Source organism: Cryobacterium sp. Y57, assembly GCF_002929505.1.
In the GTDB taxonomy this organism is placed as follows: Bacteria; Actinomycetota; Actinomycetes; order Actinomycetales; family Microbacteriaceae; genus Cryobacterium.
In genome coordinates this window covers 114647-159296 of record NZ_PJJL01000066.1, presented here as the reverse complement: position 1 = coordinate 159296, position 44650 = coordinate 114647, and the positions used below count along the sequence as shown (strand labels likewise).

The 44650-nt window shown below is 62.8% G+C and carries 48 protein-coding genes and 1 pseudogene (1 of these 49 only partly in view); 26 read left to right on the top strand and 23 right to left on the bottom strand.

Annotated features, from left to right (window positions below):
• Positions 1-374: 374 nt before the first annotated feature.
• Positions 375-2030 carry an AarF/ABC1/UbiB kinase family protein gene (locus tag CXY72_RS09655; RefSeq protein ID WP_104127479.1) on the bottom strand — a complete coding sequence of 552 codons (1656 nt, stop codon included), beginning with the start codon at positions 2028-2030 and terminating at the stop codon, positions 375-377.
• Positions 2031-2085: 55 nt separating this feature from the next.
• Entirely contained in the window at positions 2086-2634 is a 549-nt protein-coding gene (locus tag CXY72_RS09650) for a PadR family transcriptional regulator (protein WP_104127478.1), read from the bottom strand.
• Between the two features lie 140 nt (positions 2635-2774).
• On the opposite strand from CXY72_RS09650, the gene CXY72_RS09645 reads away from it, so the two are divergent.
• Positions 2775-3404, top strand: coding sequence for a hypothetical protein (locus tag CXY72_RS09645; protein ID WP_104127477.1), 630 nt, complete (start codon positions 2775-2777; stop codon positions 3402-3404).
• A 41-nt stretch (positions 3405-3445) separates the two neighbouring features.
• Complete coding sequence (locus tag CXY72_RS09640; RefSeq protein WP_104127476.1) at positions 3446-3820, top strand: YccF domain-containing protein; 375 nt, start codon at positions 3446-3448, stop codon at positions 3818-3820.
• A gap of 52 nt (positions 3821-3872) precedes the next feature.
• On the opposite strand, the gene CXY72_RS09635 is transcribed toward CXY72_RS09640, so the two are convergent.
• Complete coding sequence (locus CXY72_RS09635) at positions 3873-4283, bottom strand: DUF2256 and DUF3253 domain-containing protein (protein WP_104127475.1); 411 nt, start codon at positions 4281-4283, stop codon at positions 3873-3875.
• Positions 4284-4341: 58 nt separating this feature from the next.
• Complete coding sequence (locus CXY72_RS20095) at positions 4342-4797, bottom strand: hypothetical protein (protein ID WP_233197738.1); 456 nt, start codon at positions 4795-4797, stop codon at positions 4342-4344.
• 100 nt (positions 4798-4897) lie between these two features.
• Here CXY72_RS20095 and CXY72_RS09625 point away from each other — a divergent pair, with 100 nt between their 5' ends.
• The gene (locus CXY72_RS09625; protein ID WP_146071129.1) at positions 4898-5155 is read left to right on the top strand and encodes a hypothetical protein; all 258 of its coding nucleotides are present in this window, start codon (positions 4898-4900) and stop codon (positions 5153-5155) included.
• Here CXY72_RS09625 and CXY72_RS19265 read toward each other — a convergent pair.
• The 3 genes from CXY72_RS19265 to CXY72_RS09610 form a co-directional block, all read right to left on the bottom strand.
• Positions 5105-5584, bottom strand: a complete 480-nt coding sequence (locus CXY72_RS19265; protein ID WP_146071128.1) for a hypothetical protein — start codon at positions 5582-5584, stop codon at positions 5105-5107. The genes CXY72_RS09625 and CXY72_RS19265 overlap by 51 nt on opposite strands.
• Positions 5585-5900: 316 nt before the next feature.
• Positions 5901-6134, bottom strand: a complete 234-nt coding sequence (locus CXY72_RS19260) for a hypothetical protein (protein WP_146071127.1) — start codon at positions 6132-6134, stop codon at positions 5901-5903.
• Between the two features lie 159 nt (positions 6135-6293).
• Complete coding sequence (locus tag CXY72_RS09610) at positions 6294-6629, bottom strand: hypothetical protein (protein ID WP_104127471.1); 336 nt, start codon at positions 6627-6629, stop codon at positions 6294-6296.
• 831 nt (positions 6630-7460) lie between these two features.
• Between CXY72_RS09610 and CXY72_RS19255 the strand changes: the two genes are divergently transcribed.
• The 8 genes from CXY72_RS19255 to CXY72_RS09570 all read left to right on the top strand — a co-directional run bounded on the left by CXY72_RS19255 (position 7461) and on the right by CXY72_RS09570 (position 17736).
• Positions 7461-8024 carry a hypothetical protein gene (locus CXY72_RS19255; protein WP_146071126.1) on the top strand — a complete coding sequence of 188 codons (564 nt, stop codon included), beginning with the start codon at positions 7461-7463 and terminating at the stop codon, positions 8022-8024.
• Between the two features lie 11 nt (positions 8025-8035).
• On the top strand, positions 8036-8308 hold the full coding sequence (locus tag CXY72_RS09600) for a hypothetical protein (RefSeq protein WP_104127469.1): 273 nt from the start codon (positions 8036-8038) through the stop codon (positions 8306-8308).
• A 118-nt stretch (positions 8309-8426) separates the two neighbouring features.
• Positions 8427-8702 carry a hypothetical protein gene (locus CXY72_RS09595; protein WP_199184003.1) on the top strand — a complete coding sequence of 92 codons (276 nt, stop codon included), beginning with the start codon at positions 8427-8429 and terminating at the stop codon, positions 8700-8702.
• A gap of 467 nt (positions 8703-9169) precedes the next feature.
• Positions 9170-10339, top strand: a complete 1170-nt coding sequence (locus tag CXY72_RS09590) for a DNA cytosine methyltransferase (protein ID WP_104127467.1) — start codon at positions 9170-9172, stop codon at positions 10337-10339.
• A 111-nt stretch (positions 10340-10450) separates the two neighbouring features.
• A complete protein-coding gene (locus CXY72_RS09585; protein ID WP_233197742.1) occupies positions 10451-11863 on the top strand; it encodes an ATP-binding protein in 1413 nt (470 codons plus the stop codon).
• On the top strand, positions 11850-14663 hold the full coding sequence (locus CXY72_RS09580) for a Z1 domain-containing protein (protein ID WP_104127465.1): 2814 nt from the start codon (positions 11850-11852) through the stop codon (positions 14661-14663). Before CXY72_RS09585 ends, CXY72_RS09580 begins: the two co-directional genes overlap by 14 nt.
• Positions 14663-15652: a PD-(D/E)XK motif protein gene (locus CXY72_RS09575; protein WP_104127464.1), complete on the top strand. Its 990-nt coding sequence runs from the start codon at positions 14663-14665 to the stop codon at positions 15650-15652. Before CXY72_RS09580 ends, CXY72_RS09575 begins: the two co-directional genes overlap by 1 nt.
• Positions 15643-17736 (top strand): AIPR family protein, encoded by a 2094-nt coding sequence (locus CXY72_RS09570; RefSeq protein ID WP_104127463.1) that lies wholly within the window; start codon positions 15643-15645, stop codon positions 17734-17736. Before CXY72_RS09575 ends, CXY72_RS09570 begins: the two co-directional genes overlap by 10 nt.
• A 21-nt stretch (positions 17737-17757) precedes the next feature.
• On the opposite strand, the gene CXY72_RS09565 is transcribed toward CXY72_RS09570, so the two are convergent.
• From CXY72_RS09565 to CXY72_RS19250, 5 genes are all read right to left on the bottom strand, one after another.
• Positions 17758-17997, bottom strand: a complete 240-nt coding sequence (locus tag CXY72_RS09565) for a hypothetical protein (protein ID WP_146071125.1) — start codon at positions 17995-17997, stop codon at positions 17758-17760.
• 400 nt (positions 17998-18397) lie between these two features.
• Positions 18398-18724, bottom strand: coding sequence for a hypothetical protein (locus CXY72_RS19810; RefSeq protein ID WP_199184002.1), 327 nt, complete (start codon positions 18722-18724; stop codon positions 18398-18400).
• 81 nt (positions 18725-18805) lie between these two features.
• Positions 18806-19189, bottom strand: a complete 384-nt coding sequence (locus tag CXY72_RS09555) for a PIN domain-containing protein (protein WP_255409276.1) — start codon at positions 19187-19189, stop codon at positions 18806-18808.
• Between the two features lie 8 nt (positions 19190-19197).
• Positions 19198-19452, bottom strand: a complete 255-nt coding sequence (locus CXY72_RS09550) for an AbrB/MazE/SpoVT family DNA-binding domain-containing protein (protein ID WP_104127460.1) — start codon at positions 19450-19452, stop codon at positions 19198-19200.
• 80 nt (positions 19453-19532) lie between these two features.
• A complete protein-coding gene (locus tag CXY72_RS19250; protein WP_146071124.1) occupies positions 19533-19802 on the bottom strand; it encodes a hypothetical protein in 270 nt (89 codons plus the stop codon).
• 114 nt (positions 19803-19916) lie between these two features.
• On the opposite strand from CXY72_RS19250, the gene CXY72_RS09545 reads away from it, so the two are divergent.
• The 4 genes from CXY72_RS09545 (at position 19917) to CXY72_RS09530 (ending at position 22711) form a co-directional block, all read left to right on the top strand.
• Positions 19917-20714: a hypothetical protein gene (locus CXY72_RS09545; RefSeq protein ID WP_104127459.1), complete on the top strand. Its 798-nt coding sequence runs from the start codon at positions 19917-19919 to the stop codon at positions 20712-20714.
• A 99-nt stretch (positions 20715-20813) separates the two neighbouring features.
• Positions 20814-21437 carry a LysE family transporter gene (locus tag CXY72_RS09540; RefSeq protein ID WP_104127458.1) on the top strand — a complete coding sequence of 208 codons (624 nt, stop codon included), beginning with the start codon at positions 20814-20816 and terminating at the stop codon, positions 21435-21437.
• Positions 21438-21695: 258 nt separating this feature from the next.
• Positions 21696-22220: a hypothetical protein gene (locus tag CXY72_RS19805; RefSeq protein ID WP_199184001.1), complete on the top strand. Its 525-nt coding sequence runs from the start codon at positions 21696-21698 to the stop codon at positions 22218-22220.
• On the top strand, positions 22217-22711 hold the full coding sequence (locus CXY72_RS09530) for a DNA alkylation repair protein (protein WP_104127457.1): 495 nt from the start codon (positions 22217-22219) through the stop codon (positions 22709-22711). Before CXY72_RS19805 ends, CXY72_RS09530 begins: the two co-directional genes overlap by 4 nt.
• Positions 22712-22828: 117 nt before the next feature.
• Here CXY72_RS09530 and CXY72_RS09525 read toward each other — a convergent pair whose 3' ends face one another.
• The 6 genes from CXY72_RS09525 to CXY72_RS09505 all read right to left on the bottom strand — a co-directional run bounded on the left by CXY72_RS09525 (position 22829) and on the right by CXY72_RS09505 (position 28626).
• Positions 22829-23971 (bottom strand): MFS transporter, encoded by a 1143-nt coding sequence (locus tag CXY72_RS09525; RefSeq protein WP_158252529.1) that lies wholly within the window; start codon positions 23969-23971, stop codon positions 22829-22831.
• 41 nt (positions 23972-24012) lie between these two features.
• Positions 24013-24135: a hypothetical protein gene (locus tag CXY72_RS20355; protein ID WP_255409275.1), complete on the bottom strand. Its 123-nt coding sequence runs from the start codon at positions 24133-24135 to the stop codon at positions 24013-24015.
• 68 nt (positions 24136-24203) lie between these two features.
• Positions 24204-25079 carry a GntR family transcriptional regulator gene (locus CXY72_RS09520; RefSeq protein WP_104127455.1) on the bottom strand — a complete coding sequence of 292 codons (876 nt, stop codon included), beginning with the start codon at positions 25077-25079 and terminating at the stop codon, positions 24204-24206.
• A gap of 83 nt (positions 25080-25162) precedes the next feature.
• Complete coding sequence (gene pdxA, locus CXY72_RS09515) at positions 25163-26188, bottom strand: 4-hydroxythreonine-4-phosphate dehydrogenase PdxA (protein ID WP_104127454.1); 1026 nt, start codon at positions 26186-26188, stop codon at positions 25163-25165.
• Positions 26185-27561 (bottom strand): four-carbon acid sugar kinase family protein, encoded by a 1377-nt coding sequence (locus tag CXY72_RS09510; protein ID WP_104127453.1) that lies wholly within the window; start codon positions 27559-27561, stop codon positions 26185-26187. Before CXY72_RS09510 ends, pdxA begins: the two co-directional genes overlap by 4 nt.
• 39 nt (positions 27562-27600) lie before the next feature.
• Positions 27601-28626 carry a 2-keto-3-deoxygluconate permease gene (locus CXY72_RS09505; protein ID WP_104127452.1) on the bottom strand — a complete coding sequence of 342 codons (1026 nt, stop codon included), beginning with the start codon at positions 28624-28626 and terminating at the stop codon, positions 27601-27603.
• 238 nt (positions 28627-28864) lie between these two features.
• On the opposite strand from CXY72_RS09505, the gene CXY72_RS09500 reads away from it, so the two are divergent.
• Positions 28865-29842 (top strand): NAD(P)H-quinone oxidoreductase, encoded by a 978-nt coding sequence (locus CXY72_RS09500; RefSeq protein ID WP_104127451.1) that lies wholly within the window; start codon positions 28865-28867, stop codon positions 29840-29842.
• 70 nt (positions 29843-29912) lie between these two features.
• On the opposite strand, the gene CXY72_RS19530 is transcribed toward CXY72_RS09500, so the two are convergent.
• Positions 29913-30080: a hypothetical protein gene (locus tag CXY72_RS19530; protein WP_158252528.1), complete on the bottom strand. Its 168-nt coding sequence runs from the start codon at positions 30078-30080 to the stop codon at positions 29913-29915.
• 62 nt (positions 30081-30142) lie between these two features.
• Here CXY72_RS19530 and CXY72_RS09495 point away from each other — a divergent pair, with 62 nt between their 5' ends.
• The gene (locus CXY72_RS09495) at positions 30143-30796 is read left to right on the top strand and encodes a hypothetical protein (protein WP_104127450.1); all 654 of its coding nucleotides are present in this window, start codon (positions 30143-30145) and stop codon (positions 30794-30796) included.
• Positions 30797-30991: 195 nt separating this feature from the next.
• Here the strand turns inward: CXY72_RS09495 and CXY72_RS09490 are convergent, their stop codons facing one another.
• The gene (locus CXY72_RS09490) at positions 30992-31753 is read right to left on the bottom strand and encodes an IclR family transcriptional regulator (protein WP_104127449.1); all 762 of its coding nucleotides are present in this window, start codon (positions 31751-31753) and stop codon (positions 30992-30994) included.
• A gap of 192 nt (positions 31754-31945) precedes the next feature.
• On the opposite strand from CXY72_RS09490, the gene CXY72_RS09485 reads away from it, so the two are divergent.
• The 4 genes and pseudogenes from CXY72_RS09485 (at position 31946) to CXY72_RS09470 (ending at position 38457) form a co-directional block, all read left to right on the top strand.
• A complete protein-coding gene (locus CXY72_RS09485) occupies positions 31946-32761 on the top strand; it encodes a hydroxypyruvate isomerase family protein (RefSeq protein ID WP_104127448.1) in 816 nt (271 codons plus the stop codon).
• Between the two features lie 16 nt (positions 32762-32777).
• Entirely contained in the window at positions 32778-33677 is a 900-nt protein-coding gene (locus tag CXY72_RS09480; RefSeq protein ID WP_104127447.1) for a 2-hydroxy-3-oxopropionate reductase, read from the top strand.
• 16 nt (positions 33678-33693) lie between these two features.
• A complete protein-coding gene (gene gcl / locus CXY72_RS09475) occupies positions 33694-35472 on the top strand; it encodes a glyoxylate carboligase (RefSeq protein WP_104127446.1) in 1779 nt (592 codons plus the stop codon).
• A 50-nt stretch (positions 35473-35522) separates the two neighbouring features.
• A pseudogene (locus CXY72_RS09470) lies at positions 35523-38457 on the top strand (FAD-binding and (Fe-S)-binding domain-containing protein).
• A 154-nt stretch (positions 38458-38611) separates the two neighbouring features.
• On the opposite strand, the gene CXY72_RS09465 reads toward CXY72_RS09470, so the two are convergent.
• On the bottom strand, positions 38612-40405 hold the full coding sequence (locus CXY72_RS09465; protein ID WP_104127445.1) for an L-lactate permease: 1794 nt from the start codon (positions 40403-40405) through the stop codon (positions 38612-38614).
• A gap of 163 nt (positions 40406-40568) precedes the next feature.
• On the opposite strand from CXY72_RS09465, the gene CXY72_RS20085 reads away from it, so the two are divergent.
• The 3 genes from CXY72_RS20085 to CXY72_RS09455 all read left to right on the top strand — a co-directional run bounded on the left by CXY72_RS20085 (position 40569) and on the right by CXY72_RS09455 (position 42116).
• Positions 40569-40838: a hypothetical protein gene (locus tag CXY72_RS20085; RefSeq protein WP_233197737.1), complete on the top strand. Its 270-nt coding sequence runs from the start codon at positions 40569-40571 to the stop codon at positions 40836-40838.
• Between the two features lie 6 nt (positions 40839-40844).
• Positions 40845-41309, top strand: coding sequence for an L-lactate permease (locus CXY72_RS20080; RefSeq protein ID WP_255409277.1), 465 nt, complete (start codon positions 40845-40847; stop codon positions 41307-41309).
• Positions 41310-41453: 144 nt separating this feature from the next.
• Positions 41454-42116 carry a hypothetical protein gene (locus CXY72_RS09455; protein WP_104127444.1) on the top strand — a complete coding sequence of 221 codons (663 nt, stop codon included), beginning with the start codon at positions 41454-41456 and terminating at the stop codon, positions 42114-42116.
• A 9-nt stretch (positions 42117-42125) separates the two neighbouring features.
• Here CXY72_RS09455 and CXY72_RS09450 read toward each other — a convergent pair whose 3' ends face one another.
• Positions 42126-42938, bottom strand: coding sequence for a nuclease-related domain-containing protein (locus tag CXY72_RS09450; protein ID WP_158252527.1), 813 nt, complete (start codon positions 42936-42938; stop codon positions 42126-42128).
• A 324-nt stretch (positions 42939-43262) separates the two neighbouring features.
• Here CXY72_RS09450 and CXY72_RS09445 point away from each other — a divergent pair, with 324 nt between their 5' ends.
• On the top strand, positions 43263-43478 hold the full coding sequence (locus tag CXY72_RS09445; protein ID WP_146071121.1) for a hypothetical protein: 216 nt from the start codon (positions 43263-43265) through the stop codon (positions 43476-43478).
• Here CXY72_RS09445 and CXY72_RS09440 read toward each other — a convergent pair.
• Positions 43475-44206 (bottom strand): hypothetical protein, encoded by a 732-nt coding sequence (locus CXY72_RS09440; RefSeq protein WP_104127441.1) that lies wholly within the window; start codon positions 44204-44206, stop codon positions 43475-43477. The two genes, CXY72_RS09445 and CXY72_RS09440, sit on opposite strands and share 4 nt — an antisense overlap.
• A 160-nt stretch (positions 44207-44366) precedes the next feature.
• Here CXY72_RS09440 and CXY72_RS09435 point away from each other — a divergent pair, with 160 nt between their 5' ends.
• Positions 44367-44650: the 5' end (the start) of a DUF1524 domain-containing protein gene (locus CXY72_RS09435; protein WP_233197735.1), read on the top strand. The gene runs 691 nt beyond the window's last position; the window shows 284 of its 975 coding nt (coding positions 1-284); the start codon lies at positions 44367-44369; the stop codon falls past the right edge of the window.

The window sequence follows — 44650 nt, the reverse complement described above, 5'->3', positions numbered from 1 at the left end:
GTCATGGCGTCAGTGCCTCCTTCACCCACAATTATAGCCCGAATCGACCATTAAAGCGAGTAAATCTCAGCATAAAAGTGACGTCAGATCAGAAGTTTCTTCTCATTTACAAGTGTAGAAAAATGGTCACTGCGACCATGCTGAAGCAACCAAGTGACCGCTCTTGTCGGCAGTCGCCACCTGCCGCCCGCAGCGTTAGTTCATCGCCGAGGACACTGACATGTCTCCTTGAGGCCGCCCGGTGTGAGGCGTCGCGCACCGCGGCGTGGGTCTTTGCCCACGACTTCACCAGGCACGGTGCAATCTGGAAACTGTCGAAATTCAACGTCCGTCGATCGGGTCGCGTTTGCGGCAACGGCTGTCACCGCCCTCGGTTAGACCCCGCGGCGCCCCGCGAACAGGGCATGCAGCAGGGGGGCGATCGACGCGACCATTAGTACGGTGCCGAGCACCGCGTCATCCGCTCGCAGAAGGACGCCCGCGATGAGCAGTGCGCCGAAGACGAGCGCCGAGATCGCCTGCCGCACGGTGCGTTCGAGGCGCGCGACTCTTTTCTCGAGGACCGGGCTGGCGACCGCTACGGTGCCGTCTCCGATGCGGGTGATCAACCCGTCGAGCCGCTTCGGCAGGCGAAACGCGAGACCGGCGGTCTCCAACGCCTGTTTGGCGAAGTCCTGCACCAGGTTGCCGCCCTCATCGCGCAGCAGCTGCGCCGCGTAGGGCTCAACCGAGTCCCACAGGTTGAATGCGGGGTTGAGCGCGCTCGAGACTCCGGAGGTGAGGGACATGGCCCGAATGATGAGCAAAAAGTTCTCGGGGAGCTGAAATGGCAACGAGCGCACGACGTCACCGAATTGCACGGCGAACTCGCGAAACTCACGGGGGTCGACCTCGCGCAGTTCGGCGAATCCCATTCCGCCGAACCGGGCGAACAGCTGTGTCATTGCGCGCTCGAGTTCGGTCGTTTCGGCCGAGGGGAGCAGCACTCCCACGTCGTTCATGGCGTTGACCAGTCCGCGTCCGTCCCGCGAGGCGGCGGCGATCAGCATTTTGCGCAGCCCGGTGCGCGTGCTTTTGGGAACCTCACCCATCATGCCGAAATCGATGAATGTCAGCTTCCAGCCACGCTCGCTGTCGGCGTGCGGGGTGACGAAGATGTTGCCGGGGTGCGGGTCAGCGTGGAAGTACCCCATGGTGAACATCTGGTCGAACATGACTTCAGCGAAGACGGGCGCCACCTGGACGGGGTCGATGCCGGCCTTGACCAGGGCATCGACGTCGGTGATCTTGATCGCCGTGACGTCTTCGAGGGTGAGTACGCGGCGGGTGGTGCGCTCCCAGGCAACGACGGGTACGCTCACTCGGTCGTCGTCGGGAAAGGCCGCCGCGAAACGTTCAGAGCTGGCTGCCTCGTGCAGGTAGTCGATTTCTTCGAGGCTGGTTTGGGCGAATTCCTCGACCAACGCCGGCATATCGACTCGGTTGGAGACGAGTTTCACATGGCTGAGCCACCCGCCCACTTTGCGCAGGGCGGCCAGGTCGACGTCGATGATCTCGTCGATCCCCGGCCGCTGCACTTTAATAATGACCCCGTCGAGCCCCGTGTCAGCAGCATCGAGCGCGGTCAGTTGCGCCCGATGCGCCTGCCCGAGGGATGCCGCGGCCACCGGCGTCTCGTCGACCGACGTAAAGGCCCGCTCGAGCGGCATGCCCAACTCTGCCTCGACGGCCGCGCGAATAGCCGCGAACGGCACCGGCGCGACCTCGTCTTGCAAGCCCTCGAGTTCTTTGGTGATCTCGGGCGGCAGCACGTCGAGGCGCGAGGACATGAATTGCCCGACCTTGATCATGAGGCCACCGAGGTCGGACGCGAGCACGTAGAAGCCCTTGGCGAAGCGTTGCATCCGCTTAGAGCGAGTGCGCTCAGCGATTTTCACCAGCCCGATGCGGGGCAAAAACAACTCGAACCACCACGTTATGGCCAGATACCAACTGGCGAAACGCAGAATGCGGCGGTAGCGGGCGCGCATATTTCCCGCGCCCGAGTTCGAATCGTAGCTACCTCGACGAACCAGTGGCACCCCGTCAGTCCTGAGCGAGGATCGAGTAGAGCTTGCGACGTGCGTCGTCGAGCACCATGACGGCCTGCTTGATCTGCTCCGGCGAACCGGTGCGACCAACCTGCGCCGCTGCCTGCGCGAGCTCGATCCCTGCTTTCGGCAACGCCGCATGGCCATGCCCGTGGCCAGAAGTCGACGCCGTCGTTTCCCACGGCGCGCTCATGTCGGAGTCAGCGACAGCGGCGCGCCCCTCATCGGTCAAGGAGTAGATCTTGCGACCATTGGATTCCTCGGCGCTAATGAGGCCCTCGTCGGCCAACAGCTGCAGGGTCGGGTAGACCGATCCGGCGCTGGGTTTCCAGCTGCCACCACTGCGCTCTTCGATTTCGTGAATGATCTGGTAGCCGTGCATCGACTGCTCAGCGAGCAACGCGAGCACCGCCGTGCGCACCTCACCACGGCCGGCGCGGGTTCCCGTTTGCTTCTCGAACCTCGAGCGGAACTGCTCCATCGCCTGCCAGATGCCGTCGATGTTGCCGGCGTTGAACCCGCTTGTTGGATATGAATTGCCCATGATTGCCTCCTCAGTATGAAGTGCGAACGATACTCAACGATATCTAGCGATGCACCCGAGCGATACACGAAAGCGGAAGCTCAGGGCTGGCTCCCAGATAGACTCAACAGGTCTTTGATAGACCGCAACAAGGGGGAACCATGCAACACACAGTCAAGGTGCCGATCGTCGCCGTCGGAACAGTCTTTCTGAGCATTCTGCTGACCGGGTGCGGTGCCACCGCGAGCGTCGAGTCCAAAGCAACGCCAGCAGCCACGAGCATTGCGGAGCCCGCGGCCACCGAGATTCCCGTGGTGGACGATGCAGCCGGTCTCACCCCTGCGAAGACCCTGGAAAACCTGCTCAACGCCGCACTGGCAGCAGATGCCGCCGACGTGATGGAGATTCGCTCGACGCTTTCGGAGTCGAGCACAGAGGATGAGTTTGCGCTAGCAAATGGATACCTTGCGCACCTCATTCCCGAGCTGGAATCACTGTCGATATTTTTCCCCGACGCAGCCGCGCTCGCGCAGGAACAGTCATCTACCTATGGGGCGTATTTCCCGTTCCTCCTCTTGACGCAGATGGCGAACGACACCTATCTCACGGTCGAGGTTCCGGATTCAGCGGTAACCATCACTGGAACAACGGCGACTATCGTCCCGGCGAACTTTGTCTACTCCGGCGACGATGTAGCGGCATTGAACAGCGTGGAACAAGCGCTTGGCTCGCTTGTGGCCTTCCCTTTGGTGTCCATAGACGGGACTTGGTCCATCACTGACGGCGAGTAACCGCAGGCCTGCACTATGCGGCCTGAGAGAATAGAACCATCATGAAGACCCTCCTCAATATCATCTGGCTCGTGCTCTCAGGCTTCTGGCTGTTCCTCGGCTATATGGTCGCGGCACTCATCATGTGCATCCTCATAGTCACGATTCCTTGGGGGATCGCAGCGGCGCGCATCGGCGTCTATGCGCTCTGGCCGTTTGGCAAGACCGTGGTTGAGACGCCGAATGCCGGCGTCGCGTCGCTCCTCGGCAATGTCGTCTGGGTCATTCTGGCCGGCTGGTGGATCGCCCTGGAGCATCTGCTCTCGGGCATCGCTCTCTGCATCACCATCATTGGTATCCCCTTCGGAATCGCCAATTTCAAGTTGATCCCGGTCGCGCTCATGCCGCTCGGCAAGCAGATCGTCGACACGCCGTAGGATTCACCGGTAGCACGGCGGCAATCACCCGACCCGCACCTTCTGTAACGCTCTACCGCGGCGTTCGCAACCGGATCGCACCCTTCGCAGTCGACGGATCGACCACGACTCCGCCCTGCGTGATCTGCAATTCGTCGCGGGCGACCATGCGGCGTGCGGCTCGGCGGGCCGGCTCCATCAAGTCGCGCCAGTCCTCACCGCCGATGGCTCGCGCCGCGTCAGAGGGGCAGATCGTGGAATCGTGCGCCCGCGCGTGGAGTAGCGTCACGATGGTCGCTTCAAGCTGCAGGTCGGTCGCGTTGACGCCGTGTGACCGGCACGCTGCCGAGCAGTACTTCACCGAATCCCAGTTCTTGGCCCATTTCGCGCGCCACTCGATGCGACGCCCACACGAGGCGCACGTCTTCTCCGCTCGGCCCGGTGTGGAGTCGGTATCGGTGGGTTTCGGTTGACGGTGCGCCATACCTTCTATCTTGCGCGACAACACGGCACCCGTCGACACGCCGTAGCGCTTGTAGGGGTCAGACAGTCGGCACTGCGGCACTGCGCGCGTGCGCGCGTGCTGCCATCCGCTTTGCGCGTGCACGTCGAAACAGAGCGAGAAAGAGCGCGAGCGCCGCGGCACCAACGCCGCTGGCAACCCACATGTACCAGGTCTGCCCGGCCACGGCGAAGAGCACTGCGCCAACAGTGAACACGAAAGCCAGAAAAGCGAGGGTGAGATAGCGGTCGTCGGCCCGCGCAAACGGATTCCCCAGCTCAAGTGGCGGCTGGGTGACGGGCTCCCAGACCACAATGAGGAACGTGGCGATGGGCCCGAGAAACAGAGAGAGTACGAACCAGGTCCAGCGCGAACGGTTCTTCTGTTCGGCCAGGCCCGCATTGACGAGGGCCAGTACGAACCAGCCGCCTCCGTTAAGCCACCAGCTGTTCTGTTGGGGAGCCTGGTTGACGATCTCGCTCACGAAGTTGTGCATGCGTCATGCTCCCACGAATGGCGGCAGCACGCTGATGTAAACGGTAAACCCGATAAACGGATGCGCCACAGCTCCTCTCAACCGTCGTACGTTTCGCCCGATGGCGATGGCCGACTTCTACCCGGACGAACTCATCCGAGAGGCGCTCGACGAGCTGACCGCCGACGGCTTACCGTCGTGGACGACCGAAATGCGCATCGGCAACGCTCATCCAGCCTTCGAGCGGGAGAATATCCGGCCGCGGTTTCTGCTTCAGTTGCGTCTACTCATCACGATGGTCAACGTTCATCTGACCACGCACGTCTGGTCAGCAGAGGGTCTCGTCGAACACCGTTATTGCCGCGGCCAGGGAGGCTGATTGGTAATCCTCGATCAATGCAGACGCCGTCGTGTCCCGCAGGTTTGTCACTTCAGCCGTGGGATTCGTGATGGCGGATGTAAGTTGCAGTAGATGCTCAAGATCGGCCTGAGTCTTCGGTGTTCCAAAGCCCGACATGGCCAGGGCAAGGTTGCAGGCGGCACGCATATCGCTGTCACCATAGGCCTCGATCTTCTCGAGCCAACGCGCGGCATTTTTCTCCGCGCCGGCGGAACCGCCCCCTACAATGCGTTCGGTCTCGTTTGCAGATCGGCCGAGAATGCGACCCAGGTCATCCAGGCTGCTCGTGCCACTCCGAGCGCAACTGGAGCCCGTGAGGAGAAACCCAGCAAGTACGAGCACCAAGAACGTGCGGGCTGAGGCGTGCGGCCGCTTGGCCGATGGTAAGCGGATGCTCTTCTGTGTCATGTCGATCCCACCCCATTCACTGGTTTCTCCGGCGACGCCGGTGCTCGCACTTTGGCTCGACCGTCCGAAACGAATCCGGAACCCGGTTCTGGCACCGGTATCGTCTGCATTTTCTTCTGCTCTGATTCGATCTCCGCACGGGTCAGCTGGGCGTTTGCCTGTAGGTCTTGTGCGGCTTGAACCGTCAGAGCGGCCAGGACACCAGTGAGCACACCGCCCGTGACGGAGAAGGCAGTGTTGCTCGGTTCGTGTGCGCCCACTTTATGCATCGCCACGGCTCCCATCCGAATCGACGCCGGTAGCATACTCCTGAGACTCACGTAGCGCTCTTCTGGGAGCAGACCTGCAGCCCACTGAAACATGCGACACGAATTCCCGTTACTGGCCGGAGCAACTGAACACGCGAGCAAGGACCGCGGCCGTCGAGCAGCGCCACGAGCAGCGGGGCCACCTCGGCGAAGGTGGGAGCGTGCATCACATCGGCGGCGCGCACAAGATGGATGTCCTGACGCCCGAGGTTGATGAGCGTCTCCCATTGGCGTCTCGGCAATGTCGGCAGACTCGGCGTCAATATGCGGGCGCACAACCTCGTCGTCGAGCAGTTGGCTGAACCCGACGGCAGATTTGCGGGCCGCCCATTCGGCGCTGAATCCGGCGGTGATCCGCCCTTTGATCTGCAAATAGTTCGCGAGCGCGACAGTGAAGCCGTTCAGTCAAGGCTCGCTCGGTGGGCCGCCGCATCGAACTCCGCGCTGCACTGCCGAAGTTGCAGCGCCTTGAGGGACGCGACGAAGGCTCGTTCAAACGCGGCAGCGTCCTTTGAGCGGATGCCGTAGAGCCGACTCACCCACTCCCCCACCTCGAGCCGGATCTGACTCCAGAACAGCCCGCGCGTGACGACGACAGCCTCAACGTCCGCAACCGCGGTCACAATAGCGACGCCACCCACGGTGACCGTGACGGAGTCGCCGTGGAGTGCGAGTTTCCAGTCGCCGGAGCTGGTGAGGGCCTTGCCCCAGGCGGATGGCTGCCAAGTCGCCGGCATGCTGGCTGTCCTCTCGCTAGCTCGGCGAGTTCGATCCGGTTGCAGGGCCCACGGCTAAATGGCCGTGCATTCCACTAATCGTCCTGAGTGCGCGAGGCGGGCTTCAGCCCGCACTTCGCACTCTAGTTAACACGTAGCCGGCCCGCGGCCCTCGGACAGGGCTGATTTAGGGAGGTTCTGGCGAATCAGAGCGCCACGGCCTTGATCGCCGCCGACAGACCCGCAGGCCGCTCTTCGCGGGACGGCGCGGGCGCTTATGTCGTCGTCGGCGAGCATTTCTCGCTGGAGGTCCCAGGTGATCGCGATCGGTTTTTTGCCCTCATGCTTCCGGTAAGCCACGAGACCAGATTAAGTGTATGTGCCGATCATGCCCTCGTCGTCGTCGCTGCTGCCGTGACGGGTGAATGTAGAACGCTTGACCCGCCTGGCTGCCCATTGAGGTATCGACTCCCGGCCGAGCTCGCGACCGTCGTCGGATTTTGCGATTCTCAGCGGAACCAGGACGAGTTGAGGGCATAGTCGCGATACATAAGGACAAGTCGATGCATGTGAGTGGATGTCTGCCACGGCTTCGCCCACGATCGGGCTGCCAGGCCTTAAGCGCTTTGCCCGAGAGGAAGTCTGGGTCGGCCGCCACGAACAGCGTGACCTTCTTGGTCACCGCACTTTTCGGGGCGACGGCGCGGGCCAGCAGCTCCGATTCCCAATCACCGCGGGGTCGGCTCATCTCGCCTCGCTCGGGTGCTCCTGGCCAGACCCGGACGCTACTCTTTCCCGGTCTGCGACGACTGGCAAAGTATCAATCCCTTCGCTGGTGCCGATGTGTCGGTCATGACCGACTTTGAGTCCTGGTTCGGCCCGAGCGACATCATCCGCCTGGAACGTACTTTTCGTTTTCTCAATCTATTGCGGATGTCTCCAGCGCTTTCGTCATGCAGAGCCCGCACAAATCGCCAAAAGCGTCGTTTCGTTAACCGCCGAGTATGCGCCAATGGTGGAAATTATGACGCTCGAAGCCGACAGCGCCGTGGCAGCAGCCATCCGTCATCGTTGACCACCCTGCACAGCCGCATCCCGGGCGGCGCGATCCCCAGCGCGCCTGGCCGTGAGCTGTCGATGCTCGTGCTCGGTCGTTATCTACAGCGGAGCCGCTATCTAGATGGCTGCAAACACCTCGCCGATCTGCTGGACATCTCGTTAATGACCATGCACGCCTCAAAAGGCGGGACGCGGACTATGGAGCAGACGGCACCCACTTTTCCGGAACGCATCAGCACCCGTTTTACGGGCGAGCACCGCGCGAAGGAAGTCCTACTCGTTGCGGAACGCGATGTCGGTCGCGCTCAGCCGGTCGATGATCACGCTGAGCTGGGCAATGTCGCTGCCACTCACTAAAGCCACGTCGTATGCGATTGCTTCCTGCCACAGGCCTGTCCGCTGATGTCGGGGCCGAAGGCGTGAAGTGTGCGGGCGACGGTGCGCTCGGCCTCGAAGCCGAGCGCACCGAAGCCGTGGCGAGTCCGCTTCTGCAGTACTTCGCGGCCGCGCTGTTGAAGGCGAGCATGAGGAACTTGTCGGCCGCCATCCGGTTGCGGGGCAGCGCATCCCCGGGACGTAGCGACCATGGTCGAGGCCTTGCCGGATACAGCTGTGGCGACGACGAGCGTCCGGTTGTCTAAGCAGACCACGGCGCGGATAGCGGTGGCGGCGCTGCATACACGGGCATACTTACACGCAAGACGTACATGAGCGAATGAGATATCTAACGGAGTGGGAATCATGGCAAGAATTCGGTCGATGGCCATCGGAACGCAAAACGTCAAAATACATCCAACGGAAGTCGACTGCCTTTTGCAGATAGTGGAAGGCCCGACCGGTTCAAAATACTTGCAGTTGTCGACTTTCGGTTCTGACTCTCGCGAATCTAAGCCGAAGACCAGTCAGACACTCCAATTTGACGAGGAATTTGCCGCGACTATGATTCGTGCGTTGCAAAGCTGCTTCCCGCACGTAGCTTCAGGTCATCGCAATAAGGTCGAACAAAATGGATCCGTGGAAGGCAGTGCTAGCTAGGCAGGTCGGTTCTTGGCGTCCAGCGCGACTCAGCACCTTCAATACCTCTCCCTGCGCCGTCGCGGCCCACACACGATCGCAATACGGCAGCCTTGGATTCACCGACCTCCGCAAACGAATCAGCGTCGGCGGCCCGGGTAAACCGGCCTTAGCCCGCAGGTAATTTTGCATCAAAAGGTTTCAAAAGCGCGGGCAACTAGCGGTGTCACTGCGTCGGTATCATTTCCCGCGCGATAGGGATCGGTCCCAGGAGTTATCTGGCGAGCCATCCGCGTCGGAAACCATCACCTATCATTCTTCAATGTCGGACGATTCCACTACCTTCAAGAAAGGAAGACCGGATCGGACCAAGCCGTAGGTGGTCGCTGACGCCATTGCTAACGGTGACCCAGCGCGCCAGCATTCTGGGTTCGACAGCGGGCGATAGGATCGTTCTGATGACAAATGAAACCCGAGGAGCTCAGGACATGACCGTCCAGACCTATCGCATGGGCGAGTTGTTTGGTGGGCCCGGCGGCATGGCACTCGGGGCACGGCTCGCGGCACAGGCCGTCGACGGCGTTGCGCTCAAACATGCTTGGGCGAACGACTACGACCTGGACACCTGCAACACTTACAAAATCAACATTCTGGTGCCTGAGTATGGCGAAGACGCGAAGGTAGTTGAGTCCTCGGCAGACCTCCCCGCGGCCGGTGGAGGTGTTGTGCACCAAAACGTCCACGATCTCGACATCGATGCGCTTGGAGATATCGATGGGTTTGCTTTTGGCTTTCCTTGCAACGACTACAGCCTCGTGGGCGAGTGGAAAGGCCTGAGCGGCGAATACGGTCCTCTTTACAGCTACGGGGTCAAAGTCCTTGCCTCGAAGAAGCCCAAGTGGTTTGTCGCTGAGAACGTGTCGGGGCTTCGCGGCGCGAACGAGGGCCGGGCCTTCAAGCAGATTCTCGAACATCTTCAAGCTCCCGATGGCGGTCCACGCTATCGGATCGTCCCGCACCTTTACTCTTTCGACGAGTATGGTGTCCCGCAACGGCGTCAACGCATCGTGATTGTCGGAATCCGCGAGGACCTTGATGCTGAGTTCCGGGTCCCCTCGCCGGACATCTACAAGGACATCGATGTGAGCGTGGAAAGTGCACTTAGTGTTCCGGCCATTGCGTCGGACACGGCTAATCACCAAATGGCGCGGCTCTCTGCGCAAGTCATCGATCGGCTCAGCTACCTACGGCCGGGCGAGCATGCATTCTCTCCTCGTGCCCTTGCTGAGATGCCGCAGAGGCTTCATATCAAAACGCGCACAACGATCAGCACCACATACAAGCGTCTGGAGCCTGACAAGCCGTCATATACTGTAACTGGCGCTGGTGGGGGCGGATCGTACATCTATCACTGGATGCTCGACCGATCCTTGACAAACAGGGAGAAAGCGCGTCTTCAATCTTTCCCAGATGACTTCGTTTTCGAGGGTCGTTCAGAGAGCGTGCGCAAGCAGGTTGGTATGGCCGTTCCGGTGAAGGGTGCTGAGGCAATCTTTACCGCGCTTTTCAAATCTTTCGCCGGGATCGCCTATCCGTCGATTGAACCAAATATCAAGATCACCGAGGTCCTCTCGCGGAAGCAGAGCAAAGCGGCCTAGCAACAACGCTCAAATGTCCGGCTATCGTGAGTCGTGCATCAGACCCGGGGAGGGGGAGAGAGCACAGTGAACTCTGAAGAAGTCCCACCGAGCGTGAACCTGCTCCAATCCATGCGTTCCGTCGGCTACTCACTCGGAGCTGCTGTTGCGGATCTCATTGACAACAGCATCACCGCAGGAGCGCATTTCGTAATCCTTGACGCGGATGTGATCGAGGGCAAATATCTGGCGATTCTCGACGACGGCCGGGGTATGACATTTGAGGTTGCACGAGAAGCGCTAAGACTCGCGGGTTCCGTCGGCGATCGCGAGGACTCGGATCTCGGACGGTTCGGGCTCGGCCTCAAAACGGCGTCATTGTCACAAGCGCGCTGCTTGACAGTCGTGTCGAAGCGAGCCGGCGTGGTTACGGCACTGCGCTGGGACATCAACTTCGTACGCGCCTCGGGCAAGTGGCTTCTTATCGTGCTCGACGAGACCGAGGTAAGCAATTTGCCGTTGTGGAGCGAGTTCGATGCACAGTCCGCTGGCACCCTTGTGGTGTGGCACGACCTGGATCTTCTGCTCGGTGACACAACTCAGCCCGGGGCTTTTGTCGCTGAGCAGCTGAGCGGTGTCCGTTCCACTCTGGCCCTCGTCTTTCATCGGTTCCTCGCTCGTCGACGTGAACGACTTTCGATCACAATCAACGGAGTAAGCCTCCGACCGATCGACCCGTTCCTGTCGGATAACCCGAAGACTCAGCGCACTGGGCCAGAAGCTATCGACATTGGTGGTGTTGAAGTTCGAGTGGAAGGGTTTACGCTCCCGCACCCATCTGGCCTCACGCCCGAGGAGCTACGACGCCCCGACCTCGGCAACGACATGAGAGAGGCGCAGGGTTTTTACGTCTACCGGAACCAGCGCCTCATCTCCCATGGTCATTGGTACGGACTCGCGCGTATGAACGAACTATCGAAGCAGACTCGGGTCCAGGTCGATGTGCCACCGTCGCTCGATGCGCTATGGCAACTCGACATCAAGAAGTCTCAAGCACTACCGCCGCAGTCGTTCAAGTTGCGACTTCGGCAATTGATCGACCCAATCCTGGACCGCGGGCACCGCGTTCACACTTTTCGGGGACGGCGCGAGAGCACCGAAGTCGCGCACGTTTGGAGAAAACTAAGCACCCGAGACGGCTTCGCCTACGAGGTCAACCTCGAGAGCCCCTTCGTTGGATCAGTCCTATCGCGCCTAGAAGCGGAAGATGCCGAGCGTGTGGTCGACCTGTTACAAACCATTGCCTCAACATTTCCCTTTATGGATGCCTATGTTGAGGTGGCGACGAACGCCCCAGTTAACACGATCCAGCCGGAACGAGAAGTGATTCTTGCACGGCTTACCGTGATTCATCAGTCGGAAATTTTGAGCAATGACCCGGCTGTGGCTGTGACGCAATTGATCGCCGTCGAGCCGTTTAATACTGTCGATGACCTGCGCACGCTCGTCGATCTCATTTGGAAGGGCACTAATGCAGCTCAATGATCGTCAAACCGAATTTAAAGCGTACCTCAAGAGTCAGTTATTCAACCATATCCGCCCACTGACTTTTGATGAGCTGGAGACCAAGGCCGGCGGGTTGGCGTCCTTGCTATTCGAGGATCTAAGCGCGCTAGAGAGTGAAGAGGTACTCCAGGAACTGACCGAGGAAAATACCGTTGAGATGGCCCTAGGCGATTCCATCGTCGACCGGGCGACCTTCAAGCTTTGGATCGAGCAGCGCCGGCAAACGACCGAAACCCCGCGCTGGGACGCATATAAAAAGTTGCTAATCAGTCGAGATTGGGAGGCGAACGTCATCAACACGCTCGACGCTCAGACCGACGACGTAGTAGAGCTCCTTGGTGACCCCACGCAGGTTGACGGCACGTGGCCGCGCCGTGGCCTACTCATGGGAGAGGTCCAGTCCGGAAAGACGGCAACTTACCTTGGCATCCTCAACAAGGCCCTTGACTATGGCTATCGCGTGATTATCGTCATCGGCGGTCACACTGAAGACCTTCGTCAGCAGACACAGACACGATTCGACACAGACCTCCTCGGGGTAGATTCAGAGACGTGGGAGGACGGCATTAACAACGCCGCGATCCGCTACGTCGGCGTAGGAAAAAATTCCGGTCTTCGCGCCCACCTGATGACGACCGTTCGACATGACTTCTCGCGATCGAAGCGCGGTTCCAGCATCACCTGGGTGGACGGTGGACTTCCGACGGTCTTCGTCACCAAGAAGAACCCTTCTCTGCTGAACAACATTCGGACGTATATCAAGGACCAAGCCCCGGGTGGTCGGCTGGATATACCACTAATCGTCGTAGACGACGAATCGGACTGGGGGAGTCCAAACACGCGCGACAAGATAGACCCGACAAGCGTCAACCGGGCGATCCGCGCACTCCTCGATGTATCGACAAGAAGTTCCTATCTTGCGATCACGGCCACGCCATTCGCCAACATTTTTATTGATGACCAAGCGGAATTTGAGTTTGTGGAAAAACGGAAGAAAGGTGAGCCAGAGGACGACGGCCCTGGGACTGTGCTCCCAGATCTCTTCCCGAGCGACTTCATCAGGGTCGCCTTCCCGCCGAGTAACTATTTCGGAATCGGAACATACTTCCCCGAGGGCGGGCACGCCTTGCTAAACACCGAGGTCGATGACTGCCTCAAAACTATCCCGATCAAACACAAGAACCACCATCCCGTCACCGCGCTCCCCGAGTCAATGAAGACGGCGATGATCGATTTTCTCCTGGGAACAGCCGTTCGCCGCATCCGCGACAAAAAGACCAAAGCCGCGTCGATGCTCATTAATGTCTCTCGGTTCAAGAGCGTGGAGCGCGATGTCGCGGATCGAGCCGAAGAATTTCTCAAAAAGGCGGTCGCCGTTATTCTCGGAGAATTCGCCCGACGCACCACGGACAGAAGCGTGCCCGCAGAAATAATGCGCGAACTCTGGGGTGTCCGGTTTGCCTCAGTGAAGGACGTCACCTGGGACCAGATTTCCGAAAAACTCCTCGAAATCGCTCATGAGTTCCGGATTGACCTCGTGAATGGCGACACAGCGAAGGAACGAGCCAAGCGCCGGAAATTAATGACCGTCACCGAGCGACAAGCGGACGACCTCGCTCCAAAGATTGTGGTCGGCGGGGATATCTTGTCGCGCGGACTTACCCTTGACGGCCTCCAGGTCAGCTACTTTGTGCGCGAACCACGCACAATGGATACGCTCATGCAAATGGGGCGTTGGTTCGGATACCGAGCCCACTTTGATGACCTAGTGCGAATTTGGATGCCGGAGACAACACGTTCAGCATTCACTCATTCCGCGGAAGTCACCGAAGAACTGCGAGAGACACTCGTCGATATGAAGGCACGCGGCCTAACCCCGAGGGACTTCGGGTTGCGAGTTCGAGTCCACCCTGACAGCGTTGACATCGTTGCGGCGAACAAGGGACGCGACACTGAAATCGTTGAAATAGGACCGATTGTCTGGGAAAACCGACTCGCCGAGTCCTATGACCTCACCGGCATCGCCGACGTCGACGCCACCAACCTGGCCGCCGTCGAGGCACTCATCGCGCGGCTCGGCGCCGCGAACGCAATCAAGACAAGCGGCGACTTTGATTCATGGATGGGCGTCCCCCTCGTTGTAGTGCAGGACTTCTTCCGAAGCTTTCAGGGCGACCAGGGCAGCCAGTGGTTCAACCGGGGTTCTGATGGCACGCTGCCAATCGCAGACGCTTTCAAGGCGGCACCCGGATGCGACCGCTGGCAGGTCGTGCTGGTAAATAGCGGAAAGGGGATTGCGTACGATCTCAGTCCGGATTTCGCCGTCAACATGAGCGTCCGAAACAAAATGGGCCGCGACCGCTCCGACGGGCACATCAGGCTCGATCGTCGGCGAGTCTCCACCGGAACTGACGTCGTTAGGTCGCTCATGGCGTCTGAGCGTAACGCAATGGAGGCTAAGCCACGGTTTACAACGGATGGAAAGCCGCTGTCGTCGCAGGCACAAACGCTCTCTTGGATCGACCATCCACTCCTCATGATTTACGTCGTCACAGCTGAAGTTCCCGATCGTCCCGAAGATGATCATGACCTCGTGAAGGTTGAGAAAGATCTGACGCGCATAGCAGTTGCTATTGCCTTCCCGAAAATGACTCAGAAGCAAGTCGAGGACGCGACTCTGGATTCGAAGGTGTATCAGGTCAATCAGGTCTATTGGCGCGCATACAACGGCTACGTCGAAGACCCGGGTGACGATGAGTTTGACGGAGACGAAATCTGATGACATCCCCTTCTTTGGAAAGTCTTTTTCAGCAAGTCCTGAAAGCTTCGAGCGGTCGGATGGTCATCATCGGCCGAAGTCCCGTCATGTTCGCAGCCGTCAACGACAACGGCCGCGCCGCTCTATTTATACGTGTATCGCTGACACCCTCTCAAATTGTCAGCGATGGACAGGGCTTCTCGGTTCAGACGACTCGTAGCGGGAAAAACGACTACGTCCAGATCACAGCCACCGACCGAGGGCTACCACCGCTGTTCCTGAAATTGGTCGAATATGTCCTTGAGCGAGTGGGAGCAACAAGTTCTGTGGCGGAAGGCGTCGAGGTCCTGACCCGTTCAATCGATGAATACCGGCGATTTGTCGGCCAACGGAGAGGTCGTTTATCTGAGTCACTGGTGCGCGGTACCTTCGCCGAGCTCCTGCTAATGCGCAAGCTGATCGACTCCGGTATGAACGCCGAAAACGCTGTGACGGCATGGCGCGGGCCGTGGGCGAAGGCGGGGCTGGGCGTTCATGACTTCACGTTCTCGGATGGCCGTGGAATCGAAGTGAAGTCGACGCACCAGCCTCCGGGCACGATACGCGTGTCGTCTTCGAGCCAGCTAGTGCCATTGGGGCAGCAGCTCGATCTCGTTGTGCTTCCGTTCGAGGACGCTCCAGTTAGCTTCAGCGCGGCGATATCCTTCCGCAAGTACGCACGTGAGACCGGCGAAGTCGTCTCAGCTGCTGGTCCACGAGCCGCCGCAAAGTGGGATCTAGCAATCGAAGCACTGTCACTCGATCTTTCTGACGAGTGGTACGACAGATACCGTTTCCTTCCAGGCGAGTGGCGACGATTCGAGGTGAGTCTCGGTTTTCCGCACCTCGACATACCTTCACTCCCACCAGGAATTATCGATGTGCGCTATTCCCTTGAGTTGCTGCGGTTGACTCCTTTCATCAAGCCTTTCGGCGAACTTCTCCGGGAAATGGGACTGCGATGGGAGTAGAAATTGACGAGCTTCGCAACGAGATAAAGTTTGAAGCGGCCGCCGGTGACGGTGCTTTCGAGATTGAGGCGTTCGCGGAGGTATTCGCTCGAAGGCTCGAGGACGCCGAGGCAGTCGCAAACCTAAATGTCGAACCGCTCCGGTGCAACGGTCCGAGGGGAAAGCGACTTGAACTGCTCGGCTACGCGGAGAGTCCGCTTGAGCAGGCCCTTGTGATCCTTGCCGGCCGGTATTTTGGCCGGGACGAGACCCTTACGATGACCGATGCAAAGGACGCGAGTGGACGAGCGACCGGTTTTGTCGAAGCAGCAGTCGAAGGCTGGTTGACGACAAATTTAGAGATGTCTTCTCGCGAATGGGAGTACGCAGACTACTTCTCCAAGCAGATAAAAGCCGGCAGAGTCGCTAAAGTTCGCGTCGTTCTCATTACGGATGGGTTGATGAGCGATCGGATTCGGACGATAGAGACCGATACCGTCGCCGGAATAAAGACGACCTACGAGGTATGGGATCAACGGCGCATTGTTGAAGCGGCACTTCCTGACCGTGGCAGCGAGGATATCCACGTCGACTTCACGAAATGGCTCCCGGACGGACTTCCTTGCTTGGTCGCTCCCGGTGATGACGAGACTACCCGAACGTACCTCGCAGTCCTTCCTGCACGGCTGCTCACAGAGGTCTTCGACGAGTACGGCAGCTTGCTTTTGGAGTCGAACGTCCGGACGTTCTTGAGCGCGCGTGGGCAAGTGAACCGTGGCATCCAGAGCACCCTCGCTCAAGAGCCGGAGCGATTTCTTGCCTACAACAATGGGCTGACAACGACCGCGTCGGGGGTGGAACTTGGCCGCTCGACGCAAGGTGTCACCATCCGGAGCCTGGACCGATGGCAAATCGTCAATGGGGGTCAGACAACGGCCTCGATTGCGTATTTCCTCCGTAACCACAAGGAAACAGATCTCGACGGGGTTTCAATTCAAATGAAACTCGTAACAGTGACCGACGCGGACTCTGCGACGGTCGTGCAGGCGGTCGCCAAGTACGCGAACAGCCAGAACAGAGTAAGCACCGCGGACCTGTTCTCCACGCACGCGTTTCACATCCGCTTGGAACAGATTAGCCGTCGGCTCAAGGCGCCTTCAAAGGAGGGCCAGCAATACCAGACTGGCTGGTTCTACGAACGGGCCAGAGGGCAGTGGGAAAATGACCGGACAGCGCGCGGCTCCGCCAGTGAACAAGCGAAATTCCAGCTTGAGTATCCGAAGTCGCAACGGATTACAAAGACCGACTGGGCAAAGTACGACTACTGCTGGAACCAACACCCTGACCTCGTCAGCAAGGGTGCACAATCAGTATTCTCCGATTATGCGGCGAAGGTCGATGCGCAATGGGCGAAAGACGACGGTAAGGGCGCCGACGCCTACGGTGATGGGTACTTTCGCACCAGCATAGGCAAAGCGATCATCTACGAGGCGTTGCGCACCGAGATAGCGAAGCAGGACTGGTACAAGGCTGAGCGAGGCTACCTCGCCAATATCGTTGCGTACACGATCTCGCGCTTCGCTCTCCAGATCGGAATCCAGTTCAGCGCCAAGTACGACTTCGGTCGCCTCTGGCTAAGCCAGACAATGAGCGACACAACACTAACGGCCTTGCTCGGGATCGCCCGCGGCGCTCAAAAGCACCTGACCGATCAAAACCGCCCACAGGCAAACGTAACCCAATGGGCGAAGCAGCAGGCGTGTTGGGAGCGCTTCACAAAAGTCGCATTCCATCTCGACGACGCAGTCAAGACCGATCTAATCGGTTCCGAAGAAGCGAAGCTTCGAATTTCTAATGACCGACAACAACGCGCCATGGACACTGGCTTCGAGGTAATCAAACGTGTTCTCGCCGTCAAATTGTTGGAGTGGGAGCTAGTGTTGCGCTCAATAGAGCAAGTGCCAATCTCGCCAACCGAAAGAGACCTTGTCCAAAAGTTTGGCGTTCTGCAGGGCAAGGTGCCCTCTGAGCGTCAGGCTGCCGTCCTCCTTCGCATGTTGGACCGCATGGCAGACAGCGGTGTTCTCAGTCGCGACGCATATTGAAGCTCGGATTCAGCCCTTTAGTCAACGTATATCCATACAGAGGGCACAGACACGCAGTGGGAGACGGCTGAGAATCCTGCCGAACTCGATCTCGCCCTGGGCGCCGCGATACCAGGCGACGCTCTCCTTAGGCAGTGGGGAGTATCCCCAAAATCGAGCAAAGCCAGAGCGTGGCGGCACAGCCTGCTGCAGGCGCAGTAGCTCTTCAATAACCGATTGGGCCGCGATCTGGTCGCTCATGCCCGGTTGCTGTGTTGTCATGCATCCCCCGATGGTTTATTGCGAATCTAGCGAAAACCACTAATCGCTCAATCGCTTGGTAACTTCTGCGCGGCGAGCACACTGCCCTCGGGCCTTTCCGTACTGCGCTAGGCAAGAACCGCTGCGAGCTGCTGGTAAGCATCCGCTTGATCATTTACGCGCCGGCTGCGCTCCGTCAGATCCTTATGACAGAGAGCCTGAAGCCCTGGGTGGTAAGTCGGGATGACCGTGAGGTCACGATCTCTGGCGATATTCGGCGTGCGCCGCAGCACTCGGCGCCACGACCTGTGGGCGTCTCCACCCTGAAGCAGCACGACCTGGACCGCGGGGGCCAGGCGGAGCATTTCGAGGATGGTGTCGACGCCAGTCTCCAACTCGGCGGCTTTGGGGCACGGTTGAATTACCAGGGGTAGGCGTTCCACGGCAAGATGGCAGACGCACTCAGGCCGACGGACTCGAAGCGATTGCACTGACGTTCGGCGGTGGGGTCGTCGTTCTCGATGCTGATGAATCCGCTGCCGGTCTCTCTCTGCGTGGCCGGTCCCGGATCGCGCAGCACGAAGAGTACGCGAGCGTTGATGCCGCCGTGGATCGGTGCGACGCAGGGAACCCAGAGGTCTGGCGTGCTGATCTCGTCGACGTAGTCATTGACCGGCTTGATGTGCGGCGCCTTGCGCTGCTGCCACTGCTCTGCGCGATAACCAGCGTCTTTCAGGCGTCGGGTCACGGGACGAACGCACCCGAGTTGCTGCGGTTATCTAAGGCTCCGGGGCGATCGTGCGCGGGACGCTAGTCCGGCGCGTGGTTCCTAGCCCGTCGGCAGCAGGCGAGCATCCGTTTGGCTGGCCAGTTTGCGGTCAAATGTGCAGAGCGGCTGGTTCGACGTCACGTCTGCCGACGCTACGAGATAGCAGTCTTCGAAGGACAATTTGGGATGGGCGACATACAGGGTCAGCGCGCGATCAAACAGTGAAGCGTTGGCGACGATCTGCGGCAGATTCACGAGGCCATGAATAGCTTCTCGCTGCTGCTCTCGATTCAGCCCGTAGGCGCGGCCCAACACGAAGACTGTCTCGACGAGTGCAATGTCCGATACGAAAAACGTGCCGCCCGTCTGAAGCAGGAGCACAGCGGCGTCATGTTGCTCGGGCACATCGCTAAGTAGCAATCGGAGAACGACATTTGCATCCAAGGATGCGCTCAATTTGCGCGCTCGCCGTTCCGATGTTCTTGGTAATAGGCGTCGACGTCTGTCACGGGCTCGATGATGGTCGCGCAGCTGGAGATTAGCGCGCTGAGCGCTTCGATGCCTGCAACCGGTGCGATATTCATCGTGCCGGTCTTTTCGTCGATCGAGATTTCAAATCGATCACCCTGTTCGAGTCGCAGGGCCTTACGCACGGCCGCGGGAAGCGTTAGCTGCCCCTTGCTGCTCAACGTTACGACGGTCTTCATGTCTTACAGTTTATGAGACGTAAGTCAATATGGCTATGTTCTGTCGTGCAAGCGTGGGTAAGAGCAAGCGCACTCGCGTCTCAGCTGCGTCGATGACCTTTGTTAGCGACGGAGGTTTTGTTGTTGCCGTAGGCGCGGCATCCGGTGTAGGTGTCGACGTTAAGAACGGCGGGCGCAACGTACGGTTCAAGATAGGGAGGGACGTACGGAGAACCCGGGTTGGTGCGGTTGTCGGCTGACAGTGCACGTCGAGCGCGACGCCACGGCCAGTTCTGCTGCCGCAACCGATGCATCCGCTGTAGCACTGCATCGACGCGCACCTGCAATGCGCTGCCGCGTGCACGTGTCACTCTGGCTGCCCGCTCTGCACCGCGGCGCTCAGTACCGGATAGCGGGATGGCTGGGAGCCTTTACTCAGGCGCGCTAGGCACACTTGAGGACCCAATCAAACAGAAAGGCCCCCAATGAGCAACCTCCAACGCATTCTGCGCATGGCATCGAAGGCCCTCGAGCAGAAGGGGCAGCCGTCTTCCGGCGGGTCGGGCAAGACAGATTGGCGCGATATGGTGCGCACCACAGCCGACAAGGTCACCGGAGACAGTCGACCCCCGGCGGGCAATGTGCAGCGGAGTGCCGCTCCCCGTTCTGGGTCGAATACGTCGTCGGCGTTGAGCGCGGACGACCGCGCGGCCATCGCCCGCTACGATTACCTGCTGCAGACCGCAGAGCCCCAGCAGCTTGAACAGGTGCACCGCGATGCGTTCGCGCGACTCACGCCCGCGCAACGCGACGAGGTCGACGCCCAGCTGCGCACCGAGCTACCCTCCAACGAATACCCGGCATCGACCAGCCCCGAGGACCTGGCTCGATCGGCCACCCGCGGCGAAGCTCAGAAACCCGGCCTGCTGAAGAAACTGTTTGCCAGGCCGTCCGGCCGAGGATCCGGCGGCGCGCCTGCCGGAGCGGGGGTCGCCGCCCTTGGGCTCGGGGCTGGCGGGCTACTCGCCGCCGTCGCCGGTGGCGCAGTGCTCAGCACTGTGGCTGGCCCCCTCCTGGAACAGGCGGCCGGACTGGGCGTCGATTTCGAGGGCCTCGCCGGCGGACTCGAGGGCGTCACGGGTGGTCTCGAGGGAGTCACCCAGGGCGTCGCCGACGGGGCGGGCGAGTACGCGACCGGCCTCGGCGAGCAGGTGTCCGACCTGGGGTCGAACTTTGAGATCCCCGGTCTCTCGGCACTTGGCACTTTTTTTAACCGCGAATAAACAGCACCACCGATGGCAACGTCCTCACCGGGCGACTTGCGAAGGCGGAGGCCGGTGCCGTTGTGCCATCGGCACGACCCGCCCGCGCTACGCTGACGTGTGCAACTTTCCCTCTGGCTGGCCCTTGCAGGTGCCGGCGTACTGATCAGCTTCACCCCGGGCGCCGGCGCGATCAACACCATGAACAACTCGCTGACCAGCGGATTTCGGCGCTCGATCTGGGGAATCCTCGGGCAGCAGGCTGCGCTCATCGTGCACATCATCGTTGTCGCGCTCGGTGTCGGGGTACTCGTCGCGGGTTCCCCCGTGCTGTTCAACGTCATTCGCTATGCCGGTGCCGCCTACCTGGTGTATCTGGGCATCCGCTTGATTGTGCAGAAGCCCGGCTCCCAACGGGACCCGACCATGCCGGTGACCCGGGAGCCAGCCAGGTCGATGTTTCGCCGCGGCTTCTGGGTGAACCTGCTCAACCCCAAAGCACTCGTCTTCTTTCTCGCGTTCATGCCGCAATTCATTCGGCCGGAGCAGCCGCTGCTCCCCCAATACCTGGTACTCACCGTCACCGTGGTACTGATCGACATCGTCGTGATGTGGTTCTTCTTCGCGGTGGCGGCCAAATCGTTCCAGCGCTTCACCAACACCGCCCGCGGGCAGCTCATTCTCAACCGCACCTTCGGCGGACTCTTCGTGACCGTCGCCCTGCTGTTGGCACTGGTGCACTGAGCGCCCATCGGCCGCACCATTCGGTTTCAGAAATCGCGGCCATACTTGCCGCTTTACGCGCGGCGAACAGATCGTCTGACCGGCCGGGCTGGCGAGCGTGCACCGTGTAAGGTTGCGCGTGGTCTTATCGCGCAGTTCTGTAATGACGCCTACAACATCGGCCCGCTTGTGCTCGATCAGAAAGCTGTACGGTCGCGGCGCCGAGCCGCTGACCGGGATCCGCTTCGAAGTAAGCGGGTCGGTCGGTACGCTGGCAAGATGAGCAAAACCGACACACGACAACCGCGCCGCGCCGTCCTATCGGCGGCCGTGGGCTTCACCGTCGTTGCGGCCTACGCGGTCGCCGGGGTCCTGCAGATACTGGTGTGGAATCCACTGGCGGCGGTGCCGGGCGCGACGCTCGGGCAAATTCGTACGAATATGACCCTCGCGAATGAACCGCTTAACGCGAACGGCGTCGTCATCTGGGCGGCGATAGGAATGGTGCTCGCCGCCGTGGTTCTCGTGGTGACGATCGTGCGACACACGAGTGCGGTCCTGCCGGTCGCCGCGGCCTATCTCGTTCTGCTCGTGTTCGCGGCTCCCGGGCACATCTTTGTGGCTTTCGGTCCCGGCATGTCGATCGCCGACACGTTCATGATTTCGGGCGGGGATCACGCCCCGTGGGGTGTCGTGCTGTACGTGGTCAGTGCCGCCGCCCTGCTCGCCTTGATCGTGCTGATCATTAGCGCCGCGCGCGCGGCTGCCACCCGAGACATCAATCGAGGCAGAATAGATGGATGAGCGATGCCGGAGACTTCGTGGACCGCACGCTGCAGTACGAAGCAACCTGGGAGCGGGCTGCTGAGGCAGAGGCCCGGTACGGGAACGAGATCGAGTTCTACGGCGCATCGGTGGGCGCCGTGCGGGGAACCATCCGCGACCTGGCCCGCCGGCATAAGAATATGGGCCACGACGAGGTGACCGCGCTGAGTTCCGAGCTCTGGAACGTGCCGGTGTTCGAGCGCCGCCTCGCCGCGATCGTGCTGCTGCAATCGAACGTGACCCGGCTCGACAACACCGACCTCACCCGCATTGAGGGGTTTCTGCGCGGAGCGAGGCTGCCAGAGCTCGCGGATCCGCTCACCTTCACCGTGGTGCTGCCACTGGTACAGGCGCTGACCGGCGCGAATGGTGCCCGAGCGGATGCGTCCCTGGCGCGGTGGGCCGGCGACGGTGACCCGTGGCTGCGCCGCGCGGCCCACGCTCTCAACGCGAAAATCGCTCGCGCGTGACTGCCAACACCAAGGAGAACTCCTCATCGGGGTGAGGTGTGCCGAGATCCATACGAAAGTCGGGGAACGGCAGGGCCTGAATGATGCCAGGGGTTTTACTGAGGCTGCGAATCGCCCCTAGCTGACGGGCACAGCGGGCGGCGTCTTTCGGGCGAGCACGAACGCGATGTACCCTGCGACGATCTGTACCGCGCCGACGATGATCCACAACGTAGTCTGCGGCAGGGCCGCGTAGAGCAGACCGAAGGCGAGCGGGCCGCCGCCGCTGCCGACATAGGTGCCGATCTGCACGACGCCGGTCGCGCTCGGGGTGGCCGGACCCGCCACCCGCGACACCACGAAGTGCGTGAGCCCTGGCCAGCCCCAGCCGATCCCGAGGGCCAGCAGCATGCCCGCCACGAACGTCCACTGGGTGTCCACCGCCATGAGCAATACTCCGGCACCGCCGATGAACATCATGGCGGCCACGGTGGCGAGCGCGAACGCGCTGTTGGCCTGGTCGGCGATTCGGCCGACGACAACGCGCACGACGACGCTGAGCAGCCCGGCGACGCTCAACAGAATGCCTGCCCCGGCCAACGGCAGCCCCCGCTCGATGCCCGTGATCACCGCATACGCAGTCACGGCGCCGGTGGCAGCCGCCGAGAGCGTGGTGACGCTGGCCATCAGCAGCAGGTATTTCATCAGCGGCGGGGTCAGCGGCACGTGCGAACCGCCGAGCCGGGGACGCGCGAGCTCCCCCCGTGGCACAGACCACCAGAACAGGCCCCCGACGGCGAGCGCGAACAGGCCGGCGAGGCCGAACCCCCAGTGCCAGCCCAAGGTGAGCGCGAGTGCCGGCACCGCCAGCCCGGCCAGGAACGCGGCAAACGGAATCGCCGACTGCTTGATGCCGAACGCGGTCGCGAGCATTCCGCGCCGCACCCGCAGGTTGATCAGCTGATTCGCGGCGGGATGGCTGATGCCGTTGCACACACCGCCAACCGCGGCCCACACCAGCAGCCAGGCCCAGGACGGCACCAGAAAAGCCGATCCAATCAAGCTCAGCGCGCCGACTGCCACCCCGAACAACGTTGTGGAACGAATTCCCAACCAGGACACTACGCGCCCGGCGAGCACTGACATCATCGCGGCGGCGGCCCAGTAACTGGCCACGGCCGCGCCGAGCACCCACTGCGGCGCCGGAATATCGAGCTGGATCCGCACGAACAGGGCGCCGAGCAAAAACACCGGAAGCCCGCCCGTGATGGTGGCGCCCATTGCGAGAACCACCGCGCGAGTGCCTGACTGGCGCCGGCGCATCAGATCTGCACGAGAGCCAGCGGACGGGCCCGGCACGCAGCCGTGAGCCGGTCGCCGCGATGGCGCTCGACCCTCCTCATCCACTCGACCAGGGCGGCGGGACGGTGTGTCATGGTGCTCAAGTTGGTGCCTTTCATGTCAATCACGGCCGTAAGCGGGTGGGTCCGAGGCCCACAGACATCACCGCTGGTCAGTCGCTTCGAGCCATTTCTACCGACAGGTCATGCAGCTGACGTGCCAGAGCTGCGGCCATGCCCGCCAGCTGAGCGCGGGTGGGGCGTTCCCCGGCGTCTGCTGGAGCGGGGGCCAATGCTGACACGTCTGCGCCGACCACGTCGAGGTCGAAAACAACCCGGTCGGCGCGGTGCCAGGTGGAGAACACTTCGATGGGCACGCCTTTTTCGTCCAGGCTTGTACCTTCAAGCAGCAGCACCGGCTCCCCCACGGCGATCTCCAACAGCCGTGCCAGTGCCGTCGTTGCCGATACGGCGCGCACCTGACGGCGCCCGGAGACGATCGATACGCCCAGGCGGGAACGCAGAACGGTGTGTAGCGAGGCATCCGTCAGCTCGGCCACCGTGAGGCCAGCACCGATCGACGAGGGAAGCCAGGTGTGAATGACCGCCAGGGGCCCGGTGCCCGCAGATCTCAGGCGACGGATACCCACGACTTCAGCCGCGCCCAGCGCCGCCGACGCGACAGCATTCTGCTCGGGCGCTAATGCCAGCACGGCCGTGAAGACGTCAGCGCCCTCGGCCGAGATCTGAGTGGACAGTCCCGACATGCGCTGCACGAGACGATGGTGCTCTCCGCGCGGCGAGACCACGCTGCCGCGCCCGCGACCGCGTTGCACAAGGCCGTCGGCGCTGAGCGCGGCCAACGCCTGACGCACGACCGAACGGGACACCCCGAATCGATTTTGCAACTCGGCCTCGGTGGGCAACTGCGACCCGGGCGGCAGCACGCCGTCCACGATGTGGGAACGGATGATCGCCCCCACCTGGCTGTGCAGCGGGGCGCCGTTTGCCGAATCGACCGCGCTGGCGGGCACCTTATCTAGCCACATCGTTCCATCGTAGGCCGGTGGACGGCATCGTCCGGGCCGGGCGACCGGCGCTGCCGCGGCATCCGCTCGCCCGGTCATGGCGCTTAGGCGTTCTGCGCGGCCCGCCACACGTGGTCCCACCCAGGTGCGAGTGCGGCGGCGCGCTCCAGCGACAACACGAGGCTGGCCTCGCGGGCGATTCCCTGACCGGCGATATCGAACGCGGTGCCGTGGTCGACCGAGACGCGCACGACCGGCAGCCCGACCGTGATGTTCACTCCATCGTCACCGTAGACGGCCTTGAAGGGAGCATGCCCCTGGTCGTGGTAGCAGACCACGGCCAGGTTGTACTTTCCGCGCACGGCTGCCGGTATCAGGGCGTCGCCGGGCAGGGGGCCTACGACGTTGAGTCCACGAGCCCGGGCCTCGGCCACGGCCGGGGCCAAAATGTCCGCATCTTCATTTCCGAAGAGGCGATTTTCACCGGCATGCGGGTTCAACCCGGCGAGCCCGATCACCTCATCGGGCTTGCCCATGGACTTGGCGAAGGCTCCAGCCAGTTCCAATACCGTCAGGGTGCGCTCGACCGTGATGTTCTCGATCGCCTGCCGCATCGACACGTGGGTGGTGAGGTGAAAGAAGTACAGGTCCCCGGCCGACAGCACGAGGGAGAAATTTTTCACCCCGAACTCATGGGCGAGCAACTCGGTGTGGCCGGGCCAGTTGTGCCCCCCGGCATGCATCGCGGCCTTGTTCAGCGGCGCGGTGACGATTCCCTGTACCTCGCCGGCGCGGGCGAGCCGGCAGGCTTCCACCACAAAACGGTAGGCGGCATCGCCGGCTGCCGCGCTGAGTACACCCTGCTCCACGTGCTCGAGCGAGGGACCGGTCTGCAACAGCTCAATCGTTCCGGGCTCGTTACGGGCGTCGGCGACACTTTTGATCACGCGAATGGCCGCCGGGTCGCCGCCCACGTCGAGCACGCCACGGCGCATCGCCGCCTCATCGCCGATCACGACGGGAACGCAGCGGGTGCGAACGTCTTCGTGGCCGAGGAGCGTCTTGGCCGTGATCTCGGGACCGATTCCGGCCACATCTCCAATGGTGAGCGCAAGGATGGGAAGCGTCATAGGTGTACTCCAGTGTTCGGGGTTGCTGTGGGGCTGAGCACGTGGTCAGCCAGGAGTTGGGGAAGAATGTCGGCAATCGACGAGGTGGCACCGAAGCCGCCGGCCTTCGTAACAACCGTGAGGCCATCGGCCAGGCCGCCGTCGATCAGGCCCACCGGGATTCCCTCGCGGATCGCGTTTGTCACCACGATGGCGCCGGCCTCGAAACGATCGAGCACGGCACGCGCGCCCTCGCCGCCCATCAGCACCAAGGCGCCCACGGAACGGTGTGCGAACAGCGCTGCGGTCATGGTCGCGAGCCCGTCGGCGATGATCACGGTTGCCGTTTCGGATGCCGTCGGGGCAGTGGCTGCATCAGGCCGCTCCAACGGGGTCGCCACGATCACGACCGCGGGAAGGTGCGGGTTTGCAGCCAGTTCACCGGCAATCCAGCGGCCGATCGCACCCGGTTCGAGAAACACGTTGAGGCTCGGCGCGAATGTGCGCAGGTGTTGCGGCGGGGTGACTCCGACCAGATGGTCGTACTGCGACCGGGAGATATCGTGCAGTGAACTGAGCACGACAACGACACGCGCAGCCCGCACCGGCGTCGGCGCTTCGGGGACGGCGAGGTCACGGCACCAGACTCGCGAGAGCGCAACGGCAAGCCCGGCGCTCCCAACGGGAATGGCCTCCGGTCCGAGCAGGGCCACCGCTTCGGCCAGTGTCAGGATGTCCGCATCCGTCGCCGCATCGACCGTGACCACGCGGGTCGGGTTCTGGGCCGCTACGCGCAGTTGCCTGGCGTGATCCGAAGCGGTCCCGTTGCCGAGGGCGACGTGCACGCTTCCCGGCACCAACTCCGAAAGCAGATTCGTCGTCACCGGCGTCACCGGGTCGGTACCCGCGGCCGTGGTCTCAACGCCCTGGCCGTTGACCAGGACCCGACCGTTCTGCACGGTTCGACTCATAGCCGGATAGGCCGGGCACACCACAGCGAAGGCGGCGGTATGAAGCTTCTGCCAGGAGTCGAGCGCGCCCAGAATTTGGCCGTGGGCCGATCCGCGCATCGTCGAGTCAATTTTGAGCAGCAGCCGATTGACACCCGCATTCCCGAGCGCTACCACGGCCTCCGCCGTGCTCAGCCGGGCGAGCGGGGCGGGCTGGGCACGGGCATCGGACACCACTGCGAGAACCGTACCGTGGCTCGCGAGCCCGCTGTCGAGCGCGGTCAGCACGAGCCGGGTGCGCCATCCGTCGCGGGCAAATTGCACCGCGGAATCACCGCCACCGGTGAGATCATCGGCCACGATACCCACGGCAATATGGTCGGCGTTCGTCGGGCTTGCCGGTGGGGCCGGGTGCGCCACGGCGTTCGGGCGCGGTTCAGTCATGGCGTCGGGTGTGATCGGGACGGATGCCGCGGTGGCCGGTCACGAGTGCTCGATCGTGCGTATCGACACCGTGTCGCCGGACGACTCGGTCTCCGGCTCGTTGGGGACCAGGCCACCCGCTCGTTTCAGTACCCAGGAGGCCAGCAGGGGCGCAAACACCGCAGTGACGAGTACTGCGGACGCGACCTGGGCTGTGGCGACCTCGACGTAGGGCGCAAAAGTGGGGTCGGCCAGGGCGATGATGGCCGGAGTGGCGATCGCGTTACCGGCCGTGGTGGCCGAAGCGATGCCGATGCCGGACTTATTGCCGCGGCGCAGAATGAAGCGGTAGCCGAGGTAGGCGAGTGCGCCGGTGAACAGGGTGGCGACGATGCCGGAGAGCCCGCCGGCCAGCACGTTCTGCAGGTTGATGCCGGTACCCAGCGCGAAGGCGAAGAACGGGATGATCATGTTCGGAATCGGGCGCATGATCTCGGTCCACTTCTGGTCGAGGTTGCCCACCAGAATGCCGATCAACAGCGGAATAACGGCCGCCAGAAGCAGCTGGAAGGGGATGTTGGCGAGGCCGGCGACGCCGAGGAAGAGCATCGAGAAAAATGGCCCGTCGTTGATGGCCGATGCCATGTACGCGCCGCGGTCGCGGGCGTCACCGTAGCGCCCGGTGAAGGCGAGCCAGAGGCCGCCGTTGCTGTTGTCCATGGTGACGAGTAGGGCGAGAATCGAGACACCCAATATTCCGTCGAGGCCCACGATCTGGGCGAGGAGCACGACGATGGTGGCCGGGAGAATGGATTTGCACAGCAGCAGGACTCCGGAGGTGGCAAGAACCGGACCGGACGTCTTCAGGGTGATTTGCATGCCGGTTGCAAAGATCAGCAGGCCGATCAGGGGAAGCGCGCTGGCTTGGAACAGCGCGGTGGTGAAGTTTCCCAGGGTGAGGAAGCCGGGAAAGAACGTGCCGACAACCGAGCCGAGAATAAGCGGAATGAGCATCAGCCCACCGGGAATGCGGTTCATGCCGTCAAACAAAGGCACTCGGCTGACGATTTTGGATTCGGCTACCATGGCGAATCTCCTTAGATAGGGGCGGCGATGCCCGTGAACAATGTGTCCGTACACAATGTACCTACTCTATCCGGCGGAGTTGCAATGTCAAGCAATCGACGTTCGATGCGGTGAGTGAGGACGCCCGGATCCCCTGCGAAAAGGAACCGATGTTGGCGTCGATGACTGCGGGCACACGGGAGTCGCCCGTGCGGCGGCCCCCGGCAGCCCTGTCTCACCCTGCGCGTAGGCTGCGCATATGCGCGCAATCATCGTAAGCTCCCCCGGCGGGCCGGATGCCCTCACCCTCTCGACCCTGCCCGACCTGGAAGTCGGGGCCCACGAGATTCGAGTGGAGGTCGCTGCGGCGGGCGTGAACCGAGCGGACATCATGCAACGGCAGGGCCACTACCCCTCGCCCGCCGGCGCACCCCAGTGGCCGGGGCTGGAGGTGTCTGGCGTGGTGACCGAGGTGGGCGACGATGTGACTCGGTTCGGCATCGGTGATCGCGTCTGCGCGCTGCTCGCCGGCGGCGGTTACGCCACCGAAGCTGTGGTGCACGAAGACCTGGCGTTGCTGGTGCCACTGTCGATGGACCTCATCGACGCTGCAGCCCTGCCCGAAGCCCTGGCCACGGTGTGGTCGAACGTGTTCCTGGACGCTAAGCTCCAGCCCGGGGAAACGTTGCTCGTGCACGGCGGTGGAAGCGGAATCGGCACGACCGCCATTCAACTCGCCCGGCTCCTGGATGCGCGCGTGGCCGTGACGGCCGGGTCAGCCGAGAAACTCGCCGTGTGTGCGAGCCTCGGGGCCGACGTCCTGATCAACTATCGGGAGCAGGACTTCGTCGCCGAGATCACCGCCGCGACCGACGGGCGGGGCGCCGACGTGATCCTCGACATCATGGGTGGCTCCTATGCGGCACGCAACATCGAGGCGGTCGCGGTAAACGGGCGCATCATGGTGCTCGGCAACCAGAGCGGTGAACCGGCCACGTTCGATCCGTTTCGCCTCATGCAAAAGCGTGCCCGCTACTGGGGTACCACCCTGCGCGCGCGGTCGCACGCCGAAAAGGTCGCCATCATGCGGTCGCTCGAGTCGGCGGTCTGGCCGTGGATCGCCTCGGGCGAGTTTCGACCGGTGATCGACGATCGATTCTCATTCGCGAATGCAGCGGATGCGCACCGCCGGCTGGAAGCATCCGCTCACGTGGGCAAGATCGTGCTGATACCCTGACCTCGACTCTGCAGCGCCCGAAGAGAGGCCGCACCGCTGGGCGCAACCTCTCTCTGGCCAGCCTCGACGACTACGCCGGCTTGTCGGCCAACTCGGCCGCCGCGGCCGCACGTGCAGCTTTAGCCTCGGCTTTGGCTGCGGCGGCGGTTGCCTTGAGGTCGGCGTCGATCGCGTGCGGCGACTGCGCGCAGGGCCACGAGTTGGCCGATCGTGTCGCTGACGTTTCAATTGCTATCAAGAGATGTCAAGAGATATTGATGTTTCTGAGACGGATGCCGCGCAACACCTACGATCGAAGCTATGGCACTCCTTTACGACGCCGTTCTGCGGCCCTCCAAGTCTGAGCTCATCGCCGCGTGGGCACCGACGCAGACGTGGTTCGTCGGCGACGCGGCGGCCACCGTCGAGCGAGTCGCATCGTTTCGCTTCGACGACCCCGACGGCGAGGTCGGCGTCGAAACGCTCCTGCTGCGATTTGGCACCGGGCCACTTCTGCAGATTCCACTGACCTACCGCGGCGCACCGCACGATGGCGGCGAGAACTGGCTCATCGGCACCATGACGCACTCCGTGCTCGGCGACCGCTGGATCTATGACGCCACCGGCGACCCGATCTATCTGGCGACGGTTGCGACCGTAGCCCTGAATGGCGGGCACGAGGCTGACCAATTCGAGCAGCTCGACGGTGACCGTATTCCGGTCGCGTCGAGCACCGCCGTCCGCGGCAACGGCACCCTTGAAACACCAGTTCCGGAACTTTCTGCGACGATCGAGACCACGTCGACGGCGGGCACCACGATCGCAACGGCCGGCGCCCTGCGCGTAACCGTCGTGAGGGTAATCGACGGCACATCAACGGCGCCACGCCGGAAGGATACCGCCACCGTCACCGGTGTCTGGCCCCAGCAATCCGAGCCCCAGTTGCTCGTAACGGTCACGGTACTGCCGGACTGACGCTGACCTGCAGGCAGGAGCATTCGCTCTCGTGCCCAGCCAGATGCTGCGGCTCGCCGCCGAGCGCACCGGTCGCCCCACCTTCGTTGCCGTGACCACCACCATCGGCGCACCGTCGGCAGCGTTCGGCGGCTAGAACAACAGGCATGGGCGCATTCGAGCGGAGATTTGGTGCGGCACCGCACCCGAAGCCACTTAGGCTGCCGGGTTCAGGTCCAAAGAAATGGAGTCCGCAGCGGCGCGCAGCGCGGGAATGGCACGCTGCGCAAACGCATCATCGACCCGCGACACCGGTCCGGACACGCTGATGGCGGTGGGCGTCGGCGCATTCGGAACCCCCATCGCGAAGCAGCGCACACCGAGTTCCTGCTCGCCATCGTCGATGGAGTAGCCGCGTTCCCGGATCCGAGCCAGGTCCACCAGCAGATCATCCACCGTTCCGATGCTCATGGTCGTGGGCCTCGGCATACCTGTCCGGGTCATAATGGCGCGCACGGCCTCATCGCCCAGTTGCGCCAGAATCGCCTTGCCGACCCCGGTGGCGTGGGTGTGCGCGCGTCGGCCGACCTCCGTGAACATGCGCATGGAGTGTTTGGACGGCGCCTGGGCGATGTACAGCGCCATATCGGCATCGAGAACGGCCATGTTCGCCGTCTCCCCGAGCTGATCGACCAGCGACCGAAGTTGCAGGCCGGCCAGGACGCCCAGCTGCTGGCTTGCTGCCGTTCCGAGGCGAATGAGTCCGGGGCCCAGGACATACCGCCGATTGGCGAGCTGGCGAATGTATCCCTTGGCCATCAGCGTGCGCAGCAGCCGATGGATGGTGGGCAGCGGCAGGTCGGTAGAGGCCGCGAGCTCACTCAGCATCACCTCGCCACCGGCAGCCGTGATCAGCTCCAGGAGTTCGAAAACCCGTTCTACGGACTGCACACCGCTACCAGCGCCGCGTTCCGCCATCTGCCATCCTCCAGACCGTGTGTGACAACAGATTTCTGCACTGCGAAAATCGTCGCCGGGTCCTTCAGAGTACACAGCAGTTGACGCGGGGCCGCACCGACCCTATTCTTTTCGTATAACAGAAACTAACTTCCACGATACGAAATCATCTGGAACATAGTCGCTGATTTATCGACTCGAGCAAGGACGCCCATGCCGTACACCGTAAACTGCTCCATCCTGCTGACCGAGCTGCCGTTGCTCCAGCGCCCAGCCGCCGCCAAGGCCGCCGGCTTCGACGCGGTCGAGTTCTGGTGGCCCTTTGCCGCTGCGGTTCCCACCGAATCGGACATTGCCGACTTTGAAAACGCGATCACGGATGCCGATGTTCGGCTGACCGGTTTGAATTTCGCGGCCGGGGACATGCCGGCCGGAGACCGGGGCCTGGTCTCCTGGCCCGCCCGTTCCCACGAGTTCCGCGACAACCTGGCGGTCGCGGCCGGTATCGGCGGGCGCCTCGGCTGCACGTCCTTCAATGCCCTCTACGGAAACCGCATCGACGGCGTCACCGCCGAGGAACAAGACGAGCTCGCTGTCGAAAACCTCTCCCTCGCCGCGCGATCCGTCGCCCCGATCGGTGGCACCGTGCTGCTGGAGCCGGTGAGCGGTGCACCGAGGTATCCCCTACGAACGGCGGCCGACGTGCTGGCCGTCATCGACCGGGTACGCGCCGAGACCGGCGACACGAACATCAAATTGCTCGCCGACTTCTACCACCTGGCCGTCAACGGCGACGACGTCGACGCTGTGATCATCGAGCACGCCCACGAATTCGGCCATATCCAGATTGCCGATGCACCGGGCCGCGGCGAACCAGGAACGGGCACGTTGCCCATTCAGGAGTGGCTCGCACACAGTCAGGGGCTCGGCTACCAGGGCGTCATCGGGCTGGAGTACAAGACGGCCGCAGCGAATCCGTTTGCCTGGCTCGACGCTGTCCAACCGGCCACAAGCATCCACCATCAGTGAGTAAAGGACAACGAAAATGACCAATGTTGCCGTCATCGGCCTGGGAATCATGGGCCTTCCCATGGCGATCAATCTCGTCAAGGCCGGCCATAACGTCATCGGCTTCAACCGCAGTCCGGCCCGGATCGATCAATTGGTGGCCGCGGGCGGCCGCGGCGCGGCCAACATCATCGAAGCCGTGCGGGAAGCCGATGTGGTGATCACGATGCTGCCCGACTCGCCCGATGTTGAGGACGTCGTCGGCGGCCCGGACGGCGTCTTCGCCAACACCCCCGCCGACGCCACCTGGATTGACACCAGCACCATCCGTCCCGACGTCACCGTTCGCCTCGCCACCGCCGCACAGGAGGCCGGCCTCAAAGCCGTCGACGCCCCCGTCTCCGGCGGTGAGGCCGGTGCGATCGAGGGCACCCTGTCGATCATGGTCGGCGGGGATGCCGCCGACGTCGAGGCCATTCGCGGCGTGCTCGACGCGATGGGCAGCACCGTCGTACACGTCGGTCCGGCCGGGTGCGGCCAGACGGTGAAGGCCGCCAACCAGCTCATCGTCGCCGGTACCATCCAGCTCGTCGCCGAGGCGCTCGTTTTTCTGGAGGCACACTCGGTTGACACCCAGGCCGCCGTCACGGTTCTAGCCGGTGGGCTGGCCGGCAATCGCATCCTGGACCGCAAGGCCGCCTCGATGCTGGAACGCCGCTTCGAACCGGGTTTCCGGGTCGACCTGCACCACAAGGACCTCGGCATCGTCACCGCCGCCGCCCGCGCCGCCGGCGTCGCCATTCCGCTAGGTGCGGTGGTGGCCCAGCTGATGGGCGCCCTGCGCGCCGAAGGCCACGGTTCGCTCGATCACTCGGCACTGCTGTTGCTGGTCGAGCAGATGTCCGGCCGCTCACACATCGACACACCAACTATTTAGCTCCAAGGAGAACCACATGTCTAAAATGCGTGCAGTCGACGTTGCCGTCGCCATCCTCGAGAAAGAGGGAGCCACCCAAACCTTCGGCGTTCCGGGCGCCGCCATCAACCCGTTCTACTCCGCCATGCGCGCCCATGGCGGCATCGACCACATCCTGGCCCGCCACGTCGAGGGCGCTTCACACATGGCCGAGGGATTCACCCGCACCAAAGCCGGCAACATCGGCGTGTGCATCGGCACCTCCGGACCGGCTGGCACCGACATGATGACCGGGCTCTACTCCGCGTGGGCCGATTCCACGGCCATCCTCTGCATCACCGGTCAGGCTCCGGTGAGCAAGCTGCACAAGGAAGACTTCCAGGGCGTCGACATCGCCTCTATTGCGGCCCCCGTCACCAAAATGGCCGTCACCGTGCTCGAGGCCGGGCAGGTTCCCGGCGTCTTCCAGAAGGCGTTCTACCTGATGCGCTCCGGCCGCCCTGGCCCGGTGCTGATCGACTTGCCCATCGATGTGCAGCTTACGGAAATCGAGTTCGACATCGACACCTATGAGCCACTGGCGGTGGCTAAGCCCGCGGCATCGGTTGCCCAGTTGAAGAAGGCACTGGCGATGCTGCTGCAGGCCAAGCGCCCGGTGATCATCGCCGGCGGCGGCGTGATCAACGCGGATGCCTCGGAGCAGCTGGTACAGCTCGCCGAGGTGTTGAATATTCCGGTGATTCCCACGCTGATGGGCTGGGGCAGCATTCCCGACGACCACCGGCTCGCGGCCGGCATGGTGGGACTGATGACCTCACACCGCTACGGCAATGCGACCATGCTCGAATCGGATTTCGTTCTCGGCATCGGTAACCGCTGGGCGAACCGGCACACTGGAGGCCTCGACACGTACACGAAGGGTCGTACGTTCATTCATATCGACATCGAGCCCACCCAGATCGGGCGCATCTTCTCGCCCGACTTCGGCATCGTCTCCGATGCCGGGGCGGCTCTTCGCGGTCTGGTTGACCTCGCACGGCACTCCCAGGCCGAAGGCGGATTGCCCGATTGGGAGAGCTGGGTCGAGAGCTGCGTTCACCGCAAGAACACGATGCAGCGCAAGACCCACTTCGACAACCTACCGATGAAGCCGCAGCGCGTGTATGAGGAGATGAATCGGGCGTTCGGCACCGAGACCCGATATGTGACCACGATCGGTCTCTCTCAGATTGCCGGGGCACAGTTTCTCAACGTGTTCCACCCGCGGCACTGGATCAATTGCGGCCAGGCCGGTCCCCTCGGTTGGACGCTGCCCGCCGCCCTCGGCGTGGCCGTGGCCGATCCGACGAAAACGGTCGTCGGGCTCAGCGGCGACTACGACTTTCAGTTCATGATCGAAGAACTGGCCGTCGGGGCCCAATTTCACATCCCGTACATCCATGTCGTCGTCAACAACTCCTATCTCGGCCTGATCCGGCAGGCGCAGCGCCGGTTCGACATGGATTATCAGGTGTCGCTCGCCTTCGAGAACATCAATTCGCCCGAGCTCGAGGGGTACGGCGTCGACCACGTCAAGGTGGCCGAGGGCCTCGGCTGCAAGGCCATCCGGGTGCGCGAAGCCGATGATCTGCAGGCAGCGTTCTCCCAGGCTCGGGACTGGATGGCCGAGTTCCGGGTACCCGTGGTCGTCGAGGTCATCCTCGAGCGGGTCACGAATATCTCCATGGCCGCCGCTGAGATCGACGCCGTGATCGAGTTCGAAGCCCTGGCTGAGACAGCGGCCGATGTACCCACCGCGCTTTCCTTTATGGCCTGACTCGCCCCATTGACTTAGTGCACGTGCAATTCACGAACAAAGGAGTTCTTGTGAGTACAACAACCGTTAGTGCCCAGACCGGCAGTACCGTCTTCGGAGCCCTCCGCGCGGCCGTGACCGATCCGGCCCGGGTGAAAACCCGGGCCATCGACCTCTACGCCAATGCCCACGATGCCTCGCACTTCCTGCTGATCCCGCAGGCAGTCGTGGTAGCCACGGACGCTGCGGAGGTCGGCGCGCTCCTACGCGTTGCTGCCGCGCAGGGCGTACACCTCACGTTCCGGTCGGGAGGCACCAGCCTGAGCGGGCAGGCCATCACCGACGGGGTACTGGTCGATGTGCGTCGCAACTTCAAAAACATCGAGGTGCTCGACGGGGGCCTCCGGGTGCGGGTGCAGCCGGGCGCCACCGTACGGGCCGTGAACACCCGGCTGGCCAAGTACGGCCGCAAGTTCGGGCCCGACCCGGCCAGCGAGTCCGCCGCTACCATCGGCGGCGTCGTGGCAAACAATTCCTCCGGAATGGCGTGTGGCACCGTCGATAACACCTACCAGACCCTCGAATCGGTCGTCGTGGTGCTGCCGAGCGGCACCGTCGTCGACACCGGTGCAGCGGATGCCGACGATCAGCTCTTCCGGCGGGAGCCGGTTTTATATAACGGCCTGCTCGAACTGGCACAGCGCACCCGGAACAATCCGGCCTCCGTCGCCATCATTCGGCAGCAGTTCTCGATGAAGAACACCATGGGTTATGGCGTGAACTCTCTTCTGGACTTCGACCGGCCGGTGGACATACTCGCGCACCTGATTGTGGGCAGCGAGGGCACGCTGGGCTTCGTGGCCGAGACGGTTTTTCGTACCGTGCCCAAACTGCCGCATGTGACGACGGCGCTGCTCGTCTTTCCCGGGCTCGAGGCCGCCACAGCCGCGCTGCCCGCCCTTGTGGCGACCGGCGCGGCCACCCTGGAACTGATGGATGCGTTATCGCTGACTGTGGGGCAGCAGATGCCCGGCGCCCCGGCCATCGTGCTCGACCTCGTTGTTCAGGAGCACGCCGCCCTCCTCGTGGAATACCACGCCGAGTCGGCCGAGAAACTGGCGCAGCTGCTCCAGACCGGCATGCAGACCGTCAACACGCTGAATCTCACCCTGCCGGCCGATTTCACGACCGATGCGGGCATTCGCGGCCAACTGTGGTACCTGCGCAAGGGGATCATCCCCGCCGTGGGCGGCACCCGGCCGCAGGGCACGAGCGCCCTGCTCGAAGACATCGTGGTTCCCGTGCCAGCGCTCGCCCGCACCTGCATGAAGCTGATGCGACTCTTCGCCACCTACGAGTATGAGAACTCGATGATTTTCGGTCATGCCAAGGACGGCAACGTGCACTTCATGCTCACCGACGATTTTGGCAGCCCGACCGGGCTGGAACGGTTCAGCCGGTTCACCGAAGACCTCGTCGACCTCGTACTCGGCGAGGGTGGTTCACTCAAAGCCGAGCACGGCACCGGGCGCGTCATGGCACCCTACGTGCAACGCCAATACGGCGACGATCTCTATGACGTCATGCGGCGCATCAAGGTGTTGTTCGACCCGGCCGGCCTGCTCAACCCGGGCGTGCTCATCAATGACGACCCGAACGCACACCTCAAAGATCTCAAGGCCATCCCTGCCGTGGCAAGTGAAGTAGACCGCTGCACCGAGTGTGGCTGGTGCGAACCGGTATGCCCGAGCCGAAACGTGACGCTCACCCCCCGGCAGCGCATCGTGTCGCTGCGTGCAATCGAACAGGCCCGGCTTGATGGCGACCTCGCCCTGGTGGCCGAGCTGGAGAAGGACTACGAGTACGACGCCGTGCAGACCTGCGCCGCCGACGGCATGTGCCAGACAGCCTGCCCGGTAACGATCAACACCGGCGACCTCATGAAACGCCTGCGCCGAGATGACGCCAACCCGGTCGAGAAGGCAATCTGGAATGTTGCCGCGAAGAACTGGGGCGCCGTGACCCGGGTTGCCGGCGTGGCCCTGAATGTGGTTCGCACGGTACCCGTCGGCGTCATCCTCGCGCCCAACAAGCTGGCCCGCGCCGTGCTCGGCACCGACGCCGTGCCCCTCTATTCCCCCGAACTGCCCGGTGGCGGCACCAGCCGCAAACATCGGGCGGTGACGACTGCGCCCCAAGCGCGCCCGTCCATCACCGTCGAAGAAAGCGAAACCAGACATGCGTAATCCATCGTCGGAAACCACCCGGCAGCGTACCCGGCCAACGGATGCGCCGCAGGCCGTCTATTTTCCCGCTTGCGTGCAAACAATGTTCGGTCCGGCCACCACCGGAACTCGCGGCGTACAGGTCGGCTTCGAGCAGTTGTGCGAACGTGCCGGCATCACCCTCCTCGTTCCGGCCGGAATCGACGCGCTGTGCTGCGGCACACCATGGTCGTCCAAGGGCATGGCTGACGGGCTCGCCACCATGAGCCACAAAACCCTTGCCGTACTGCGCGCCGCCACCGGCGAGGGCGCCCTGCCCGTCATCTGTGATGCCTCCTCCTGCACCGAGGGCCTTCGCCACATCATCGAGGGTGATACCAGTGCGCGGCCCCTGACCGTCATCGACGCGGTGGAGTTCGCAGCCATCCACATCCTGCCGAGCCTGCCGGGGTATCAAAAAATCGAGTCTCTGGCGCTGCACCCCACCTGCTCCTCGACCCGACTGGGCATCAACCCGGCCCTCGACACCATCGCCGACGCCATCGCCGAACGTGTTGAGATCCCGGAGAATTGGGGGTGTTGCGCGTTCGCCGGCGACCGAGGAATGCTCCATCCTGAACTCACCGCATCCGCAACCCGCGCTCAGGCCGCGGACGTCGTCGCCATGGGCGCCACCGCCCACGCCTCCTGCAACCGCACCTGCGAACTCGGAATGACGCGTGCCACCGGCAAACCGTATCGTCACGTCCTCGAGATCCTGGAAGAGGTCACCCGGCCGTAGGCCCACGTCCCTGAAACCGGGGTTTGTGAGACATACCGCGGTGAACCAACCCGCTTCGTGTGTCTCACATTCTCCGGTTTTTTGTGCGTGCCCGGAACAACACAGCAGGCGACAACGGATGCCTCCGCTGCCGCCCGCTCTTCGGGTGGCGGTACTAAACGTGTGTTGGTTCGGGGGCCAGCACGGCTGCCTTCTGGCGCAACATCCAGCGCACGATCAGCCCGAGCGTCGTCATGAGCAGCACGAGCATGATTGAGCCGAGGTTGAAGCCGAGGCCGTAGATGAAAATGAACGAGATCGAGCCGGCTGCTATGCAGTAGTACAGCGTGACCAGGATCGTCTTGCGCAGCAGGTCTCCCTCTCGGCCGAGCAGTCCCACCGTCGCCGAGGCTGCCACGATGTTGTGGATGGCGATCGGATTTCCGCCGGCGCCTCCTACAGCCTGTGCGACCACTACCTGCTCGGGGTTCACTCCGATGGCGTTACCGGTGGAGAACTGGAACTGGGAGAACGTGAGATTCGACACGGTATTGGAACCGGCGACGAACGCTCCGAGCGCTCCGATGAACGGGGCGATGAACGGCCAGGAACTGCCCGAGACGGCCGCGGCACCTTCGGCAAGAGTCACAGGCATGCTCGAGAGACCGGACGCGTTGAGGTCCGGCCCAGATTGGATCAGCACGCGCACGAGCGGCACGGCGAACAGCAGGGCCACGGCGGTTCCAGCGAGTTGCTTGCCGGAGACAGCCCAGGTCTCGCGAATCTGTCTGCCGTTCATGCGGTGAAGTGCATAGGCGGACAGTGACGCCAGAATGAGCAGGAAGGCTGGCGAGTAGAACGGCTGCACGGCGGTGGAGATGTCGGTGCCCAGAATGTTGTTGAAGGGGATGGTGATGCCGGTGAGAAATTCCTTGGCCGGGACGAGTATTCGGCTGCCCACGAGGAGCACAGCCATCAGCACGTAGGGCGCCCAGGCACTCACGATACTTATGGGGCGAGCGGATGCGGCGGGTGCCGCCGCCGGCTCCATAGTGCCCATCCAGCGCGGGCTCCACGTGGCGCGCGGACCGAAGTCGAAGGTCTTCTTCGGCATCAAGAAGCCCTTGCTTGAGGTGAACATCACCAGGATGAGTCCGAAGAGGCCGCCGAAAAGCGAGGGGAATTCCGGGCCGAGGAAACGGGCCACGAGAACCGAGGGGATGGTCATGGCGACCGAGGCGTATAGCGCGAACGGCCAGATCGCGAGCCCGTCACGGAAACGGCGCTCGGGGCCGAAGAAGCCCGTGAGCATGCAGACGAGAATCAGCGGAATGAGCAGTCCCACGATCGCGTGGATCAACGCCACCTGGAATCCAATCGAGGCCACGAACTCAGGCATCGTGACACCAAGTACGGAGAGGCGTTCGGCCACCGCGGGATCGCCGCCGAGTCCGCCGCCGACGCCCACAATGATGGGGGTGCCGACCGCACCGAAGCTCACCGGCGTGCTCTGGATGATGAGGCCCACCATAACGGCGGCCATCGCCGGGAAGCCCATCGCCAGCAGCAGCGGCGCGACGACCGCGGCGGGAGTACCGAAGCCCGAAGCGCCTTCGATGAAACTTCCGAACAGCCACCCGATGATGACGGCCTGGATGCGCCGGTCGGGTGAGATGTTGTTGAACCCGGCACGGATCCTGGACATCGCCCCTCCGACCGTCAGCGTCGACAGCAGCAGGAGGGCACCGAACACGATGTACAGCAGGGTTGCCGCGATGATCACTCCCTCGAGCGAAGCGGCGATGACTCCGCGAGAGTCCATCTTCCACACCACGAGGGCTACGATCACGGTCGCGATGTAGCCCACTGGCATGGCGTACTTGGCGGGCCATCGAAATCCGGCGAGCAAAATGCCCACCACCAGAATTGGTGCCAGCGCCAGAAGGCTCAGCACAGCGAGATTGTCCACGATTAGGTCCTCTCTGACCAATTTTCGTATGGTGAAATTTTAATATTGTTTCGTGGATGTCATCCTAGAGCGTCGCTTCATTCAGGGTCAACGGATGTGCCGTCTTTAGGCTCAGGGGATGACTGACAAGGCCGCACCCACGGTCTAGAGCCAGCGCATCACGATGTTCGGTGCACCAGACACGCGGCCTGCCGCGCGCCAGGTCTGGACGGCTATCGCCCGCTACCTGATCATCATCGTGATCTTCTCGATTGCCCAAGTGCCGATAGTCAAGGCCTGGCTGACCGCTTTCGGCAGCGTGACGTTCCGGTGGCCGGGGCTGAATGTGATCGACCCGGCTGGCAATCCCGTTGTCGCTCAGCTCTTCAAACTGGACCATCTCAAGGCAGCGGGCACATCCGTGCTGATCTCCGGTGCGGTCCTGATGGCTTAATACAAGATCACGCCCCGCCAGGGACTGCGGATCTACCGGGAAACCCTGATGCAGCTGCGCCGGACCATCGTCACCGTCACCGCCGTACTCGCCCTGTCATTCGTGATGAATTTGTCCGGCCAGGCTAGCACGCTGGGCGTCGCCCTCGCCTCCACCGGCGGTTTCTTCGCCCTGCTCTCCCCGCTGCTCGGGTGGATCGGTGTGGCGTTGACGGGATCCGACACTTCGTCCAACTCCCTGTTCGGGCAGCTGCAGGTCTCGGCCGCCAACTCGGCTGGCCTCTCGCCGGTCTTGATGGCTGCTGCGAATTCCTCAGCCGGCGTGCTGGGCAAGATGCTCTCGCTGCAAAATCTTGCAGTGGCCGCAGCTGCTGTCGGACTCGCCGGAGCGGAAAGCGCGCTCCTCCTCGTGCTGATGACCCTCCTGATCTGGCTGCAATCAACCCCCGTGCTCGGTTGGATGGTCCCCTGACAACGGCGCTCACGACGCTCGACCTGCCCCGGCTGGCCCGACTGCCCCGACTGCCTGCGCCGAATGCGCCGAATGCGCCGAATGCGCCGACGGTGAACTTTCGGGCTGGCTCGGGGCCGTTCCGGCGGCGAGTACGCTCGAAATGTGTTGTCTCGCGATCTGATTCGGCTGTACCCCGAGCTCTACCACGTGGCCGCCGATGGAAGCTGGCCGGCCATCGAGCGGCACGGGCTGCTCAGCCCAGCCGCGCTCGTCACCCGATGGGGCGTCAAGCAGGGCGCCCCTCAGGCTGCCATTCTGGGCAAGCGCCGAGGCGAGTCGCGCGTGCTGGAGCATGCCCAATTCGGCACCGCGGTCATCCGTCATCAGAAGGCCATCCATGAGCAGTCGCTGGAAGACGCCCTCCAAGATATGACACTGGCCGAATGGTACTCGGCGCTGAACGACCGCGTTTTCTTTCACCTGCAGCCACGGCTGCTGCGCGACCTGCTGAATGCCCGCTCCTATCGCGACGATGCCCACACGGTGATCACCGTGAACACCAGGAGCCTGGTCGCTACCCACGAAGACGAGATCGAACTGAGTGCCATCAACTCCGGCTTCGCGCAGCGGCACAGCAAGGAGCTACGCGGGCGGGGCACCTTCGAATCGATCGAAGACTACCGGCACCCCGCCCGTTCTCACGCGGTGACCAAGGGACAGGACATCGCCGAACTCGCCATCGTGCGCGGGGTGCGCGACCTGCGCGACCACGTTGTACGCGTCGAGCGGATGCGCGAGGGCACGGTTCTCGAGCGCCTCGCCTGACCTATTGGCTCAGCGTACGGTGAGGTACTCCACGGCCGCGACGATGAGGGGCGATGTCAGGGCGGCAAGCAGGGTCGCGGCCGCCGCTGCAGCGAGTACCGTGAACGTGGTGCGCCGCGTTCGGGCGGCCGCGACCTGCTGTTCGAGCGCGGTGAACCGGGCGTGCAGGTGCGCTGGCGCAATCGGCTGGGGAGCTGTTCGCCAGGTCGCGGGGTCGTCGATGAGCGCGGTGACCGCGGCCTGCTGCTCCGGGGTGAACGTTCGCGGGCGCGCCACGAGCCACCGGCGCAGTCGAGGCGAATCAATGACCGTGACGGCATTGGGTTTGCGGTCGAGCAAAATCTTGTGCGGGTTGACCAGCACGATCATGGGTTCAACAACGCTCGCTGCCGGCATCACCGCCGCCAGCAACGCGGTGATCTGGGCCGATTCAAACCGAGCGTCACGCAGGTACGGCATGGCGTGGTCGCCGATTGGAATGGAGCGCGGCGACCCGGTCAGGTCGCGGTCCCAGTGAGTTTTCGCGTTGATCGAAAAGACTCCTCCCGGACCGACGACGAGGTGGTCGACCCAGAACGCCGTACTGCGAATGGGCAGGGAATGATAGACGGTGTAGCCATCAGGCAGCCGTGTGAGAATGTCGCCGACAATCATCTCGGCCTGCGCAGCGCGGAGCCAGCCCAGTCCATTCGCATCGAGCGGCGCGACACCCAGGGTGCGTGCCAGCCAGGACTGCGGCGGCCGGTCTTCGTGCTGGCGCAGCAGTTCCTCGACAACGGATTGACCGGCAAACCGGCCGGGCGCGATGGACACCGGGGACATGTTGCGCGCCACAGAAACTGCCGGCTCGTGATCATGAGCCTGCCTTCCAGTACCAAGAGTTGTCATAGCCACGTTCACTTGCCTTACTACGAGTTCGATCGTATGAGGGTGCCACCGACACCTGCGATTCCGTCCTAACAATCGGCTGCGTCACAGCTTTGGTTAGCAAATCGTAAGTAATGCTCATTCACGCTCCGAGGCGACCCCCGAGGCTTGCGCAAAGCATCCGCTGTCAATATAAGGTGGCGACCCCTGCCGGGGCCTCCCCCATTAAGTAGGGCAACGTCGGCTAGCCTGAAACCACCCCAGCGATTGGATTCACTCGTGAAACACCTGACTTTCAACGTTTGCGCGATCGCGGGACTCGCCTTCAGCGGCCTGGCCGTGCTTCTGCTGCTGGCCAACCTGCTCTCGGGCAACCAGTTCGTCGACGTGGTCCTACCGGCCGCCGTGGTTTCGCTCGTCATCGGTGGCGCGTTCTCGGTGCGCGCCCGACTGCTGTCGGCCAAGGGCCACGGCCCAGGGAAGCGCTCGCGCTAAACCCCCACGCTACCGGGCTGGGGCAGGATTCTCGGACGAATACCCCAGGTCAGCGGGTTGTCGATCACGGCGGCGAGTTCCATTCGTTCGATCGGGCGGAGCACCTGTGGGCGTGCGACCAGCCAGTCACCGAGCACGGCGGCACCGAGCACCGGCACCGATGGTGTCCTGCCAGGGGCTATTTTGGCCGCCCCCGCCTTGACCGAACCCGACTCGACCGACCCCGAACGGCCGGTGGTCCATAGCGCGCGGGTGCCCAGCAGAACGAGTGCCGGCTGCACCGCGGTACGCAGCGGCACCCGACCGCGCAGGAGCAGCGTGAGGCGGTTCGCGCCAGCTGTGGCCACCGTGAAATCCGGCGAGCACTGCCCGACAACAAGCACAGCCTGTCGGTGCACCCAGGCGATCTGGCCGTCGTACAGTCGTGCATGCAGGGCAAGGACCCCGCCGGGGCCCACCAGCAGGCGCATCACGCCCGCGCCATCATCGCCGAACCTGGGCAACGTGAATGCGGCCCAATTTTCGGGCAGTGTTGCGAGCAGCGTGTCGATGGCCGATTCACTGCGAGCTCGGGCCAACGCCAGGTCGATCGACGTGACCGCCGGGCGGGGCGCATAGCCGGGCAGCCAGGCCGGCCCGACCAGTGATCGAGGCGTTGCGATGCGATTCGATTCGAGTGATTCCGGGGGCGTCGACCGACGCCGCCACGTGGAGAGTATGTGAATCATCAGTGCTCCTCGCCGGGTCTTTTATCCTGCCAGTGCCACTCCTGCCGCAAGACCCCCAGAATGGGGGACGTTTCACGAAACGAATGCTGCCGTGTTGCGAGGCTGCCACGCCGCAGCACGTATATTCGGAGAGTCGTGCCGTGCGGCCAAAAGGAGCATCATGACCGTTCGACGCTCGACCCGAACATTTCTGGTGATGGGGTTGGTCGTGGGTGTGCTCGGGGCGATCCTGGTGGGAACCGCGGTGGCGGGGTCATCCGTTTCGTCGAACCTGGCCGTGCCGACAAACAGCGCGATGCCAACAGCGACAGCTGATCCCCCACTGACACCCGAGCTGACGCCCGAACTGACGCCCGATTCGACCACCAAAGCGACGGCCACGACCAACACTGCGGCCCTTCTTGTGCTGGAGACCCTGCCGGTGAGGGGACGCGCGCCCCAGAC

What these genes read in the sequence shown, in the direction of transcription:
- CXY72_RS09655 (WP_104127479.1), bottom strand. Translation starts at nt 2,030, where the DNA reads ATGCGCGCCCGCTACCGCCGCATTCTGCGTTTCGCCAGTTGGTATCTG.
- CXY72_RS09650 (WP_104127478.1), bottom strand. Translation starts at nt 2,634, where the DNA reads ATGGGCAATTCATATCCAACAAGCGGGTTCAACGCCGGCAACATCGAC.
- CXY72_RS09645 (WP_104127477.1), top strand. Translation starts at nt 2,775, where the DNA reads ATGCAACACACAGTCAAGGTGCCGATCGTCGCCGTCGGAACAGTCTTT.
- CXY72_RS09640 (WP_104127476.1), top strand. Translation starts at nt 3,446, where the DNA reads ATGAAGACCCTCCTCAATATCATCTGGCTCGTGCTCTCAGGCTTCTGG.
- CXY72_RS09635 (WP_104127475.1), bottom strand. Translation starts at nt 4,283, where the DNA reads ATGGCGCACCGTCAACCGAAACCCACCGATACCGACTCCACACCGGGC.
- CXY72_RS20095 (WP_233197738.1), bottom strand. Translation starts at nt 4,797, where the DNA reads ATGCACAACTTCGTGAGCGAGATCGTCAACCAGGCTCCCCAACAGAAC.
- CXY72_RS09625 (WP_146071129.1), top strand. Translation starts at nt 4,898, where the DNA reads ATGGCGATGGCCGACTTCTACCCGGACGAACTCATCCGAGAGGCGCTC.
- CXY72_RS19265 (WP_146071128.1), bottom strand. Translation starts at nt 5,584, where the DNA reads ATGACACAGAAGAGCATCCGCTTACCATCGGCCAAGCGGCCGCACGCC.
- CXY72_RS09610 (WP_104127471.1), bottom strand. Translation starts at nt 6,629, where the DNA reads ATGCCGGCGACTTGGCAGCCATCCGCCTGGGGCAAGGCCCTCACCAGC.
- CXY72_RS19255 (WP_146071126.1), top strand. Translation starts at nt 7,461, where the DNA reads ATGACCGACTTTGAGTCCTGGTTCGGCCCGAGCGACATCATCCGCCTG.
- CXY72_RS09600 (WP_104127469.1), top strand. Translation starts at nt 8,036, where the DNA reads ATGCGATTGCTTCCTGCCACAGGCCTGTCCGCTGATGTCGGGGCCGAA.
- CXY72_RS09595 (WP_199184003.1), top strand. Translation starts at nt 8,427, where the DNA reads ATGGCCATCGGAACGCAAAACGTCAAAATACATCCAACGGAAGTCGAC.
- CXY72_RS09590 (WP_104127467.1), top strand. Translation starts at nt 9,170, where the DNA reads ATGACCGTCCAGACCTATCGCATGGGCGAGTTGTTTGGTGGGCCCGGC.
- CXY72_RS09585 (WP_233197742.1), top strand. Translation starts at nt 10,451, where the DNA reads ATGCGTTCCGTCGGCTACTCACTCGGAGCTGCTGTTGCGGATCTCATT.
- CXY72_RS09580 (WP_104127465.1), top strand. Translation starts at nt 11,850, where the DNA reads ATGCAGCTCAATGATCGTCAAACCGAATTTAAAGCGTACCTCAAGAGT.
- CXY72_RS09575 (WP_104127464.1), top strand. Translation starts at nt 14,663, where the DNA reads ATGACATCCCCTTCTTTGGAAAGTCTTTTTCAGCAAGTCCTGAAAGCT.
- CXY72_RS09570 (WP_104127463.1), top strand. Translation starts at nt 15,643, where the DNA reads ATGGGAGTAGAAATTGACGAGCTTCGCAACGAGATAAAGTTTGAAGCG.
- CXY72_RS09565 (WP_146071125.1), bottom strand. Translation starts at nt 17,997, where the DNA reads ATGACAACACAGCAACCGGGCATGAGCGACCAGATCGCGGCCCAATCG.
- CXY72_RS09550 (WP_104127460.1), bottom strand. Translation starts at nt 19,452, where the DNA reads ATGAAGACCGTCGTAACGTTGAGCAGCAAGGGGCAGCTAACGCTTCCC.
- CXY72_RS09545 (WP_104127459.1), top strand. Translation starts at nt 19,917, where the DNA reads ATGAGCAACCTCCAACGCATTCTGCGCATGGCATCGAAGGCCCTCGAG.
- CXY72_RS19805 (WP_199184001.1), top strand. Translation starts at nt 21,696, where the DNA reads ATGAGCAAAACCGACACACGACAACCGCGCCGCGCCGTCCTATCGGCG.
- CXY72_RS09530 (WP_104127457.1), top strand. Translation starts at nt 22,217, where the DNA reads ATGAGCGATGCCGGAGACTTCGTGGACCGCACGCTGCAGTACGAAGCA.
- CXY72_RS09525 (WP_158252529.1), bottom strand. Translation starts at nt 23,971, where the DNA reads ATGGGCGCCACCATCACGGGCGGGCTTCCGGTGTTTTTGCTCGGCGCC.
- CXY72_RS09520 (WP_104127455.1), bottom strand. Translation starts at nt 25,079, where the DNA reads ATGTGGCTAGATAAGGTGCCCGCCAGCGCGGTCGATTCGGCAAACGGC.
- pdxA (WP_104127454.1), bottom strand. Translation starts at nt 26,188, where the DNA reads ATGACGCTTCCCATCCTTGCGCTCACCATTGGAGATGTGGCCGGAATC.
- CXY72_RS09510 (WP_104127453.1), bottom strand. Translation starts at nt 27,561, where the DNA reads ATGACTGAACCGCGCCCGAACGCCGTGGCGCACCCGGCCCCACCGGCA.
- CXY72_RS09505 (WP_104127452.1), bottom strand. Translation starts at nt 28,626, where the DNA reads ATGGTAGCCGAATCCAAAATCGTCAGCCGAGTGCCTTTGTTTGACGGC.
- CXY72_RS09500 (WP_104127451.1), top strand. Translation starts at nt 28,865, where the DNA reads ATGCGCGCAATCATCGTAAGCTCCCCCGGCGGGCCGGATGCCCTCACC.
- CXY72_RS09495 (WP_104127450.1), top strand. Translation starts at nt 30,143, where the DNA reads ATGGCACTCCTTTACGACGCCGTTCTGCGGCCCTCCAAGTCTGAGCTC.
- CXY72_RS09490 (WP_104127449.1), bottom strand. Translation starts at nt 31,753, where the DNA reads ATGGCGGAACGCGGCGCTGGTAGCGGTGTGCAGTCCGTAGAACGGGTT.
- CXY72_RS09485 (WP_104127448.1), top strand. Translation starts at nt 31,946, where the DNA reads ATGCCGTACACCGTAAACTGCTCCATCCTGCTGACCGAGCTGCCGTTG.
- CXY72_RS09480 (WP_104127447.1), top strand. Translation starts at nt 32,778, where the DNA reads ATGACCAATGTTGCCGTCATCGGCCTGGGAATCATGGGCCTTCCCATG.
- gcl (WP_104127446.1), top strand. Translation starts at nt 33,694, where the DNA reads ATGTCTAAAATGCGTGCAGTCGACGTTGCCGTCGCCATCCTCGAGAAA.
- CXY72_RS20085 (WP_233197737.1), top strand. Translation starts at nt 40,569, where the DNA reads ATGTTCGGTGCACCAGACACGCGGCCTGCCGCGCGCCAGGTCTGGACG.
- CXY72_RS09450 (WP_158252527.1), bottom strand. Translation starts at nt 42,938, where the DNA reads ATGTCCCCGGTGTCCATCGCGCCCGGCCGGTTTGCCGGTCAATCCGTT.
- CXY72_RS09440 (WP_104127441.1), bottom strand. Translation starts at nt 44,206, where the DNA reads ATGATTCACATACTCTCCACGTGGCGGCGTCGGTCGACGCCCCCGGAA.